Origin of the sequence: Curtobacterium sp. SL109 (assembly GCF_026672405.1) — a bacterium.
GTDB lineage: Bacteria > Actinomycetota > Actinomycetes > Actinomycetales > Microbacteriaceae > Curtobacterium.
On sequence record NZ_JAPPRB010000001.1, the window covers coordinates 113,370 to 169,200 of the forward strand.

At 65.7% G+C, this 55,831-nt stretch carries 57 protein-coding genes and 7 pseudogenes (1 of these 64 running past the window's edge); 23 read left to right on the plus strand and 41 right to left on the minus strand.

The window, feature by feature from the left end; translation table 11 throughout:
- Window positions 1-38: 38 nt before the first annotated feature.
- From OVA28_RS00580 to OVA28_RS00600, 5 genes and pseudogenes are all read right to left on the minus strand, one after another.
- Window positions 39-374: pseudogene (locus tag OVA28_RS00580) on the minus strand (transposase); the annotation flags it as partial.
- Window positions 375-452: 78 nt separating this feature from the next.
- Window positions 453-1,211, minus strand: a complete 759-nt coding sequence (locus OVA28_RS00585; protein ID WP_194663626.1) for a glucose 1-dehydrogenase — start codon at window positions 1,209-1,211, stop codon at window positions 453-455.
- A gap of 479 nt (window positions 1,212-1,690) precedes the next feature.
- Entirely contained in the window at window positions 1,691-2,014 is a 324-nt protein-coding gene (locus OVA28_RS00590) for an SdpI family protein (RefSeq protein ID WP_194663624.1), read from the minus strand.
- A 284-nt stretch (window positions 2,015-2,298) separates the two neighbouring features.
- Complete coding sequence (locus OVA28_RS00595; protein ID WP_268095378.1) at window positions 2,299-3,240, minus strand: heme o synthase; 942 nt, start codon at window positions 3,238-3,240, stop codon at window positions 2,299-2,301.
- Window positions 3,237-3,749 (minus strand): MarR family winged helix-turn-helix transcriptional regulator, encoded by a 513-nt coding sequence (locus OVA28_RS00600; RefSeq protein WP_194663622.1) that lies wholly within the window; start codon window positions 3,747-3,749, stop codon window positions 3,237-3,239. The genes OVA28_RS00595 and OVA28_RS00600 overlap by 4 nt, the downstream gene beginning before the upstream one ends.
- Window positions 3,750-3,856: 107 nt before the next feature.
- Here OVA28_RS00600 and ctaD point away from each other — a divergent pair, with 107 nt between their 5' ends.
- Window positions 3,857-5,590, plus strand: a complete 1,734-nt coding sequence (gene ctaD, locus OVA28_RS00605; RefSeq protein ID WP_416354664.1) for an aa3-type cytochrome oxidase subunit I — start codon at window positions 3,857-3,859, stop codon at window positions 5,588-5,590.
- A 317-nt stretch (window positions 5,591-5,907) separates the two neighbouring features.
- Here the strand turns inward: ctaD and OVA28_RS00610 are convergent, their stop codons facing one another.
- Window positions 5,908-6,297 carry a LysR substrate-binding domain-containing protein gene (locus tag OVA28_RS00610; protein ID WP_228506128.1) on the minus strand — a complete coding sequence of 130 codons (390 nt, stop codon included), beginning with the start codon at window positions 6,295-6,297 and terminating at the stop codon, window positions 5,908-5,910.
- On the opposite strand from OVA28_RS00610, the gene OVA28_RS19085 reads away from it, so the two are divergent.
- Window positions 6,251-6,661, plus strand: coding sequence for a recombinase family protein (locus tag OVA28_RS19085; RefSeq protein WP_326493723.1), 411 nt, complete (start codon window positions 6,251-6,253; stop codon window positions 6,659-6,661). The two genes, OVA28_RS00610 and OVA28_RS19085, sit on opposite strands and share 47 nt — an antisense overlap.
- Before the next feature lie 38 nt (window positions 6,662-6,699).
- Window positions 6,700-6,969 (plus strand): annotated as a pseudogene (locus OVA28_RS00620) (helix-turn-helix domain-containing protein); the annotation flags it as partial.
- A gap of 39 nt (window positions 6,970-7,008) precedes the next feature.
- On the opposite strand, the gene OVA28_RS00625 reads toward OVA28_RS00620, so the two are convergent.
- Together OVA28_RS00625 and OVA28_RS00630 are read right to left on the minus strand one after the other, a co-directional pair.
- Window positions 7,009-7,194 carry a hypothetical protein gene (locus tag OVA28_RS00625; protein ID WP_228506138.1) on the minus strand — a complete coding sequence of 62 codons (186 nt, stop codon included), beginning with the start codon at window positions 7,192-7,194 and terminating at the stop codon, window positions 7,009-7,011.
- Window positions 7,195-7,255: 61 nt separating this feature from the next.
- Window positions 7,256-7,789, minus strand: a complete 534-nt coding sequence (locus OVA28_RS00630) for a DUF488 domain-containing protein (RefSeq protein ID WP_268095380.1) — start codon at window positions 7,787-7,789, stop codon at window positions 7,256-7,258.
- Between the two features lie 401 nt (window positions 7,790-8,190).
- Between OVA28_RS00630 and OVA28_RS00635 the strand changes: the two genes are divergently transcribed.
- Together OVA28_RS00635 and OVA28_RS00640 are read left to right on the plus strand one after the other, a co-directional pair.
- Entirely contained in the window at window positions 8,191-8,448 is a 258-nt protein-coding gene (locus OVA28_RS00635; RefSeq protein WP_194663617.1) for a hypothetical protein, read from the plus strand.
- Between the two features lie 19 nt (window positions 8,449-8,467).
- Window positions 8,468-9,580, plus strand: coding sequence for a YeiH family protein (locus OVA28_RS00640; RefSeq protein WP_228506124.1), 1,113 nt, complete (start codon window positions 8,468-8,470; stop codon window positions 9,578-9,580).
- A 36-nt stretch (window positions 9,581-9,616) separates the two neighbouring features.
- Here the strand turns inward: OVA28_RS00640 and OVA28_RS19165 are convergent.
- Window positions 9,617-10,120, minus strand: a pseudogene (locus OVA28_RS19165) (LysR substrate-binding domain-containing protein); the annotation flags it as partial.
- Window positions 10,121-10,387: 267 nt separating this feature from the next.
- On the opposite strand from OVA28_RS19165, the gene OVA28_RS00645 reads away from it, so the two are divergent.
- The 3 genes from OVA28_RS00645 to OVA28_RS00655 all read left to right on the plus strand — a co-directional run bounded on the left by OVA28_RS00645 (window position 10,388) and on the right by OVA28_RS00655 (window position 12,890).
- A complete protein-coding gene (locus tag OVA28_RS00645) occupies window positions 10,388-11,101 on the plus strand; it encodes a GAF domain-containing protein (protein WP_268095382.1) in 714 nt (237 codons plus the stop codon).
- A 43-nt stretch (window positions 11,102-11,144) separates the two neighbouring features.
- Complete coding sequence (locus tag OVA28_RS00650; RefSeq protein WP_268095273.1) at window positions 11,145-11,876, plus strand: GAF and ANTAR domain-containing protein; 732 nt, start codon at window positions 11,145-11,147, stop codon at window positions 11,874-11,876.
- Window positions 11,877-11,939: 63 nt separating this feature from the next.
- Entirely contained in the window at window positions 11,940-12,890 is a 951-nt protein-coding gene (locus OVA28_RS00655; protein WP_268095466.1) for a helix-turn-helix transcriptional regulator, read from the plus strand.
- On the opposite strand, the gene OVA28_RS00660 is transcribed toward OVA28_RS00655, so the two are convergent.
- The 5 genes from OVA28_RS00660 to OVA28_RS00680 form a co-directional block, all read right to left on the minus strand.
- Entirely contained in the window at window positions 12,857-13,858 is a 1,002-nt protein-coding gene (locus OVA28_RS00660) for a GAF and ANTAR domain-containing protein (RefSeq protein ID WP_194662983.1), read from the minus strand. The two genes, OVA28_RS00655 and OVA28_RS00660, sit on opposite strands and share 34 nt — an antisense overlap.
- A gap of 202 nt (window positions 13,859-14,060) precedes the next feature.
- Window positions 14,061-14,750 carry a DUF6338 family protein gene (locus OVA28_RS00665; protein ID WP_194662982.1) on the minus strand — a complete coding sequence of 230 codons (690 nt, stop codon included), beginning with the start codon at window positions 14,748-14,750 and terminating at the stop codon, window positions 14,061-14,063.
- Between the two features lie 448 nt (window positions 14,751-15,198).
- Window positions 15,199-15,429, minus strand: coding sequence for a DUF2188 domain-containing protein (locus OVA28_RS00670; RefSeq protein WP_194662981.1), 231 nt, complete (start codon window positions 15,427-15,429; stop codon window positions 15,199-15,201).
- A gap of 197 nt (window positions 15,430-15,626) precedes the next feature.
- Window positions 15,627-16,556, minus strand: coding sequence for a shikimate dehydrogenase family protein (locus tag OVA28_RS00675; RefSeq protein ID WP_326493724.1), 930 nt, complete (start codon window positions 16,554-16,556; stop codon window positions 15,627-15,629).
- 304 nt (window positions 16,557-16,860) lie between these two features.
- Window positions 16,861-17,304, minus strand: coding sequence for a hypothetical protein (locus tag OVA28_RS00680; RefSeq protein WP_194662980.1), 444 nt, complete (start codon window positions 17,302-17,304; stop codon window positions 16,861-16,863).
- 134 nt (window positions 17,305-17,438) lie between these two features.
- Here OVA28_RS00680 and OVA28_RS00685 point away from each other — a divergent pair, with 134 nt between their 5' ends.
- The 6 genes from OVA28_RS00685 to OVA28_RS00710 all read left to right on the plus strand — a co-directional run bounded on the left by OVA28_RS00685 (window position 17,439) and on the right by OVA28_RS00710 (window position 23,258).
- Entirely contained in the window at window positions 17,439-18,179 is a 741-nt protein-coding gene (locus OVA28_RS00685; protein ID WP_194662979.1) for a VIT1/CCC1 transporter family protein, read from the plus strand.
- A gap of 7 nt (window positions 18,180-18,186) precedes the next feature.
- Complete coding sequence (locus OVA28_RS00690; protein WP_194662977.1) at window positions 18,187-18,888, plus strand: response regulator transcription factor; 702 nt, start codon at window positions 18,187-18,189, stop codon at window positions 18,886-18,888.
- 5 nt (window positions 18,889-18,893) lie between these two features.
- Window positions 18,894-20,378, plus strand: coding sequence for a sensor histidine kinase (locus OVA28_RS00695; protein ID WP_228505971.1), 1,485 nt, complete (start codon window positions 18,894-18,896; stop codon window positions 20,376-20,378).
- Window positions 20,379-20,521: 143 nt separating this feature from the next.
- The gene (locus OVA28_RS00700) at window positions 20,522-21,979 is read left to right on the plus strand and encodes a ferredoxin reductase family protein (protein ID WP_194662973.1); all 1,458 of its coding nucleotides are present in this window, start codon (window positions 20,522-20,524) and stop codon (window positions 21,977-21,979) included.
- A complete protein-coding gene (locus tag OVA28_RS00705; protein ID WP_194662971.1) occupies window positions 21,976-22,497 on the plus strand; it encodes an FMN-binding protein in 522 nt (173 codons plus the stop codon). The genes OVA28_RS00700 and OVA28_RS00705 overlap by 4 nt, the downstream gene beginning before the upstream one ends.
- Window positions 22,494-23,258: an FAD:protein FMN transferase gene (locus OVA28_RS00710; RefSeq protein ID WP_268095385.1), complete on the plus strand. Its 765-nt coding sequence runs from the start codon at window positions 22,494-22,496 to the stop codon at window positions 23,256-23,258. Before OVA28_RS00705 ends, OVA28_RS00710 begins: the two co-directional genes overlap by 4 nt.
- 303 nt (window positions 23,259-23,561) lie before the next feature.
- Here OVA28_RS00710 and OVA28_RS00715 read toward each other — a convergent pair whose 3' ends face one another.
- From OVA28_RS00715 to OVA28_RS00725, 3 genes are all read right to left on the minus strand, one after another.
- The gene (locus OVA28_RS00715; RefSeq protein WP_268095387.1) at window positions 23,562-24,332 is read right to left on the minus strand and encodes a COG4705 family protein; all 771 of its coding nucleotides are present in this window, start codon (window positions 24,330-24,332) and stop codon (window positions 23,562-23,564) included.
- Window positions 24,329-25,012, minus strand: coding sequence for a DedA family protein (locus OVA28_RS00720; protein ID WP_194662970.1), 684 nt, complete (start codon window positions 25,010-25,012; stop codon window positions 24,329-24,331). Before OVA28_RS00720 ends, OVA28_RS00715 begins: the two co-directional genes overlap by 4 nt.
- Window positions 25,013-25,079: 67 nt before the next feature.
- Window positions 25,080-26,162: a COG4705 family protein gene (locus OVA28_RS00725; protein WP_228505935.1), complete on the minus strand. Its 1,083-nt coding sequence runs from the start codon at window positions 26,160-26,162 to the stop codon at window positions 25,080-25,082.
- 76 nt (window positions 26,163-26,238) lie between these two features.
- Between OVA28_RS00725 and OVA28_RS00730 the strand changes: the two genes are divergently transcribed.
- Window positions 26,239-27,228, plus strand: a complete 990-nt coding sequence (locus tag OVA28_RS00730) for a sensor histidine kinase (RefSeq protein ID WP_194662968.1) — start codon at window positions 26,239-26,241, stop codon at window positions 27,226-27,228.
- Window positions 27,225-27,884 (plus strand): response regulator transcription factor, encoded by a 660-nt coding sequence (locus tag OVA28_RS00735; RefSeq protein ID WP_268095389.1) that lies wholly within the window; start codon window positions 27,225-27,227, stop codon window positions 27,882-27,884. The genes OVA28_RS00730 and OVA28_RS00735 overlap by 4 nt, the downstream gene beginning before the upstream one ends.
- 58 nt (window positions 27,885-27,942) lie before the next feature.
- Here OVA28_RS00735 and OVA28_RS00740 read toward each other — a convergent pair whose 3' ends face one another.
- The gene (locus tag OVA28_RS00740) at window positions 27,943-28,596 is read right to left on the minus strand and encodes a phosphatase PAP2 family protein (protein WP_194662965.1); all 654 of its coding nucleotides are present in this window, start codon (window positions 28,594-28,596) and stop codon (window positions 27,943-27,945) included.
- Between the two features lie 46 nt (window positions 28,597-28,642).
- Window positions 28,643-28,768, minus strand: a complete 126-nt coding sequence (locus OVA28_RS00745; RefSeq protein WP_267238489.1) for a hypothetical protein — start codon at window positions 28,766-28,768, stop codon at window positions 28,643-28,645.
- 107 nt (window positions 28,769-28,875) lie between these two features.
- Between OVA28_RS00745 and OVA28_RS00750 the strand changes: the two genes are divergently transcribed.
- Together OVA28_RS00750 and OVA28_RS19170 are read left to right on the plus strand one after the other, a co-directional pair.
- Entirely contained in the window at window positions 28,876-29,433 is a 558-nt protein-coding gene (locus OVA28_RS00750) for a DUF2127 domain-containing protein (RefSeq protein ID WP_194662964.1), read from the plus strand.
- A gap of 318 nt (window positions 29,434-29,751) precedes the next feature.
- Window positions 29,752-29,937 (plus strand): annotated as a pseudogene (locus tag OVA28_RS19170) (prolipoprotein diacylglyceryl transferase family protein); the annotation flags it as partial.
- Window positions 29,938-29,994: 57 nt separating this feature from the next.
- Here OVA28_RS19170 and OVA28_RS00755 read toward each other — a convergent pair.
- The 3 genes and pseudogenes from OVA28_RS00755 to OVA28_RS00765 all read right to left on the minus strand — a co-directional run bounded on the left by OVA28_RS00755 (window position 29,995) and on the right by OVA28_RS00765 (window position 32,665).
- Window positions 29,995-30,249, minus strand: coding sequence for a hypothetical protein (locus OVA28_RS00755; RefSeq protein WP_228505933.1), 255 nt, complete (start codon window positions 30,247-30,249; stop codon window positions 29,995-29,997).
- A 389-nt stretch (window positions 30,250-30,638) separates the two neighbouring features.
- Window positions 30,639-31,697, minus strand: a complete 1,059-nt coding sequence (locus OVA28_RS00760; protein WP_268095393.1) for a GAF domain-containing protein — start codon at window positions 31,695-31,697, stop codon at window positions 30,639-30,641.
- 33 nt (window positions 31,698-31,730) lie between these two features.
- A pseudogene (locus OVA28_RS00765) lies at window positions 31,731-32,665 on the minus strand (PDDEXK nuclease domain-containing protein).
- A 204-nt stretch (window positions 32,666-32,869) separates the two neighbouring features.
- Here OVA28_RS00765 and OVA28_RS00770 point away from each other — a divergent pair.
- The gene (locus OVA28_RS00770; protein WP_194662961.1) at window positions 32,870-33,214 is read left to right on the plus strand and encodes a histone-like nucleoid-structuring protein Lsr2; all 345 of its coding nucleotides are present in this window, start codon (window positions 32,870-32,872) and stop codon (window positions 33,212-33,214) included.
- Window positions 33,215-33,293: 79 nt separating this feature from the next.
- On the opposite strand, the gene OVA28_RS00775 is transcribed toward OVA28_RS00770, so the two are convergent.
- The 7 genes from OVA28_RS00775 to OVA28_RS00805 form a co-directional block, all read right to left on the minus strand.
- Window positions 33,294-34,454, minus strand: coding sequence for an ImmA/IrrE family metallo-endopeptidase (locus tag OVA28_RS00775; RefSeq protein WP_194662960.1), 1,161 nt, complete (start codon window positions 34,452-34,454; stop codon window positions 33,294-33,296).
- On the minus strand, window positions 34,454-35,086 hold the full coding sequence (locus OVA28_RS00780) for a hypothetical protein (RefSeq protein WP_194662952.1): 633 nt from the start codon (window positions 35,084-35,086) through the stop codon (window positions 34,454-34,456). The genes OVA28_RS00775 and OVA28_RS00780 overlap by 1 nt, the downstream gene beginning before the upstream one ends.
- Window positions 35,087-35,283: 197 nt before the next feature.
- Entirely contained in the window at window positions 35,284-35,880 is a 597-nt protein-coding gene (locus tag OVA28_RS00785) for a hypothetical protein (RefSeq protein WP_194662950.1), read from the minus strand.
- A gap of 50 nt (window positions 35,881-35,930) precedes the next feature.
- On the minus strand, window positions 35,931-36,134 hold the full coding sequence (locus tag OVA28_RS00790; protein WP_194662948.1) for a hypothetical protein: 204 nt from the start codon (window positions 36,132-36,134) through the stop codon (window positions 35,931-35,933).
- Window positions 36,131-36,730 (minus strand): recombinase family protein, encoded by a 600-nt coding sequence (locus tag OVA28_RS00795; RefSeq protein ID WP_194662946.1) that lies wholly within the window; start codon window positions 36,728-36,730, stop codon window positions 36,131-36,133. The genes OVA28_RS00790 and OVA28_RS00795 overlap by 4 nt, the downstream gene beginning before the upstream one ends.
- 321 nt (window positions 36,731-37,051) lie before the next feature.
- Complete coding sequence (locus OVA28_RS00800) at window positions 37,052-37,882, minus strand: DUF6602 domain-containing protein (protein ID WP_268095394.1); 831 nt, start codon at window positions 37,880-37,882, stop codon at window positions 37,052-37,054.
- Between the two features lie 111 nt (window positions 37,883-37,993).
- On the minus strand, window positions 37,994-38,800 hold the full coding sequence (locus OVA28_RS00805) for a helix-turn-helix transcriptional regulator (RefSeq protein WP_228505931.1): 807 nt from the start codon (window positions 38,798-38,800) through the stop codon (window positions 37,994-37,996).
- A gap of 157 nt (window positions 38,801-38,957) precedes the next feature.
- On the opposite strand from OVA28_RS00805, the gene OVA28_RS00810 reads away from it, so the two are divergent.
- A complete protein-coding gene (locus OVA28_RS00810; protein WP_268095395.1) occupies window positions 38,958-39,182 on the plus strand; it encodes a cold-shock protein in 225 nt (74 codons plus the stop codon).
- Window positions 39,183-39,478: 296 nt separating this feature from the next.
- Here the strand turns inward: OVA28_RS00810 and OVA28_RS00815 are convergent, their stop codons facing one another.
- From OVA28_RS00815 to OVA28_RS00845, 7 genes are all read right to left on the minus strand, one after another.
- Window positions 39,479-40,294 (minus strand): DUF4145 domain-containing protein, encoded by an 816-nt coding sequence (locus OVA28_RS00815; protein ID WP_194662941.1) that lies wholly within the window; start codon window positions 40,292-40,294, stop codon window positions 39,479-39,481.
- A gap of 9 nt (window positions 40,295-40,303) precedes the next feature.
- Entirely contained in the window at window positions 40,304-40,633 is a 330-nt protein-coding gene (locus OVA28_RS00820) for an Lsr2 dimerization domain-containing protein (RefSeq protein WP_194662940.1), read from the minus strand.
- Window positions 40,634-41,216: 583 nt separating this feature from the next.
- On the minus strand, window positions 41,217-44,492 hold the full coding sequence (locus OVA28_RS00825; RefSeq protein ID WP_268095396.1) for an RHS repeat domain-containing protein: 3,276 nt from the start codon (window positions 44,490-44,492) through the stop codon (window positions 41,217-41,219).
- Window positions 44,493-44,765: 273 nt separating this feature from the next.
- Complete coding sequence (locus OVA28_RS00830; RefSeq protein WP_228505964.1) at window positions 44,766-44,975, minus strand: KTSC domain-containing protein; 210 nt, start codon at window positions 44,973-44,975, stop codon at window positions 44,766-44,768.
- A 474-nt stretch (window positions 44,976-45,449) separates the two neighbouring features.
- A complete protein-coding gene (locus tag OVA28_RS00835; protein WP_194662937.1) occupies window positions 45,450-46,361 on the minus strand; it encodes an alpha/beta hydrolase in 912 nt (303 codons plus the stop codon).
- On the minus strand, window positions 46,361-46,798 hold the full coding sequence (locus OVA28_RS00840; RefSeq protein WP_194662936.1) for a hypothetical protein: 438 nt from the start codon (window positions 46,796-46,798) through the stop codon (window positions 46,361-46,363). The genes OVA28_RS00835 and OVA28_RS00840 overlap by 1 nt, the downstream gene beginning before the upstream one ends.
- A 52-nt stretch (window positions 46,799-46,850) precedes the next feature.
- Window positions 46,851-48,317, minus strand: a complete 1,467-nt coding sequence (locus tag OVA28_RS00845; RefSeq protein WP_268095398.1) for a DHA2 family efflux MFS transporter permease subunit — start codon at window positions 48,315-48,317, stop codon at window positions 46,851-46,853.
- A gap of 130 nt (window positions 48,318-48,447) precedes the next feature.
- On the opposite strand from OVA28_RS00845, the gene OVA28_RS00850 reads away from it, so the two are divergent.
- On the plus strand, window positions 48,448-48,948 hold the full coding sequence (locus OVA28_RS00850; protein ID WP_194662934.1) for a MarR family winged helix-turn-helix transcriptional regulator: 501 nt from the start codon (window positions 48,448-48,450) through the stop codon (window positions 48,946-48,948).
- Between the two features lie 472 nt (window positions 48,949-49,420).
- Window positions 49,421-49,711 (plus strand): annotated as a pseudogene (locus OVA28_RS19175) (GNAT family N-acetyltransferase); the annotation flags it as partial.
- A 209-nt stretch (window positions 49,712-49,920) separates the two neighbouring features.
- Here OVA28_RS19175 and OVA28_RS00855 read toward each other — a convergent pair.
- From OVA28_RS00855 to OVA28_RS19180, 4 genes and pseudogenes are all read right to left on the minus strand, one after another.
- Window positions 49,921-50,505, minus strand: a complete 585-nt coding sequence (locus tag OVA28_RS00855) for a hypothetical protein (protein ID WP_268095399.1) — start codon at window positions 50,503-50,505, stop codon at window positions 49,921-49,923.
- Window positions 50,506-50,794: 289 nt separating this feature from the next.
- A pseudogene (locus OVA28_RS00860) lies at window positions 50,795-51,244 on the minus strand (recombinase family protein); the annotation flags it as partial.
- A 410-nt stretch (window positions 51,245-51,654) separates the two neighbouring features.
- Entirely contained in the window at window positions 51,655-51,972 is a 318-nt protein-coding gene (locus OVA28_RS00865) for a hypothetical protein (protein WP_268095400.1), read from the minus strand.
- A gap of 797 nt (window positions 51,973-52,769) precedes the next feature.
- Window positions 52,770-53,570: a helicase associated domain-containing protein gene (locus OVA28_RS19180; protein ID WP_442780747.1), complete on the minus strand. Its 801-nt coding sequence runs from the start codon at window positions 53,568-53,570 to the stop codon at window positions 52,770-52,772.
- Between the two features lie 1,064 nt (window positions 53,571-54,634).
- Here OVA28_RS19180 and OVA28_RS00870 point away from each other — a divergent pair.
- Complete coding sequence (locus tag OVA28_RS00870; RefSeq protein ID WP_194662926.1) at window positions 54,635-54,904, plus strand: hypothetical protein; 270 nt, start codon at window positions 54,635-54,637, stop codon at window positions 54,902-54,904.
- A 487-nt stretch (window positions 54,905-55,391) separates the two neighbouring features.
- On the opposite strand, the gene OVA28_RS00875 is transcribed toward OVA28_RS00870, so the two are convergent.
- Window positions 55,392-55,831, minus strand: partial view of a hypothetical protein gene (locus OVA28_RS00875; RefSeq protein ID WP_268095402.1) — the 3' portion only. The gene runs 73 nt beyond the window's last position; 440 of the gene's 513 nt are visible here — the last part of the coding sequence; its start codon lies off the right edge, out of view — the gene reads right to left on this strand; its stop codon occupies window positions 55,392-55,394.

A 55,831-nucleotide genomic window follows, 5' to 3' on the forward strand; every position in this document is an offset into this window, starting at 1 on the left:
GGCCTTGGCCCTTGATCGTGGACACGGTGTCGGTTCGGTTATGCCGCTTCCGCGAGCGTAGCGGAGCGTGCGGCTTCGTAGGCGTTCGGGCTGATGTTGCCGATCGCGGAGTGGCGCCGGCGAGTGTTGTAGCGGTTCGCCCACCGGAACACGGGCCGGTAGGCGGTGGCCTGGTCCGGGAACGCTGGCCGGCCGGCGAGGAGTTCGCGCTTGAGCGTGGCGTTGAAGCTTTCCGCGAGTGAGTTGTCGGCACTCGTGCCGACCGCGCCCGTGGACTGGGTCACGCCCAGCTGCTCGCAGAGCGCGGCGTAGGCCTTCGAGGTGTAGACGCTGCCGTGGTCGGAGTGGAAGATCGCGCCGACCAGCGACCCGCGGTCGCGGTGCGACCGGTGACGGACGTGAGGCACGGTGCCAGCTGACACCGTGCCTCCCGTCCGTCGTGGCCACCTCGTCTAAATCGCGAGGTACCCGCCGTCGACGGCGAACTGCGAGCCGGTCGCGAAGGCGGCCGCGTCGGAACCGAGCCACGCGACCATCTCGGCGATGTCGTGCGGCGTGCCGAGTCGGCCGATCGGGTGCTTCGTCAGCAGCGCGTCCTTGAAGCCGGGGTAGGTCTCCTCCAGCGCGTCTATCATTGGCGTCTGGATCACCCCGGGCAGCACTGCGTTCACGCGGATGCCTTTGTCGGAGTACTCCACCGCGGCGGCTCGGGTGAGGCCGATGACGCCGTGCTTCGACGTGACGTAGGCGGACTGGTGGGCGATGGCGGACTGCCCGAGGGACGAGGCGGTGTTGATGATGGATCCGCCGCCCTGCGCCAGCATCTGCGGGATCTCGGCCTTCATGCTGATGAACACTCCGGTGAGGTTGACGGCGATCACCTTGTCGAACTGCTCCACCGTGACGTCGGCGAGGTCGGGGCCGGTGAGCTCGATGCCGGCGTTGTTGTGCGCGATGTCGAGTCGGCCGTAGCGGTCCACCGCGGCCTGGACCAGGTGCTGCATCGACGCGAGGTCGGTCACGTCCGCCCGGACGAACGCCACGGCGTCTCCGCCGTCGATGTACTCGAGCGTCCCGTTGCCGGCATCCTCGGACAGGTCGGCGACGACGACCCGTGCGCCGTGGTCGACGAGGACCTTCGCGGTCTCGCGCCCGATCCCTCCGCCACCACCGGTGACGAGTGCGACCTTGCCATCGAGCGAGTTTGACATTGTGTGCTTCTTTCTCTCCGGGAGCGGCGTCGGTCGGCGCCGCTCGTTCAGTGCGGGAGCTGCGACGCGGTGTCGGCTGTGAGCCGGCGGACGTCGCGATCCAAGGTGGGGCGGTCGATGCCGACAGTCATCACCGGGTTGCCTTCGGATGCCGCGGCCAGTCGCGCGCGCTGGGCCTTGGCCCTTGATCGTGGACACGGTGTCGGTTCGGTTATGCCGCTTCCGCGAGCGTAGCGGAGCGCGCGGCTTCGTCACCACCTAATAAGTCGTCGCGGTGGCAGTAGCGCTCGTCTGCGCAGTGTGGTGTTGGTTCCCAAAGCAGTCCGGCACCAGCACTAACGCCGTCCAATGGCCATTCGGGCGAGTGCGGAATGGGTGCTAAACGCGAGGGCCGGTCGACTGCGTAGTTAGGCAGATGCCCCGCGTCACGCAACGAGGTCGCTGAGCGCGCGCAACGGGTGTCGAGGAGGCTCAGTTCATCAGCGGTCCCGAGTAATTTGGCGAGCAGCCCGGGACGCGGACAGCGCACCTGCCCCGAGAGCAGCCAGTGTGCAAGCGAGGGAAAGTCCGAGCAGCACGAGGTAAAGCGCTGGCGCCAGTTGCGCTGGGATCGACACGATCACGACGATCGCCGCCGCGATCAAGAACGGCCGCATGATTCTCTGCCCGGCAAGATGGCCGGCTCGCCAGGCGTCGTCGCTGTGCAGCAGCGACGGCAATCGTATGCCAGCCGCGTGATTGCGACCCATTCCATTCGTCGCGACCGACACAACACCCCAAATTGCCACGTTGACGAGGAGCACAAGCAGAGCGCAGCCGACCGCCCCCAACCACCCCGGACTCGCCATCTCCGCCTCCCTCGGTTGAAACTAGCGAATCACGCGGGCGCGGTCAGTCCCTTCCGTGAGCTCAGCGGACGAACCGAACACTGCCGGCTGGTAGCTAAGGCCGGTCTGACGATGACCAACACCGCGCGGGGATCACCGGCGGCAGCGAACCCAGGCTGCAATCGAGTAGCCGGGAACCCTCGGCGGTGACGGCACTGCAACACACCCGCCGAGGGGAGCAGCCTTCGGAGAGTCGCTTCCTACAGCGAAAGGGTGAAGACCTGCGGCAGCAGCGGGTCGATGCCCACCGCGATGAACAGCAGCGTCAGGTACGTGATCGAGCTGTGGAACACGCGCATCGGCTGAACCTGCTCCACGTGCCGGATCGCCCGCGAGTACAGCCGGTGCGACTCGACGACGAACCAGACGCCCCCGGCTAGCGCGACCACCGTGTACAGCGGCCCCATGTGCGCCACCGGGATGAGCAGCAGCGAGCAGACCAGCGTCGCCCACGCGTACAGGACCACCTGCAGGCCGACGACCGTGCGCCCGCGGACCACCGCGAGCATCGGGACCTCGGCGGCGTCGTAGTCGTCGCGGTACTTCATCGAGAGCGGCCAGTAGTGCGGCGGCGTCCAGAGGAAGATCACCATGAAGAGGATGACTGGCGCCCACGCCAGCGACCCTGTCACGCCCGCCCAGCCGATGAGGACCGGCATCGCGCCGGCCGACCCGCCCCACACGATGTTCTGCGGAGTGCGGCGCTTGAGCCAGAGCGTGTAGACGCACACGTAGATGAGGATCGCGACGACGCTGAGCGCAGCGGACAGCCAGTTCACCAGGAAGCCGAGGACCGCGGTCGAGAGCACCGCGAGCGTCCACGAGAACACCAGGGCCTCGCGGTCGGAGAGCTCGCCGGTCACGAGCGGCCGGGTGCTCGTGCGCTTCATCAGGCGGTCGATGTCGCGGTCGATGTAGCAGTTGAACGCTGACGCGGCCCCCGCCGACATCGCGCCACCGAGCATCGTCCAGAACACGAGCCACAGGTCCGGCACGCCGCGGGCGGCGAGGAACATCGTCGGAGCCGTGGTGACCAGCAGGAGCTCCATGACCCGCGGCTTCGTCAGCGAGACGTACGCCCGCACCTTGCGGGAGAGGGTCGGACGTCGGTGCGCAGTGTGTGCGTTGGCTTCGATGGTCATGGGTTGGTTCCTGACGGACGTGTAATGAAGCGTCCGTCGGTGTCAGTCAGCTTCGGTGTCGTGCGGGGAGCGGCGTCGTTGGCATCGATCGCCCCGATGAGGTGCTGCAGGGAGTCCCTGAGCGCCTCGAGCTCTGCCAGCGGAACACCAAGTCGCTCCACGAGCGTCGCCGGGATCACCTCAGCCTGCTGACGCAGCGCACGCCCGTCATCCGTCAACGCCACGTCGATGTACCGTTCGTCTCCGGTCCGCCGACTGCGGGAGAGATACCCCAACGCCTCGAGTCGCTTTAGCAACGGGCTCAGCGTCCCGGGATCCAGCGCCAGCACAGAGCCAAGTTCTTGCATGCCGCGTGGTTCCTGCTCCCACAGCGCCAGCATCACGAGGTACTGCGGATGTGTCAAACGCATGGGAGCGAGGAGCTCGCGGTAGCTGCCGATCACCCGCCGGGATGCGATCGCAAGCGCGAAACACACCTGGTCATCCAGCGCGAGCGAGGTACCTGCCATGCGGGTGAATCTACCGTCCCCATCTGCCGCGGCAGCGTGACACCGCCCTGTGTGCATACTATCATCAGGCAAAGGGTTTGTGCACCAAGTAACGAGGGGTAGGCGCGATGACCGCGACACAGCCGCGACCGAGGCAGGTCGCCGGACCGAGCGCTGACCGACCTTCGGCGGGTCGGAAGGGGAACCTCGTCGTGCGGTGGATCACATCCACCGACCACAAGACCATCGGGTACATGTACCTGATCACGTCGTTCCTGTACTTCCTGCTCGCCGGCGTGATGGCACTCGTCATCCGCGCGCAGCTCTTCGAGCCCGGGCTGCAGCTCGTCGCGACGAAGGAGCAGTACAACCAGCTCTTCACGATGCACGGCACGATCATGCTGCTGCTCTTCGCGACGCCGCTGTTCTCGGGCTTCGCGAACGCGATCATGCCGCTGCAGATCGGGGCCCCTGACGTCGCCTTCCCGCGACTCAACGGCTTCGCGTTCTGGCTCTACTTCTTCGGTGGCCTCATCGCCGTCGGTGGCTTCCTCACCCCGCAGGGCGCCGCGTCGTTCGGCTGGTTCGCCTACGCACCACTGAGTGACACGACGTTCACACCAGGGCTCGGCGGCACACTCTGGGTCTTCGGGCTCGGCCTGACGGGCTTCTCGACGATCCTCGGCGCGGTGAACTTCATCACGACGATCATCACGATGCGCGCTCCCGGCATGACGATGTTCCGCATGTCGATCTTCACGTGGAACACCCTCGTGACGTCGCTCGTCGTGCTGATGGCCTTCCCGGTCCTCGCCGCCGCGCTCTTCGGCCTCGGTCTCGACCGGGTGTTCGACGCCCAGGTGTTCAACCCGGCCAACGGCGGAGCGCTGCTCTGGCAGCACATGTTCTGGTTCTTCGGGCACCCCGAGGTCTACATCATCGCGCTGCCGTTCTTCGGCATCGTCTCCGAGGTCTTCCCGGTCTTCAGCCGCAAGCCGATCTTCGGCTACAAGACCATCGTCTACGCGACCATCTCCATCGCGGCCCTCTCGGTCACGGTGTGGGCGCACCACATGTACGTCACCGGTTCGGTGCTGCTGCCGTGGTTCTCCCTCATGTCGATGCTCATCGCGGTCCCGACCGGCGTGAAGATCTTCAACTGGGTCGGCACGATGTGGCGCGGTTCGGTCACCTTCGAGACCCCGCTCCTCTGGGCCGTCGGCTTCCTCATCACCTTCACGTTCGGTGGTCTCACCGGTGTCATCCTGGCGTCGCCGCCGCTCGACTTCCACGTGTCCGACTCGTACTTCGTCGTCGCGCACTTCCACTACGTGGTGTTCGGCACCGTCGTCTTCGCGATGTTCTCCGGCTTCTACTTCTGGTGGCCGAAGTTCACCGGCAAGATGCTCAACGAGCGCCTCGGCAAGATCCACTTCTGGCTACTGTTCATCGGCTTCCACACGACGTTCCTCATCCAGCACTGGCTGGGCGTCATCGGCATGCCGCGTCGCTACGCGACCTACCTGCCGAACGACGGCTTCACCTGGATGAACCAGCTGTCGACGATCGGCTCGATGATCCTCGCGATCTCGTTCCTGCCGTTCATCTTCAACATCTACGTCACCGCCCGGAACGCTCCGAAGGTGGCAGTCAACGACCCGTGGGGCTACGGCCGCTCGCTCGAGTGGGCCACCAGCTGCCCGCCGCCGCGCCACAACTTCACCTCGATCCCGCGGATCCGTTCCGAGTCCCCGGCCTTCGACCTGAACCACCCCGAGGCCGGTGTGCCGATCGGTGTCGGTCCAGCGAAGGACGCCCCCGACGCCCCGACCTACGACGCCGCGAAGGGCGAGGTGAAATAGCCCCATGCGAGTCACCGTCAGAGCGCAGACCGAACTGACCTTGGATGAAGCGGTCGCAATCGCTGCACACGCACGAGCCGGAACTCCGGAGACAAACGACCCGCAGGTGCGCCGCATGGTGGGCGATGCGAACCACCTCATCGTGCGAACGCAGCTCTGGGGCGAAGTACCAACGCGCCGTGCTCGACGCTCGAGACGCTGGACCGCCGGCATCTTCGTCGCGGTCGTGCTGGCATGGGTCCTCGGACTGCTCGTGCCGCTCCTGACTCACGTTGGAAACTGGTAGCAGACCACCGCCACCATCGCGGAAGTTCTGATCACCGGTGGGCTGCGCGGTGGGCGATCTCCATGAACGCCGCTACGGCAGGCACCGCGTGACCCGACCAGATTGCGCGCAGCGGCCGGATCAGTGGCGGGCCGAGTAGCGGCACCCGGACGAGGGCACCGTGGGCGAGGTCGCTGCCGACGGTGCGGAGACTCATCACCGCCGGCGCGATGCCCGCTCGAGCGTTGGCGCGGATGATGCCCGTCGTCTCCAGTACCGCCGCTGGAGCGACCAGGCGGAGTCCAGCCTCGTCGAGCCAGGCCTCGACCGTGGCGCGGGTACCGGACCCTTCCTCACGGAGCAACAACGGAGTCGACGCGAGGTCATTCGGGGTGATGCTTGAAGCCCGCGCCCATGGATGGTGTGGAGCGACGGTAACCAAGCTCGACCGGCTGGGCCGATCGGTGAAAAACCTGAAGCAGATCGCCGACGAGCTCCACGACCGCGGCGTCGGGCTCCGCGCGCTTTCGCAGGGCATCGACACCACCACACCCGGCGGACGGTTGTTTTTCCACATGCTCGCCGCGATCGCGGAGTTCGAGCACGACCTCATCGTGGAGCGCACCCACGACGGCCTCGCCGCCGCCCGCGCCCGTGGACGCTCGGGCGGCCCGAAGTTCAAGATGACCGCGAACAAGATCCGGCAGGCCCGCGCGATGTACGACGGCGGCGGGCACACCGTCCAGGAGATTGCCGACACGTTCGGTGTTTCCCGCCCCACGGATCTACCGGCACCTGCAGGGTGACGCCGCGGGAGCGACGTCGCCGATGTGACAGGCTCAGCGTGGACGCGGAAGCGCGGTGGCGGATCCTTCGACTACATGTCGAGGACCAGATCTCGCTAACTGCCCTCGCGCGGGAGAGCGGTGTCCCTTTGCGGACCCTTGCGGGTTGGCTGGCTCGCTACCGGAAAGCCGGAGCAGCCGGACTCGACACCTCCCGTCGCTCTGACAGCGGACAACGGCACACGCCTCCCGAGCTGATTCGACTCATCGAGGGGTTAGCGCTCTCGCGGCCGCGACCATCCGTCGCGACCCTGCATCGGCTCGTGGCGGAACGTGCAGCCAACGAGGGAACGACCGCCCCGTCGTACTCAACGGTGCGACGAATCATCCAAGGCCTCGACCCCGCGATGATCACGCTCGCCCTCGACGGGCCGACTTCGTACCGCGACAAGCACGAGCTGGTACTTCGGCGCCGGGCGAACCGTCCAAACCACGTTTGGCAAGCGGACCACACCATGCTCGACATCGTCATTCGAGGTGCCGATGGTGCCCATGGTGGACGACATCCATTCTCGGAATGACAACTCGGTCACATCGGCGAGAGGCTCGCTATGCCTACGGTTGCCCTTCCAGGTTAGTGGGCGGGTACCAGACCCGCTGCCCGTCCACCGACGCGAACGACGTGAGTGTGTGGGGTTTGGTGGAGGTGGCGCTCATGATGTCCTTCACAGAAATGTGGCGAACGAGCAGCGCATCCGCGATGAGAGACCGGTGGCAGCGCCACGGGACCGCTTCCGCGCACATGATCGCCACAGTCTTCTCTTTTGCTCGATCGATCAGACGGTCTATTCCACGCGCGAAGGGCTCGGTTTGCATGTAGTCGGCGTAGCTTCGGAAGCTTTTGTTGCGCCAGGCGCCGTTGATGCTCTCCACATTCACTGGGGTGTGGCGGAGACCGCCGAGTTCTTCCATCCGCGCATAGTGCAGGCCTGCGTCCATCAGGCTTTCCTCAAGCGCCTGCGCGCCGAATTGGGGGTTATGTCGGGAGCCGGGAACCGTCCGCACATCGATGAGTTGTTGCACGCCGTTGTTTTCGAGCAGCGCTATGAACTCCTCGATCGGGTGTGTGGAGTGACCGATGGTGAACACTGTCGAGGGTTGCATCCTGCTCCTGAACGGTTGCGAGCGGTCGGTTGCGACCGGGGAACTCCTCGCACCCAAGGGGTCCCCCGGTCAGCCGATCAGCGGCTCGCTCCCTTGCGCGGCTTGAGGAAGACGTCGGGTTCGCGCTTTTCGCGCTTGGCCGCTCGCTTTTCCTTGATCGACAGCTGAGCGACCTTTGTCGCTCCACGTGTGGTTGGTGACTTACCGGGCATCAGAACTCGCTTCCCCTATTTGGCTGGCGGATGAACCTCTGACCATAGCCGTCTTCCAAGGGAAGTCAACTGGGACTGCCCGCCGAGGATGCTCCTAAAGAGGGGCAGGTCAACATCGTCGTCCAGCAGCGTTCTGACGCGGACAGCTTCGGTGTCCGCCTCAACGCCCGCGTCGTGATCGCCCTCGGTGAGGTCGACGTCAGCGTCGCGGGCGAGTACACACTGCTCGACCCGTCGGTGCTCACGCAGCGCAGCCTGCAGCTATTTGCCAACGAGGTCGCGGTAATGACCGTCTTTCCCTACCTGCGGGAGGCAGTCGCTTCTATCACGGCGCGAGTATTTCAGCAGCCCCTACACCTGCCGATGATCGCCCGAGGTCAGATCGTCGTCGACGTGGCCGACAGGAGAGCTGACCGGAGCATCTGGTTCTGAGCACGGCAGCAAGACCAGCTTGTCGGCCGACAACGAGCCGATGCTGGCCCGGCTCGAGGCGAGATGGGAAGGTTGCAAGGTGACCGTCCGTTCCCTTGCTCAGTTTCGTTCGTTAGTGCCGGGACTTGTCCTCGCCGTCGCGATTGGGACCGTCGCCACTTTCGTGGGGCGCGCCGTCCCGGTAGTCGGGGGGCCCGTCCCCGCGGTCGTCGTCGGTGCCCTTGTGGGGTGGCTGGTCCGACGGCGCCAGGGTGGCGGTCTCGGTGTCCTGCAGTCCGGGGTCCGGTTCGCGTCGAGCCGGGTCCTGCAGGCTGCGGTCGTCCTGCTCGGCGCGCAGCTTTCCATCGGGGAGGTGCTGCGCATCGGCGGGCAGACGCTGCCGGTGATGCTGACCACGCTGGTGGTGTGCCTCGTCGCGGCGTGGGGGATCGGCCGTCTGCTGCGCGTATCTGACGCGCTCCGCACCCTGATCGGCGTCGGGACCGGCATCTGTGGTGCGTCCGCGATCGCGGCGGTCACACCGGTGATCGGTGCCGTCAGCGCGGATGTTGCCTACGCGATGTCGACAATTTTCCTGTGCAATATCGCCGCCGTGTTCGTCTTTCCCCTGGTCGGTCACGCGCTCGGCCTCTCGCAGCACGCCTTCGGTGTGTTCGCGGGGACCGCGGTGAACGACACCTCGTCGGTTGTCGCGACGGCGACGGTTTACGGCCGTCAGGCAACCGACACCGCCGTTGTCGTGAAGCTGGTGCGCACTCTCATGATCATCCCGATCGTGGTCGGGCTGGCCGGACTGGAGGCACGACGCACCACCCGCGAGCAGAGCACGTCGGGCGACAGTGCCGGACGCGCCGGCGGCATCTGGATCTTCCGACTGGTGCCGTGGTTCCTGATCGGGTTCCTTGTGGTCGTGTTCCTCCGCACCGTCGGGCTCCTTCCGGCGGCCGCGGCCCCCGCACTCGGGTCGGCGGCGACCTTTCTCATCACCTGCGCCCTCGCAGCAATCGGGATCTCCACGGACTTCAGCGCGCTGCGCCGAGCCGGGTTCCGGCCGATGCTGCTCGGCATCATCCTGTGGGTGCTTGTGGCCGCAACGAGTCTCGGCGTGCAGGCGGTCTTCAATCAGCTCTGAGCGGAGCGTCTCGCGGACAGCGGTCGATCGAGCAGTGTTGAGCAGGAGGGCGGCGGCACCGGACGGTGACCGGTCCGGATGCCAGACAGCAGTGAGAGGGCGGACCAGCCGAGCGTCGGCGATGTGCGCCTGTACCAAGCGGCCGAGCGCAAGGTCATCCCGTACGGCGAGGGTGGACAAGACCGTAGGTCCGACGCCAGCAGTGACCGAGGCTCGGGCACCAGCTGAGGTCGGTGCAACCCTCACCGGTACCGCGACTGCCTCGATGCCGTGTTCTGCGCAGAGCTGCTCGAAGGAGGTGCGGGTGCCTGATCCCGACTCGCGGGCCACGGGCGCAGTGGCAGCGACCTCCTGGAGGGACAGGGAGGCGCGCGCCGCCAGCGGATGTGCGGGTGCGACAACGAAGACCAGTTCGTCCCGCGCCACCACGCAGCCGCGGAGGTCAGCGGGGATCTCGGTCGTCTCCACGAAGCCGAGATCTGACCGGTCCTCCCGCACACGCGCGATGACGCTGCGAGAGTTCATGACGGCAAGGTCGATGACGTCCCCGTGTTCCGCCTGCGACGGCGACTATCCACCGCGGAACGAGGTGCTCAGCGATGGTGAGACGCGCGGCCACTGCCTGCGACAACCCGACCGACCGATGCAGTCGACGGATCTCGGCCCAGTCCTCCACCGTGATCACACCTCCAACACGTATCGGAAGTGCTCACTTTTCGCCCGTCGATACCTGCTCAGTATTCAGGCGTCGTCGACACCACGTGCGAAGGAAAGCCACGCTTGCTGTCACCGGCCGTGGTCTGATTCATGACCGGCAGCGGCTTCGTCAGCGCGATCGCGTCGTTGCAGCGCGCGGGGATTGGTGACGATCTGTGCGGTCCGTTCCTTTCGGCGCTTCCCGTCACCGGTGTCGCGATCTCCACACTCGGTGATCCTCTTGGCTCCGAGACCGTGTGTGCGAGCGACGCGGCAGCAGCGGAACTGGATGAGATCCAGCTGGACCTCGGTGAAGGCCCGTGCTGGGAAGCGATGCTGACCGGCGTTCCGGTTCTGGAGCCAAACGTGCAGACCGCAACATCGCCGCACTGGCCGATGGCATCGCGTGCGCTGCGTGAAACAGGGCTCGGCGCAGTGTTCGCGTTCCCGATGCGCGTCGGCACCCTCAATGTCGGAGCGGTGGATCTGTACGACCAAACGTCTGTCGCGCTCCCGGCGACCGCCGTGCGCGACGCGACAGCACTCGTCCACGTCGTGGCCCGGCACGTGTTGCACAGAGCGCTCGTGCAGGCCGGAGGGTCCAACGACGAGCGCCAGCGAAGCGAGGGCCGTTACTCCCGCCGCGAGGTGTATCAGGCCTCCGGCATGCTCGCCGCGCAGACAGGGACGACCGCTGCCGATGCCCTGCTCCTGCTCCTGCTCCGGGCGTATGCGCACAGTGCCGGACGTTCTGTCCGCGACCTGTCCGCTGACATCATCGCGCGGAACGTGGATTTCACCGACCGCTCCGACGTCAGTTCCTAGGAAAGGAAAAACCGCCATGACACGAACTCGAGAGCACCAGCTCGTGGATGCGTTCGTCACGCTCACCGACAGTCTCGTCTCCGATTACGACATCGTCGAACTCCTGCAGACCCTGGTCGACAACGCAGCCGAGCTTTTCGATGCCCAGGCGGCGGGGATCCTCCTCGCCAATCCGCAGCAGGAGCTCGAGGTCGTCGCGTCCACCAGCGAACGCAGCAGCTTCATCGGTCTCCTACAGCTCGAAGCCGGCGAGGGGCCCTGCGTGGAAGCGTTCGTCACCGGTGAGACGGTGACCGTGGAAAACCCAGAGGAGATGCAACGCAGGTGGCCGCTCTTCGCGGCCGCGTCAGCACAACTGGGGTACGCCTCCGTGCACTCCATCCCACTCCGGCTCCGAAACAACACGCTCGGGTCGATGAACCTCTTCCGTGAGACGAACGGCGCGCTGAACGCCACGGACGCCATCGCAGCGCGGGCGCTCACGGACGTCGCGACGATCAGCATCCTCCAGCAGCGCACCACAGAACATGCCGTCCTCGTCCAAACGCAGCTCCAGCACGCCCTCGACAGCCGCGTCGCCATCGAGCAAGCCAAGGGGTTCTTAGCGCACACGCACCGAATCGATCTCGACACCGCATTCGACATGCTCCGCTCCTACGCACGCTCACAACAGGCGCGCATCGCCGACACCGCCCGGCACGTCGTCAATCGCCGCATCACCATCCCGGCCATGCAGCCGCACGTCACGAAGTCCGGCGATGACGCACAACGCTGAGAAACCGCGAACAGGTCCCCGCTGATTTCCCACTCGGGACACGCTCCTGCCGCCGCGATCGAGCTGCTCGATCAGCTCTATGGAGGCAACGACCTGCACTGCCGACCCGGATCCATGGACTTCGGATTCCAATACGTTGGCATCGGCGATCAACGCCTCCAACTGCGCCGGCTCCAGCTTGACGGGTACCTGCGCGGAACCCTCGAAGCCGGGGACGGCGTCATCGCCCAGTGGGTGACGCGGGGGCGCGCTCGCCTCAGCTTCGGTGGCGAGACAATCACAACGCAACCGGGCTCGCCGCCGATCATCTTTCCCTCCGGCCAACCGTTCCAGGTCGACTTCAACGACGTCGACCAACGCCTCGTTCACATCGATGAGGATCTGCTCCGCAGTGTCACCGCTGACACCTCCCTCGTGGGCAGGCCCCTCAGCTTCCAGACACACATCCCGCCGACCGAGACCGCCATCACTCAGTGGGCCGCCAGCGTCACCGCCGCGGTCAAAACGTTCCGCATGAAGGGCCCCGCGTCGTCAGCTTGGTCAACGGGCAAACGCGACGTTGCGAAAGCGCTCCTCCAGCTCTACCCACTGAACCCCGACCTCGTCCGCGTGCCAATCAGAAGCCAATCCGACGCACGCTTCGTCGCCGCAATGCGATACGCGCACGCACACGCACACGAACCGATCACGGTCGGCGACATCGCAGCCGCAGCCGACATCAGCGTTCGCGGGGTGCAAGAGTCCTTCCGGCGGCACCTCCAGCGATCCCCGATGGTCTACATCCGAGAGGTACGCCTCGACCAGGCGCGGCTGGACTTGCAAACCGCGACGCCCTGGACAGACACGGTCGCTGACATCGCTCGACGGTGGGGCTTCAACCACCTCGGGAGGTTCGCGGCCACGTATACCGAACGGTTCGGCGAATACCCGAGCCAAACCCGCTCCAGTAGTCGGAAGAACGACCAACGAGAGCCGCACGTTCAGATGAGCCCCTCGAGCCGCTCGGCCCGGTAGACGACGTCTTCGGCGAGCTCCCGGAGGCCACGACCGGCACCGCGCGCGCCGCTCCGGAGTGCCTGGAACGCCTCGTCGATCCCGATGCCCTGACGGTGGGCGAGCGCGCCCTTGGCCTGCTCGAGCGTGATCCGGGCGTCGAGGGCGTCCTGCACCTGTTCGTCGAGGTTCTGCATGCGCCCCTGGTCGCGCTGTCGCACGAGCGCGGCGGACGCGGCGTCGGCGAGCAGCTGCATGAGAACGACGTCACGGTCGTCGTGGCCCTGGTCGTGCGTGGCGAAGACGCACAGGGACCCGATCGTAGTGCGACGGAGCCGGATCGGTTCGGCGAAGGTGCCGACCATGCCGCGCTCGCGCATGGTCTCGACGAACGCGGGCCAGTCGTCCGCGCGGGTCCGGACGTCCGGCACGTCGATCGTCTCCCCGGTGCGGTAGCAGTCCATGCAGGAGCCCTCGTTCGTGCGGAGCTGGGCCTCCTCGGCGTCGGTCGACCGCTCGCTGGTGGACGCGATGACGTGCAGGGTGCCGGACCGGTCCGCCAGCACGATGGCAGCCTCGGTCGCCGACGTGCACCGGACGCAGGTGTCGATCACGCGGTCCATCGCGTCCAGCACGTCGAGGGACGGGTCGAGCACCGCCTCGAGCTCCGCGGCGAGCCCGTCGAAGCCGTCCGGGTGCCGTGCCGAGTCCCGATGCCGCCCGAAGCGGCCGATGCGTCCGGTGATCTCGGCGACGAACGCCGTGTCGTCGGGCTCGAGTTCGTCGTCCGGAGCAGGTTCGCTCATCACCGCGATCGCCGGACCGAGCAGGAGCCCGACGCTGGACGCGGCGCCGTGCTCGTCCGCCGTCGGCACGTCGACGAGGTCGGTCGTGCTGTGCTGCGCGAGCACGACCGAATACGCGAGCACCGCATCAGCGCTCGCATCGCCGGTCATCACACGGTCGCTGCCATAGACCAAGTACTTCATGAGACCACCAAACCCACACTCGTCTCATGGCCGACACACGTTGTCCGGAAGGCGATGAGCAGCCATGCATCGAACACCGCCCCAACTTGGTGCGACCTGAACACGACGCTTACCAGCGTCTCAGTAGCCGATCGGCTACCGCGACTGTGCCGGAAGCTCCGGGGGCATCCTTGCCACGCCGTGGTCTGTACATCGCGAGGATCTACTCCTCGATCGGGCCGTCGACCTCTGCTTCTTCGACTGGAACGAAGGCCGCGTGGAGCTGTTCGATTTCGCCGGCTTCGATGACGACGTAGTCCACTCCCTCGAGCGGTTCAATATCGTCGCTTCCGCTTGGGCGGTATTGAGGTTGGGTCAGGACGATGGCGCGGTGCGGGTGGGGGTCAGGGTCGTTGTCAAACTCCCACAGGACGCCGCTGACCCATCCGCCTGACTTGAGCACCATGGCAACCTGGACAACCTCGTCCTCTGGGGCATCACCGAACAGACGAGTCCAGGCAGACGTATCTCGTGGGATTGCTGATCGCCAGATCCGGTTGAGGCCGCGCTTATCGGCCCACTCCGAACCGAGAAGGTAGCCGAGGAGAGTGGCGAGGGCGGCCGTGCCGATCGCGGCGAAGATCGAGACTGCGAGGTGGTCGTGTACCCACCGAAGATCTCCTGCGGCGAGTTCGCTGAGCCGGGTGCGAAGGTCAGTCCACCAGATGGACGCGACCGCGACGATCGCAGCAACGATGGCGTCGCAAATCGCGCTCACGAAGACCAGCGCAGCAGTCTCCCGCAGGGCGGTGCGTTTGACTGCAGGCTGGTGGCCCTCCCTCGCGAAGATGAACGCCACTCCCGGGAACAGGGCGAAGACGTAGAAGGCAACCCCCAGCGCACTCGTAGGCATCAGACCCCTTTCCCGGTCATAATGCTAGGAGGAGGCGGAGCGATGTCGAAGTCAGCGGGTGGTCAGTCACGAAGTTCGGTCCCAGGCAAGTTCGTGACCGGCACGTACGCGAAGTCGGGTGGCGGTTCGTCCCGCCCGACCGAGCGCGGCATGCAGGCAGCACACGTGCAGTACCGGCCAGCACCACGGTCCGCGAACTCTCAGATCAAGCCGCCGGCGAGCTCGTCGCAAGCGAAGCGGCAAGGGCAGTGACCAACAAGCCTCGGAAGCCGGACGGTCAGTTCGGGATTCAGCCGGCGAACGTGCAACGACCACCAGTGGTCCGTCCGTCAACGTCTCAGATCAAGCCACCGAAGCCGCCCAAGTCGAAGTAGCTGCAGCGCAGCTGCCATGAACGAGGCCCGATCGCCGCCAGGTGATCGGGCCTCGCTGTGAAGGGATGCTCGGGTCAGCCCTTCACGTTCTTCGGGTCGTTGCCGGGCACGATCGTGTCCTTCGCGCGCAGCTGACCCTCTCGGTTGTGGATGGAGAGTTCACCGCCACCCTGGTTGTTGATGATCGTCCGTGCACGGTCGATCGCCTCAGCCTGGGTGTCGGCGTGTGCCGAGGCTCGGCTTCCGCCGCCTCGCACGTCCCAACCACCATTGGGGTTGGGCACCACGTTCCTGTTGCTACTCATGTCACCTCCTTTGTCGCGATGACTGTAACCCGCACCACCGACACCTACATATGACACGCCGTATGGGACGGTTACAATTGCGTTACGCGTACCTGGAGCATCATCACAGCTAAGCGGATACGCCCGCAGGTGGCGCCAGTGACGGTTCGATAGCCGATCGTGTAGCGAGACGATCTACGACTCGTACGCCGCACGTCTCAGACGACGTGATGTGTGAGTTCGTGACGAAGTTCGTGAACCGCGGACGGCGTGATCGTTGGGGGTAAGCCAACGGCGATCCGCATCGACCGCCGGACTTCGTCTTCGTCGGTCAGGGGCTCGTCCTGGTCTCCGGTCAGGAAGAACCGAATCTGGCCGATCGCTTGCTCCGTCAGCATGTCCAGACCGCTCAGGACGCGACCCCCTGCCTCCTCCCATCGAGACGCAATGGCCGTCTTCGACGGCTTGTAGGTGACGTCGAACAGAACCGCATCGGGATTGGTCGGAACAAGGGAAAGGTCGTCCGCAACACCTCCCGGCAGCGTCGAGATGACGAAACCGAGCGGACCGATCTGGGAGACCTCGATGAGCGGGTGCACCTCGATGGCGACACCTAGTCGTGTTGCGAGGGTGGTGAGTGGTTCGGCTCGACCTGGGTTTCGCACGAAGACCCGTGCGAGCCGCGCACCGACTTGGAAGGCAGCCATGAGCGCACTCACCGCAGTCGCGCCGCCGCCCAGGATCGTCACGTCTACCGGAGCGCATCCAATCGCGCTGATCGGCCGGACCAACCCTTCCACGTCGGTGTTCGCACCAGCCCGGATGATGCGGTCGTTCTCGGACCGCAACAGGAGGGTGTTGGCGACGCCGAGCTCGTCTACGAGCGCCGTGGTGCGGTCGAGTAGCGGAAGTACCTCACGTTTCAGGGGCATCGTGAGGCTGAGCCCACGCTGCCTCGGGCCGAGTCCCGCGACGAAAGCCGCAAGCCCCCCAGCGGGTACCTCATGCGTGTTGTACGAGAAGGGGAGTCCTAGCTCGGCGTACGCGGCGGAGTGCAACGTTGGGGAAAGCGAGTGCGCGATTGGGGACCCAAGCACGGCGAGGGCGGTGCGATCTGGATCACGATATGACAGTGCCACGGCACACACCTTGTCAGTTTCTCATCGGAGTCGATCGAGTACGGGAGAGCTTCTCAGCTCTGTATCGGCTAGTTCGCGGACAAGGTCCAGAACGTCCTTCCGGGGGCATCCGTCGCAGGAAGGTCTCTTGGATGCAGAGCGCTCACAGCTGCAGGCCTCACCGTGGGCCCGCGTCTCTGGAGCTTCGTTCAACGTGTCAGCAGAGTCGGTTTCCCCCGGTGCCACTGGTTGATCTGTGTTGTGTGGTGCGCGTCAGGGTTGTCCTCGTACTTCTGTGTCGTTGGACGACTGCTGGTGAATCAGACGCGTTAGCTCAGCGTCGGCGCAGCGCGGCGCTCCTGACCGACAGCCAGATGGCGAGGCCGTAGATCACGAACGCGAGCACGACGTGGAATGGGGTGACCCAGTCCATGTGCAGGGTGGTGATGGCGTGTCCGAGCAGCCACTGCACGACCGCGCCGGCGAACAGCAGGCCAGTCATGATCGCCGTGCCGCGGGCGTCGAGACGGGCGAACGCCACGATCGCGGCGAGCAGTGCGAACACCATGATCGGGTAGGCGAGGAAGCCGTGGACGTCGGTCCACACCGCACGTGCGCCGTCCGGGAGCCCGTCGGTGATGAACTCCCCCGCGGTGAGGGACTGCAGGAAGATGAACAGGACCGTGACGCCGACGAAGACCGCAAACAGGCGGCGTGCTCCGTCCGGGGCGGCGCTCGCTCGGCGATCGGTCGTCGTGGACGGTGTCGAAGCAGTCATGCACCGCACGCTAGGCGCACGACCGCGCCGCCCACCGGCACGGATCACTCGAGACCTCACACGAACGAGCGGCGGAGCACCTGCGCGACGGTGAACTGCCGGGCGCGGTGCAGCCGATGGTGTTGAGTGGCGGCATGACCGCATCCGACGAGGGCGGCGCAGGGCCCGCGACGCACCCGGACGAGGCGCACGCGGGGGGCCTCGCCAGCCGCCTGAACTGGCTCCGTGCCGGTGTCCTCGGCGCGAACGATGGCATCGTGTCGACCGCTGCGATCGTGGTCGGCGTCGCCGGTGCATCGACCTCCACGGGTGCGATCGCGACGGCGGGTGCCGCGGCGCTCGTCGGCGGCGCGATCTCGATGGCGCTCGGTGAGTACGTGTCCGTGAGCAGCCAACGGGACAGCCAACGCGCGCTCATCGAGCTCGAGCGGCGGGAACTCCGCGACGACCCGGACGCCGAGCTCGAAGAGCTGACGGCTCTCTGGCAGGGCCGAGGCCTCACGCGGGACACCGCGGAGCAGGTCGCCGCGCAGCTCACCGAGCGGGACGCCCTCGCGGCGCACCTGTCGACCGAGCTCGGCATCGACGAGGCCGACGTCGTGAGTCCGTGGCACGCCGCTGCCGCCTCCGCGGCGGCGTTCGCCGTCGGTGCCGTCCTGCCGCTCCTCGCGATCCTCCTGCCGCCCGAGTCGACACGCGTGCCCGTGACCTTCGGGGTCGTGCTCCTCGCCCTCGCCCTCACCGGCGCGATCGGCGCACGGATCGGCGGCGGCCCGGTCCTGCGCGCGACGGTCCGCGTGGTGATCGGCGGCGCGGCGGCGCTCGTGGCGACGTTCCTCATCGGGTCGTTGCTCGGTACGTCCGGCGTGGTCTGAGGCGACGATGGCGCACATCCTCGTCGTGGAGGACGACCACGAGATGGGCACGCTCGTCGAGGCGGGGCTGGCCGGCGAGGGACACACCGTTTTCCTCGTGCACGACGGCGTCGCGGCGCTCGTCGCGGTGGCACACGCCGAGTTCGACGCCGCAGCGATCGACGTCATGCTCCCGGAGATGACCGGGTTCGAGGTCTGTCGACGGATCCGCGAGCTGGGCGGGTCGTTCCCGGTGATCCTCGTGACGGCACGGGATGCCGTCGACGACCGGGTCTTCGGGCTCGACTCCGGCGCCGACGACTACCTCACGAAGCCGTTCGCCCTCGCCGAACTCAACGCACGGATCCGGGCGCACCTCCGTCGTCAGGCCGCCGGTGGTTCCACGACCGTGCAGTTCGGCACCGTCCGCCTGGACACCATCGCGGTCAGGGCGACGGTGCTCGGCAAGGACCTCCCGCTCAGCGTCAAGGAGTTCTCGCTCCTCCGGTTCCTCATCCAGAGCGCGCCGGAGGTCCGGTCCCGTGCCGCGATCCTCGACGACGTGTGGGGATCGTCGGAACACTTCGACCCGACCATCGTCGACCAGTACGTCAGCTACGTCCGCCGGAAGCTCGCCACGGCGGACGCGGACGTCGCGATCGTCACCGTCCGCGGCGTCGGGTACCGCCTGGAGGTCCGAGTGCCGCCCGACGAGACAGCCAGCCCGTGAGGACAATGCGGTCGCTGTCCATTCGGACCAGGATCACCCTCGGCAGCCTGCTCATCGGTGCGATCGTGCTCGCGGCCGTCGCGGTCGTGCTCCACCTGCAGATCCGCGCCCAGACCAGGAGCACCGAGGTCTCCCTCGCGACGAGCGACATCGCCCCGTTCCTCGCGGACCTCCGGAACCATCCCGACGAGCAGCCCGACGCACCCTCCGCCGGCGTGCTCGTCGCCGTGCAGAGCCCCGACGGGTCCTTCCTGGTCGACACCCTGCCGCACGACGTACGAAGGGGCCTTCCCGGCTCGTCGGACGTGGACGGGACCAGGACCGGTCCGGGGCAGCACCGTGGCGAGCCCGGCGACGGGCCCGGGACCAGGAACCGGGAGGGCGGCCCCGCGGACGGCGTCCCGGTCGGGCTGTCGACGACCGACGGCCGCACGACGTACCGGACGCAGGCGGACGGCGCCGTCTTCAGCGTCGTCGGCGAACGGCTCTCGACGGCGGACGGCACGTTCCGGGTCTGGGCCGCCAGGAACGGAGCCGCCGGCGAACTAACCCTCGCCGCGGTCGACCGGTCGCTCGTCATCGGCACCGTCCTCGCCCTCGCCGCGTTCGCCGGGACGGCATGGCTCCTGACGTCGCTCGCCCTCCGCCCGGTCGCTCGCATGCGCCGCGCGGCCGAGGACCTCAGCACCGGTGACGCCGACGGCGACCTGCCGGTGGGACGGACCGACGACGAGATCGCGGACCTCGCGACGACGCTCAACGCGTTCCTGCAGCGACAGCGTGCCAGCGCCGAGCACGAGCGCCGTATGGTGTCCGACGCCAGCCACGAGCTGCGGACCCCCCTCGCCGTGCTGACGAACCGGCTCGAACTCGCGCACCGGTCGTTCGGCGACGCCGAGGCGCTCGAGCGGGACGTCCGCAGCATCGAGACCGACGTGCACCGCCTCACGGCCCTGACCGCGACGCTCCTGGAGCTGTCACGGCTCGACGAGACCGCCCCGTCCACAGTGACGGTCGCACCGACGACCGCGTCCGACCTCGTCTCGGAGCTGATGGCCGCCATCGACCGGGGACGCGCCGGCACCGGGGACGCCGCCGTCGGTGTGGACTTCGACCTGGAGGTGTCCGACCCCGAGGCCACGTACGCCGTCTCAGCAGCCGCGTTCGGGCGGGTCCTCGACAACCTGGTGACGAACGCGACGACGTTCAGCCCCGAGGGCGGATCCGTCCGCGTACACCTGGCGCAGCGTGCCGACACCGCGCTCGTCCTGACGGTCACCGACGACGGACCCGGTGTGCCGGCGTCCTTCATCCCGGTCGCGTTCGACCGGTTCACCCGCGCCGACGAATCACGGCGACGGGTGCGCGGCGGGAGCGGGCTCGGACTCTCCCTCGTCCGGGCGATCGCGATGAGTGCCGGTGGGAGCACGGAGCTCGCCAACGCCCCGGGCGGCGGTGCCGTCGCGACGGTGATGCTCCCCCGCACCTGAGCGGTCGCGGCGGGATCGGATCACGTGAGCTCTCGAACGAAACCGCTGCCTCGTTCGAGGCTGTCCCAAAGGGCGGCTGACGATGCTGTGACTTCACTGATCGGGAGCCGAGCGCTCCGGATCTCATCCGAGAGGAGCGCGTGATGACCGACCAGATCACCCGCCCGCTGCATCGACCCCAGTCACCGGCACCGCGCCTCCCGTCCGTCCCCTCCGAGTCGCTCGAGCGCGCCGCCGCGCGCCGGCGACGCGACCACCGACGGCGGTCCGCCGCCTCGGACTCCCTCGGTGTGCTCGCCTGGGCCTCGGCCGCGATGGCGGTGGCCCTCTACCTGGCGTCCCCCGGGTCCCACACCGTCTCCGACATCGCTGGGTGGCTCACCGCCGCGGGGATCGTCGCCGGTCTCGTGGCCACGGACCTCTGCCTCGTGATGATCGTCCTCGCCGCCCGTGTGCCGCTCGTCGACCGGGTGTTCGGCAGCGACAACGCCATCGCCCAGCACCGGTCGCTCGGGAAGCCGGTGCTGTACCTGCTCCTCGCGCACGGTGCCCTCCTGACGCTCGGCTACGGCCTGTCCGACCGGACGAACCCGGTGGCGGAGACGATGTCGCTGTTCATGACCGTGCCCGACATGCCCCTCGCCTACCTGTCGCTCGGACTGTTCCTCGTCGTCGTCGTGACGAGCGTGGTGTCCGTCCGCCGGCACTTCGCCCACGAGGCCTGGCACGTGATCCACCTCCTCAGCTACGTCGCGGTCGGCGTCGCGCTCCCGCACATGCTGAGCGTCGGCAGTGTCCTCGGGGCCGGGACCTGGCAGCGCGGCTACTGGATCGCGCTGTACTCCCTGTCGCTCGGCCTGATCGCCCTGTTCCGGTTCGTGATGCCCGTCGTCGTCACCCTGCGGCACCGCATCCGGGTCCTCGCCGTCGAGCAGATCGCTCCCGGCGTCGTCTCCATCCACCTGGCCGGCACCGACCTCGATCGTCTCGGCGTCCGTGGCGGGCAGTACGGGGTCTGGCGCTTCTGGACCGCGCACACCTGGTACCACGCCCACCCCGTGTCATTCTCCGCGGTCCCGACGAACCGCGGCGCGAGGATCACGGTGCGCGACCTCGGCGCCGGGACCGCACGACTCGGGCGGATCCGCCCGGGCGCGTTCGTCTCGCTCGAGGGCCCCTACGGCTTGTTCACCACGGCGGCCAGGACCGCTCCCCACCTCGCGCTCGTGGCGTCGGGCATCGGCATCACACCGGTCCGGTCGCTCCTCGAGGACACCGACCTCCGTCCCGGTGAGGCGACGGTGCTCCTCCGCGGATCCGACGCCGACCAGCAGTACCTCTGGAACGAGGTCGCCGACCTCGCCGAGGCGACCGGGAGCGCGCTGTTCGCCATGGTCGGTCCGCGGGCACGGAGCCGGGAGAGCTGGATGACCGAGGAGGACCTCCGCCGGGGCGTCTCGCTCCGCACCGCCTTCCCGCACCTCCTCCAGTCCGACCTCTACGTCTGTGGGCCGCGCGCCTGGAGCGACCTCGTCGTCGCCGAAGCCCGCCGCTCCGGTGTCCCGGAGCACCAGATCCACCAGGAACGGTTCGAGTCATGAAGCCACGCGTCGTCGTCGGCGGGGTCCTGTCCTCCGTCGCACTGCTCACCATCGGATGGCAGCTCGGGGTGCAGCCCGCGGTCACCACGCCGTCCACGGGCGCCGGTTCCACCGGCACCTCCGGGACGGGAGGCACGGCGAGCGGTACCGGGTCGACCTCCGGATCCGGGACGTCCGGGTCCGGCACCAGCGGGTCGGCGAGCTCCGGCTCCGGCAGATCCGGGTCGGCTGCGTCCGGCGTCTCCGGGACGTACGACGGTGCCACCACACAGACCCGCTACGGCCCGGTCCAGGTCGAGATCGTGGTGACGAACGGCACGATCACCGACGTGGAGGCGCTCCAGCTCACCGACGACGGCGGACGCTCGGTCGCGATCAGCAACCAGGCGGCCCCGGTCCTCCGCCAGGAGGCGCTCACCGCACAGTCGTCGGACATCCAGGCGGTGAGCGGGGCGACCTACACCAGCGACGGCTACACGACGTCCCTGCAGTCCGCGATCGACACGGCCGGACTGTGACCGTCCACTCGTTCGGCACGATGGGCACCGTCGTCAGCCTCCGGACCCCCGAGGGGATGACCGACGCTCACCTCGGACGACTGCACCGCGTCTTCGACGAGTACGACCGCACGTACAGCCTCTGGGACGACACGAGCCCGCTGAGCGCCGTTGCCCGGGGAGACCTCCACCTGACGGACGCCGACCCCGCGATCCTTGACGTGTACGCGCTCGCGCTCGAGTGGCGGCAACGGACCGACGGCGCCTTCACACCGCACCGCCCGGACGGTGTCGTCGACCTCTCCGGGGTCGTGAAGGCCCTCGCGATGCGCGACGCCGGCGACGTCCTCGACGCGGAGGGCGCGGACTGGCTACTCACCGTGGGTGGTGACGTGCTCGGCCGCGGCTCGCACACCGGCGGCGAGCCGTGGATGGTGGGCGTCGTCGACCCGGACCGACGTGATGCACTCGCAGCGTGGCTCCAGCTCCGATCGGGACGCCGCGCTCTCGCGACCTCCGGGACCGCCGAGCGCGGCGAGCACATCTGGGTCCGTGGTTCGGCGACGTTCGCGCAGGTGACGGTCGCCGCCGACGACATCGTGACGGCCGACGTGCTCGCGACTGCGATCATGGCCGGTGACCAGGCGGATCTCGACCGCATCACCGCCAGGTTCGCGGTCGACGTGCTCGCGTTCCGCCGTGACGGATCGGCCGTGGCGACACCAGGCGCGCGCTTCTGGCTCACCCCGCTCACCCCGCTGATGTCGGTGCACAGCGGGTGATACTCACATCCGGGGGCTCGCGTCTTTTGCGCATTCGTCTGGTAAAAGCGGAAGCCGTTTCGAGCGCAATTGTGTGTGCAACCGCGCTCAGCGTCGCGTTTTGACCTGCGCTTGGTGTCATGTTGCGATTGATCTACGGGCTCGTTGGAGGTCTACCCACGTCCTGAGCACGCGGCGGTTATGCACGCGACAGATTCGGCCCCTCCATTTTGGATCGTGATCCGGTTGCGAGGGCCAACGCAGATCGCAGGCGGCTGGTCATTGCGTTTGTCGTAGCCACGTCGCATACACGCGCTCAAAGCATCATCGGCTGTTGACTTCGTTGAGTTGCGTTGCGCGGTGGTGCTGAGCTGTCCAGGCGACCGCGATGGCGATGGTGAGGACGAGAAGCGCGCTGACCAGGCCGGTGCCGGCGTCGAGGCCGCCACGGACGTGTGGGACGGCGATCCAGTCCGCGAATGACGCACCGACGGGGCGTGTGAGGACGTACGCCGTCCAGAAGGCTGCGATCGGCCCCAGCACGGCCGTCATGCGCAGGACCACGACGAGTGCCATCAGGGCGACGAAGACCAGTCCGGCTGCGAAGTAGCCGAGGTGGAAGGTGCTCGCGAGCAGGTCGCCAGCGGCCGTCCCCATCGCGAAGGTCGCGACAACGGCGGCCCAGTACCAGTACTGTCGACGCCGGCTGGTGACCGCGTGCACGTCGAGCGTGCGTTCAGTGCGACGCCACAGGACGAACACGAGGACCAGGGCGAGCAGGAACACGGGTGCGGACACCAGGTACGGAACTCCGAAGGCGACGTGGGTGACGTCGGCGATCATGGTGCCGAACACACCGACCATCGACACCGCCGTCCAGTACAGCCAGGGGACGTACCGGGTCGCTGCGAGCTGCACGGCGAGGACGGCCGCGAAGAGCGCCGCGGTGACGAGGACGGCTGGTGCCGGGTCGAACCGGGTGACGAGGAAGTCGGAGAGCGCTTCCCCCATCCCGGTGGTAAGCACCTTGATGACCCAGAACGACGGTGTCGGATCGGGCACACGGTTCACCCGGCTGTGCGCGGAGACGTTCACGGCCGCCGTTCCGGCGCCGCACGGCGTTCCTGGGCGGCGTGCTCGTCCTTCGCTGCCGCCCGGTTGTGGCGTCGACGACGGAGTGCGCCGATGAAGATCGGGAGTACCGACACGACGATGATGACGATCATGAGGACGTCGATGTTGTGGGCCACGAACGGGATCCCGCCCAGGAGCACACCGACAGCCGTCAGTCCTGCCGCCCAAGCGACGGCGCCCGTGAGGTTGAACAGCAGGAACCGGCGGTAGTGCATCTGTGCGGTTCCAGCGGCGAGGGGCACGTAGGTGCGGACGACCGGTACGAAGCGGCCGAGGATGAGGGACAGGCCGCCCCAGCGGGTGAAGAACGCTTCCGCTTCTCCGAGTCGGGCGGTGGTGAGCAGCCGTGCGTCATCGCGAAACAGCCGTCGGCCGAAGCGTTTGCCGAGCCAGTAGCCGACCTGGTCGCCGGCGATCGCGGCGAGGGACGCGACGAGGGCGACCTGCCACGGGGTGATGCCGAGTGCGCTGCTGATGATCGCGGCGGTCACGAGGAGTGAGTCGCCGGGCAGGAACGGGAAGAGCACGCCGGATTCGATGAAGATCAGGACGGCGATGCCTGCGAGGACGTATGGGCCGAACGCGTGGAGCACGGATGCGGCGTCGAGCAGGTGCACGGCGAGGGGGACGGTGGTGAGCATGGGGAACCTTTCACGGCGGAGCGCACCGCCACCTCCGGTCCAGGACGTGGCGGTGCGCTGAGCGGGGTCAAACGGTCAGCTGCGTGCGTAGGGCGGTGTCGTTGCGGCGGAGCCGCAGTGTGATCCAGGTGATGATCGCGGTGATAACGGCGAGGAACACGATGCTGGTGGTGATGGTGCCGATGCCGAGGCCGCCGTCCTTGACCGGCGAGGAAAGCAGGTCGCCGGTGGAAGCGCCGAGCGGTCGGGTGAGGATGTAGGCGATCCAGAAGCACACGACCGGGCCGCGGCGGCCAATGAACCACACAGCAGCGGTCAGCACGATCGCGGCAGCGAACAGCAGCAGTGAGGGGAAGTAGCCGAGCCCGGTCTGTTCGGCGATCAGGTCGCCGGCGGCGGTGCCGAGGGCGAAGGTGAACAGGATCGTCAGCCAGTAGAACGCTTCACGGCGGACCGTGTCGATGCTGTGAATCGAGAGGGTCCCTTCGCTGCGGTACCAGATGATGAACACTGCGGCCAGTGCAGCGGCGAAGACGGTAGTGCTGAGGATCAATGGCACACCGAGGCCGTCGGTGAGGTGGTCGGTGATGCAGGTGCCGACGATGCTGATCAGCACCACGGTGATCCAGTAGAGCGGCGGCCGGTAGGCGCGGGCACGGAACTGCAGCACCAGGAACACCACGAGCGCGATCGCCATGATCACCGTCGTCAGGGGCAGTCCGAGGCCGACGGTGTCGCTGAGGAGGTCCGCTGCGGTCTCACCGACGGTGGTGGCGAGGACCTTGATGATCCAGAACGACGCGGTGGGGTCCGGGACCTTATTCGAGCGGGTCCGGGTTCGCAGCAGCGCTGCAGGCGAGTGGGACATGACGTTCTCCTCGTCGGAACGGGCCGTTCCGCGGGACGCGGGATCGGCGATGACACGACGGTAGGAAGACACCGGCAAGACTTCACCAAGAAACAGAACAGACGCTCGATCCACGCTTCTTGGTGTTTTCTGAGTCGTCGTTCCTGATGCTGAATGTGTCGGTGCTGCTCGGGTAGGGCAGGATCGATGCCGAGACGGCGACGCCGGAACGCGTCCCCCCACGTGTTCCGGCGTCGCTTCCGGGAAAGGGGCGCAAGTGTCGTCATCGTGGTGGTCAGCCATCGCTGACACGGTCGCTCGATGGTCGTTCAGATCGAGTAGGGACCGCGACCCCGACCGGTTGGCGTACCGGCGGTCCGTGATCGGGATCGGGTTCCGTGTTGCGGTCGTCTCTGCGGCGTTGGTGATCGCGATCATCCTGCTGGTCGTCGGCTACGTCCTGTGGCAGCTCACGCCGGGGCAACTGCGCGAGACGCCCGGTCCCACTGACGTGCACATCACCCTCGACACCGTCGACCTCAGCATCGCGGTCCTCGGCGTCGGCGGACTCGCCATCGCCTTCGCGGGCATCGCCGCGTGGATGATCGCACGCCGTGCGGTACGGCCGATCGCGGAGGCAGCGCGGATGCAGCGCACCTTTGTCGCTGACGCCAGCCATGAACTCCGCACACCGCTGACGGTGCTGCACGCTCGCGTGCAGCACCTGCGGATGATGACCCCGACAGGCGACCCGCGCCGCGCCGTCGTCGACGAGCTCCAGGGCGACACCCGGGTGTTGATCGACATCGTCAACGACCTCCTCGATGCCGCGGCCGGAGCGGAGGCGACCGGTGGCGTCGCGGACCTCGATGCGGCACTGATCACGCTCCGTCGTGACATGGCTGTCCTCGCCGCTCAACGCCAGGTGCACCTCGAGGTCACATCAACCGGGTCATCACTTGCCGGAACGACCCTGGCCGTATCAGGCACCCAGCTGCAGCGATGCTTAGTCGCTCTGACCGACAACGCAATCGGTCATACCCGCCGCGAAGGGCACGTGTCCGTTGCGGCGGACAAGGACGGCCCCTACGTCAGGATCCGTGTGAGCGACGACGGGCCTGGGATCACCGGCATCGCGCCCAATCGTGTTTTTGACCGGTTCGCTCATGGTGCGCCGAGCGCCACGGCCGGTGAGGCTGGTACGCGAACCGGGTACGGGATCGGACTCGCGTTGGTGCGTGATGTCGCCGTGCGAGCGGGAGGCGACATCATTGTGGAGCGCACCGGCACGGGCGGCACAGTGTTCGCGTTGCGGCTACCGATCGCCCGTCCGAGTGCCGAAGAATGTGACTGGAAGGACGACCGATGATGCTTCGTCTCCTGCTCATTGAAGACGACCCACGGCTTGGCCCCTTGGTCGCCGACGTGTTGGGCCAAGAATGGGACGTCACCCTCTGCGAGGACGGGGAGAGCGCCCTGCAGGTCGCAGCCGAGCAGTACTTCGACGTGATGGTTGTTGACCGGCGGTTGCCCGGCATCGATGGTACGGAGGTGATCGCCACGCTGCGGAAACGTCGCATCAGCACTCCCGTGCTGATGCTCACCGCGCTCGGCGAAGTCCGCGACCGGGTCTCCGGTCTCGACGCGGGCGCGAACGAATACCTGGTGAAGCCATTCGACTTCGATGAGCTCACCGCCCGACTCCGCGCGCTGACGCGTGACTATTCCGGTGTCGGCGCCGGGATCGAGATCGGCGGCTGGGTGTTCTACCCCGAGGACAGCAGCATCACTTCCCCCTACACCGGCCGGGTGATGCTGACGGAGAAGGAGGCAGCGATGCTGCGTCTACTCGCCAGCGAACCTTCCCGCGCCTTTACCCGGCAGCATCTGCTCTCAGCGGTCTTCGAACACGGTGAGCAGCTCGGCACCGTCGACACCTACGTGCACTACATCCGCCGGAAAACCGATCGGGACCTCATCAGCACCATCCGCGGCGTCGGCTACCGTCTCGGCACGCCGGCGTGAAACGGTCACACAGTGGACGGACGGGAAACGGGCGATCGTCGCAGCGACGACGCCTCTGTCAATCCTGACGGACACCGTCGATCAGGATCGGCTGCGTGTCCGCTCCGGCCGTTTCGGCTCGGCGCGGACGGGTAGCCCTGTCGGTGTTGGCTGCTTCCACAACCCGCATGCCACTCATGACGATGACGGTGACGGCCCCCACCCACACGACCGACGCCGCCGTGTCGGATGGGTAATGCACCGCCAGCGTCAAGCGGGAGAGGGCGACCACGATCACGGCGGCCGAACCGAAGATGATCGTCACCGCACGACTGCGCCCCGTCGTGACGAGTACCAGACCGAGCACGACCGCGGTCACCAACGCGACGTGACCGGACGGGAACGACCAACTCTCCGCCGCCGCGTGCACGTTGGGCAGTACCGGCCGCGGGCGGTGCACCAGCAGCTTCACCGGCTCAACCGAGAGCCAGCCGATCGCTGCGACCGCAGCGAACCGAGCCGCTTGCCAGCGGTTCTGTCGCCACCAGATCAGTGCAGCGCACACCAGCATCAGTACCAACCCGCCGGCCGGTTCCAAGACAGCACCGAGAACTTGCGCGCCATGCACGCCGACAGGCGAAACGTGGGCGGCGACTATGAGGTCAAGGCGAAGTTCACCCGCCCCCGCCGCTGGAACCGCTCGAAGCATCAATCCCACCGCAACGACGATCATCGCCAGAACCATCGCCGCGGCAGCGCGAGGAGCCGCCCATGCAAGTTCACTCCGCATCGAGGAGACCCTCCTGTTCCACTTCCGTTGCGACCGCGAGCAATGCCGCAGTCACCGACCCGGCGAACACCATCAGGGCAACTGCTGCACCTGCAACGACGAACCACACGCTCACCGCAACCACCTCCACAACCACCGTCGCGGCAGCCCTCCAAGGAACGACCCAGAACGCAACGACGCTTCGTGAGTGGATTCTGGGAACAACGTGCGGAAGATTGCCCTATGAGCAGCGCGCGGTGGAACAGCGCCCGTCTGGCGGACCTGGTGTTCCTGATCGGGATCGGATTGAAAGCCGTCGACGGGGTCGTCGAGCTCGCGCTCGGCGTGCCGCTGGTGCTCCTCCGGCCAGCGGAAATCTCGGCGATCGCGCACGACGCCACCGCAGGTGAACTGCAGCAGGATCCGCACGACCTCGTCGCGAACCTGATCCTGCACGGCGCAGCGACACTCAGCGCTGAAGCCGCGATCACCACCGCTGTGTTCCTCCTGTTGCACGGCATCGTGAAGGTCGGCATCGTCGCGGCGCTGCTGCGTGGCACACGCCGGCTCTACCCGCTGGCCATCGCCGCGTTGACCGGATTCTTGCTCTGGCAAGGCGTCGACATGGTCTTGCACCCCAGCTTCGGCATCGCCGCACTCATGCTGTTCGACGTCTTCGTCATCGTCCTCACGTGGCGGGAGTGGCGCCACCACAGAACCCTTCGCGATGTCTGGCGGTCAGTGGTTCCCCGACGGCGCGGTGGAGACCAACGCCGGCGCTCAGTCAGCGAAGCATCGTGACCGCTGCCGTTCCGGCACCGTGAGCCCCGGGCGAACCCACTGACACGAAGCCTGCTCAACGCGTCCGATTGCTCGTGGGGCGCACAGATGGCGTCCGAGCTGGGTGTGGAGAGCGACGCCAGGTCGGCGACCACCTCGCTATCTCGTGCTCTCAGCCGATCACACGCACGAACCACCACCCGGATGCGCCGAACGCAGCCGCAGGGCTGAGCTGAGTGAGGTCGCATCGCTCGACCATGGCCTGCTAGGACAGACTTGCTTCGGCATGCCAGAGACAGTCAGCCGTGCTCTGGTCAGGTACGCCGGAACGGAACGGACATGACCATCGCTGCTGGAATCCCAAGCCCACCCGTCAATGGGTTCACCATCGGCCCCGTCGAGGTGCACTACTACGCGCTGTGCATCCTCGTCGGTGTCGTGATCGCCTCCTGGGCCACTGCAGCTCGGCTTCGGGCGGCTGGAATCAGCGGCGGTTCGGTGATCGACGTGGCCATCTGGGCCGTCCCGATCGCAACACCGCGGCGACCTCATCGATCTCGGGCGTGGAAGCCGGTCCACCGGTCATTGCGGCGCACTCGGACTCTCGCGATCGTCTTCGAACTCGTCCTCGTCCTCGGACGCAGAGGAAATCGCGATCTGGCCGCCAGGCCCGATCAGAAGTGTTTCCACGGCGGCTTGCCCGTCTTCGACGAAAGTGAGGACGTCGACAGTGTCGATTTGGCCGCTGGCACCGAGGACGTCGGCGTATTCGATGACGACGTCCCCGAAACCGTGGACCGTCAGCGTCGGCCGTCCGGTGTAGTGGATGTACTTCATGCTGCAACCCAACGTCGCCGCGGATGATGGCCCGTCCAGGGTCGCGAGCCCGCAGCCGGCCATCGTTGCTTGCCACATCAGTCCGACGACTAACGTGCTGGCGCAGGGCGGGCGGGGCTGGAAGGATTGGTGTGGGGCGGCTGGTTACCGCCCAAGCAATGGGGTCTGGAGTTTCTGATCCTCGGCCCCATGCGCCTGCCCACCCCCGCATCGTGAGGGCGGGCAGGTCCCACAGACTCCGGCTCTTGGTCAGCTCCTGGCCCTGCCAATGCATGAATGACGGTCAGGAGGCACGGTGGTATCCGACACCGTGCCTCCCGTCCTTTGTCGCGGCCGTCGCGCCGTTCAGCGCGCGACGCGCTTCACCAGGCCCGAACCTGGTGGAGTTTCTAGAGGCCGTACAGCATGTCCCGCGCCCGGACCGCGAAGTCCCGCAGCAGATCGAGCTCGACACTGTCCTCCCGTCGCGGCGCGGAGTCGAACACGCAGACCGCACCGACGCGAGTGCCGTCCACGCTCTCCAGCGGGTGGCCCGCATAGAAGCGGATCGGTCCGCGGCGCACGAGCTGCGGGCGGTTCTTGTCCCACGCATCTCCGACGACCATCGGGCCCGAGCTCAGCACGGTTGAACGGCAGAAGGAGTCCTGCAGCGCTCCTGTCCCACGTGGAATCCAGATGCTCGCGGCCGACCACTGCCGCCCTTCCGGTAGGAACGTGATCGCCGCTCCCCGCGTGTGGAAGAGCTCGGTCATGTGCTGCACCATCTCATCCAGGGCCGCGTTAGTCGGTGTATCGACGATGCCCAGGCCGCGGATGGTGTCGTACCGCTCTTGGAACGGCTGCCACTTCGAGCGAAGCCACTGTGGGCTACCGGCACGAGCGCGCTGCTGCTCAAGCAGCAGCTGCGACACCTCCAGCAGAAGCGGCGGCGGCGACGCGACCGTGTCGCTGTCGACACTCAACACGACCAAGTCCTTTAGCGCCTCCCGCAGTGACGCCAGGAGCGCCGGCTGCTCCTCCTTGTACGCCAGGGCGACCACGATCTCCGCGGTCGGCGCCAGAAGCGGTCGGAGCTGATCAACCAGCACGAGCGCTTCGTCGGCAGCCCCGGTGACCGCAGTGCTCGTCGTCCGGCTGTGGACGACGCTGCCCGACAGGCAAACCATCACGACGTCGTAGTTGGCGACGTGGATTCCACTGCCCGCCGACAGCAGCGTCTGTCCGGACCAGCTCGACCACGGCACTGCTGTGACGTCGACGCCTCGCCCTGATCGCGCCGCCAGGGCCCGTGCCATCGTTCGTGCAGCGTCGTGTAGCGACTCCTCCGGTGCAAAGACCCCGTCACCGAAAACGAGAACGCGGTCCGGGTCCAAGCCGCTCGCTGACGCGGTCACGGCGCGGGCCGAAAACGGACGGGTGGACCGTTGCGGCGCTTCGAGAACAGTCATCGTTCACATCCCTGCGTGAGGTACTGCTCCTGGTCAGGACTCGGGGGTGTCGATCTCCGTCGCAAGTGCGGCTACGAGGTCCGCTTCCGAGGGCAGGGCGGCGCGGACTGCTGGTGGGAGGAGGTCGTAGCTGGCGACACCGATCGGGGTCTGCTGTCCGGCGAGGGAGTACCGGACGACGGCGTCGTTCTTGTCCGCGACCAGCAACAGGCCGACGGTATCCGCATGCTGAGGTCGGCGGAGCTTGTCGTCGACGAGGGCGACGTAGAAGCCGAGCTGGCCGAGGTACTCGGGCTTGAATTTCCCGGTTTTGAGCTCGATCACGACGTACCGGAGCTGCTCGACGTGGAAGAACAGCAAGTCGACGTAGAAGTCGTCCCCGTCGACGTCGAAGTGCACCTGCCGGCCGACGAACGCGAAGCCCTCCCCGAGCTCGCGGAGGGTGTCGATGATCCGGTCAACGAGTGCCTGCTCGAGGTGGCGTTCCTTCGCGTCACCGCGAGGGCGAGGAAGTCCAGCACGTAGGGGTCCTTCGTGATCTGCTGCGCCAGATCCGACTCCCCCGGCGGGAGCACCTCAGCGAAGTTCGTCGGCGCCGCCTGCAGGCGCGTATGCGCCACCGAGCGGATCTGATGTTCGAGGACGTTCCGCGACCACCCGTGCGCGGACGCTTGACCGGCGTACCAGCCCCGGAGCTCGTGGTCATCGAGCCGGTCGAGGAGGACGGTGATGTGCCCCCAGGGCAGTTGTGCAACAGCCTGTTGCAGAATCTGCTCGTCAGACCACGCTGCCGCGAACGCCCGCATATACGCGAGGTTCCGCGGGGAGAACCCCTTCATCTCCGGGAACTCGGCCCGCAGATCCGTTGCGAGCCGGCCGATGACGTTGCTCCCCCACCCTTCCTCCCCCTGGCGCTGCAGAATCGTTGCTCCGATTCCCCAGTAGAGACGGATCAGTTCCGTGTTCACGCGGCGCTGCGCCGTGAACCGAGCAGCACGTACCTGCTGCTTTAACTCGGTGAGAGCAGCGGCATACCCGGATACGGCCGGCGAGGAATCAGACATCACGATCAGTCTGCCCGACCAGCCGACGACCGGACGACGGACAAAGCGTTCTACGGAACAGTTATGCCAGGGTGGAAGCGAACCCCCGAGCGAAAGGCGACCTCCACCATGGCGCAGAAAGTCACCACGCACCTCGTCGACGACCTCACCGGCGACACCATCGACGACGGCAAGGGCCGTACTGTCATCTTCGGATTCGACGGCACCCACTACGAAATCGACCTCACCGACGACAACGCCGACGCCCTCCGCGAAGCGTTCTCCGACTACATCGCCGCCGCCCGCAAGGTCAGCGGCCGCTCTGGTCGGGCCAGCGGTGGCAGCGCGCCGAAGCGCGGCAACTCGGAAGAGCTCGCGAAGGTCCGCGAATGGGCGAACGCGAACGGCCACGAGGTTTCCTCCCGCGGCCGCATCAGCCAGGCCGTCCGCGACGCGTACGACGCGGCACACTGACGCCGCTCCCCACACAAAACAGCCGGCCACCCTCAGGGTGGCCGGCTGTTCTCGTTCGCGCCGATATGGCGCTCTTATGTCAACGCAAGCGCTTATCTGGGCGCGCGAAGTCCGCCTCGATGACATTCGATCCCGGGCCAACCTTTTTCGCCGCCGGGACAAAATCATTCCTTTGACGAATCTGCGGGGCCAAAGATTGAAGGACCGCACTAGGTAGCGCGAGCTCAGAAACCGCGGACCTACTCATATGGGGCTCCGGGCCGTACCTCTTTTCCAAGAGTTTGCGGAGCAACTTGGGCTGCTCATGTGCGACATCAACCGGCTCATTTTTGCGCCACCCTCGCGCAGAGATCTGACGAAATAGCATTGCAGCGCGATCCTCCGGAAGAGAACCGATAGCCTTGCCTCGCATGATGATTGCTTGCATCGATACGCCCCACCGAGCCTTCGACGCGGCCAAGTTTCGCAGAGTACTACCTCGGCCGATAGTTTCAGCGATTTCCGCATAAGGTAGCAAGATCGCGCTTGCAAGAAGATATGCTTCTTTCTCTCTCATGTCTGGCTCTACATGCGTTCTAAACGTGTGCAGAACGATATGCGCGAGTTCGTGTGCGAGCGTAAACCGATCGCGATCCCCGGAGCTCCCAGGGACGTAGCTTGCAAGCGCAGTCTCGTTGATTCCAGCCCAATGAGACGCTCCGAAATGCTTTGTCTGGTCGCCCGATTCCTTCGCACCAGGAACCACAAGAGGTGCGACCACGATCCCATGGCGCTCGAGTGTTGCAGTCATGTCGGGAATCACCGCGGTTGGATCCAGCCTGAGACGGAGCCGCACTTCTAGGGCAATCTCTTCAATGCGCGCAGTAGAGAGGACCCCATCCCGATCCTGCACGATTGGAAGAGTAGGTCTTGGCACCTCGTCGGCGGATACCAGCTCCGCTGAAACTCGATACGCCTCCTTGAAGAGAGTTTTTGCTCGCTCCGAATCTTTCGCAGAGGCGGTTTTCATCTTTCGCATGTCAACAGACGAGTCGGGAATCCCGGAAGGCGGAATAGAGAAGAACTCTACCGGAAGCGCCATGACCTCTGAGAACTTACTTGCGTACTCCTCGGATAACGTGCGCTCACCTCGTGCCATCATTGATATAAGCGGCTGCTTGACACTAGTCGCCGTGGCGAGCTCAGTCTGCGTAACGCCAGCGATGGCACGGGCGGCTTCAATCCTTGCCCCGTAGAGCATCAGGAATCGGTGCCAGTCGCGATCTCTAGATCGCCGTAGTCCTCGAGCTGGTCAAGCTCTCGACGATCGAACGAGTAGCCAGAGAAGTCTTCGGACGAGCGCTGCATCACGCAGCTGAAGTCGATTTTCGGGTTGGTGCTGTAAGTCCCGGTGGTCAGCGTGTGCACAAGTCGCAACGGAGCCGTCGGCTTCCAGCGCTGCCACGTCAGAATCAGATTTTGCGCGGCGAGCAGGGCGTCGGGGTCCGCGGCGCCGATCTCACTAGAGAAGTAGTTGACTCGCTGAGTGTTTCGCCCAGCCGCGGGGATCACGTCGTGCTTAGTTGTGTGAAACAGCTTGATCGTCTGGAGACCATTGTGCACCGTGATCGAGTTCTTCTGTATCTGCCGGTTGAGGCGCCAGTCCCCGAGATCAGCTTCATTGGCATCGAGGTGGTTGAAGATAAAGAACCGGTACAGGTCTGTCACCAGCTTTATGTGGTGAGGCTGCTGCAGGGCCTCCATCCGCTTACCCTTCTTCGTCAGGTGGCGGACGTTGTAGTGGGCTTCCTGGATGCCGTCGTAGATGGAGTCGACGACGGGCTGCGCGCTCTCCGCAATCCGCTGGGCGACCGCCGAGTCAGGTGTGCTCATAGGCGTTATATTATCACGCCGAACGCAACTTGCGGTCAGGGACGTGTTCCGGTGCTGTGGAGCGTCGCGTATGTCGCTCTGGGGTATACCTCAACGCATCACGCTTCAGCGGGTCGCTCTGTGTCGCTCTAGGGTGCCGAATCGGACTTCTGCCACAGGTATGCGTCAGGGTCTAGACGTCCCGCCACACGAAGTGGTCAGTCCGACCAGAGGGTCGTGACCTGCTCGGCAGCGCGCAGGAGATCGCCGACCGGCAGGGTGATGCGGTGTTCCGGGACTTGCAGGGCCGGCCATTGCACAACCAACTCGAGTGACCCAGCCGGCGGTAGCGGGTGCAGCCACAGATCGTCGGCGTACCGGTACGACGACGCCCCACCTCCCCCGCTGCCGCCCTGACGCAGAAGCACGGCGCCGTCGTCCACACCGTCTTCGTCGAAGAGGTCGCTGTCAGCGAGGCGCTGCCCATCGGACAGGATCGCGCCGTACTGCAGCCGCGCGCGGCGGCCTTCCTCGGAAACGAAGAAGTGGTCCTCGTGGATCAGCTGCTGAAACTGCCGCTCGGACAGGTCCCTCCGGCGAACTTGGCGCCCGATCTGGAACAGGACACCGTCGGTGAAGACCCGTGCGGACTCCACCACGATGGCCGCGTGCTCGCTTGTCGCCCACCGGAGCCCGTAGCCGATCACCGCGGGGAGTTCATCCTCCGCCGGGCCATGCCGTGGATCCCGGACTGGCTCCTCGACCGCCGCAAGGTCGAGCGGGTCTGGATCATCAGCAAAGAACGTCACTCCCACACCGCATCACGTTCCTCCGTGAAACACCAGCACGACGACTCTGCCGGTGTTCAGGTGGTGCTGTCGCAGAACGTCCACTCATCCCGGTGCAACTCCTGCAACACCCCGTCAACGCACACCAGCAGCCCAATCTCGGTGAACTGCGTCGGGATTCCACGGTTGATCTCCGGCTCCCACTCGCCGCGAATCCGAACCCAGCGGACGAACTCCGCGCGCCGACGCAACGCGAACTCCCGACGGCTGATCTCGATCACGGACGCTCCTTCCCCACGGCCTGCACGGCAGTCGCCTGGTGCCGATACAGGGTCGCCCGGGACCACCCCACCAGGTTCGCTGCATCCGCGGCGGTATGGCCGGCAGCGCGGGCCTCGTTCACGATCGCGAGTTTCCGGCCAATTACCACCGGATCCGACGGCGGCCGCCCGAACCGAGTACCAGCGTCCCGAGCGGCAGCGATGCCGGCGATGACGCGCTCGACGATCAGCTCGCGTTCGTACTCCGCGAGGGTCGCCATCAGATTCAACATCAGCCGCCCCGTCGACGTCGCCGGATCGATCCCATCCGACACACTCCGGACCCCGATGCCCCGCTCTCCCAACATCGTCACCGTGCTCAACACGTCCACCAGTGACCGGCCGAGCCGATCAACCCGCCACACCACCACCGTGTCGCCGGCAGCGGCGTGCTCGAGCAGCCGGCCCATCCCCGGACGAGCGGCGGCCTCCTTCCGACCAGACGTGACATCAGCGAAGATGTCCCGCTCCTGCACCCCCACCGCAACCAACGCATCAACCTGCAATGTCGCATCCTGCGCTCCAGTGCTGATACGCGTATACCCGAGAAGCCTCACCCGCCAAGTGTCTCAGAAAACCCCGCAACCACCCACCGAAGCACCATCAACACCGAGACGACTTTCCGAGACAACCCAGACTCCCGGAACCACTGGACTCACCCGAGCCACCAACCGTCTCACGACTCCGTCTCGAAAACCTATAGTTTTTCGAGGCGGATGAGGTGTTGCGTTTGTCGCCCCTTCACCGGGCAGTTTTGCGGGACACCTGAACGGGGATCCCCCGATCAGGCAGGACACGGGCAGGTTGTCATGGTTGACACGTCCGGACGTGCGCCCGAGGACGACCGGTTATCGGGCACCTCGGCCGAGCGCGACGTGTCACATGCCGTCGGTACTAATCGAGCGAAGGATGTACGGAGTCGCCACGCCCTGCCACCGATAGCGTCGAGCAACGACCGCGTCGAGCCATGTGAAGAGGCCGAGAAGGGTTTCGGGGCCCATGTACGCCCAACCCTCGAAGGTCTCGCCCGTCTCCGGGTTCAGCATCCGTAGCGCGCCCTGCCCGTCCGCGAGGTACACGAAGTATCCGCGTCCGAGGACAAACAGCGCATCAAGCAGCCCTAGGTTGCCGCGTGCCGGTGCGCCGGCTGGAACTGGTACTTCGGCGTTCAACGCTTCGTTGATCGTTGCGAGGGTCATCGACGTTTCGAGGGCGATGGCGAACGTAGGGAACGACTCCACGAACCGCGACGCGTCGCTGATGTTCGACGAAAGCGGTTCGTTCATTTGGAGCGGCGCCGGCTCCAGTCGACGAACACTCCGCCCCTTCTTCGCTATGTCTCGCAATTCTGTCCGAGTGAGTCGACTCTTCACTTCACCAATCGCAGACACTCCTTCCGCGAGGTAGAAGCCTGCCTGGTCCGGACCATGTCGGAAGGGCTGGTCGTCGTTTGAGATCACGATGTCGAGCTGGTCACTGACAGCACCCCAACGGTCGAAGACCTCACCGGAACCAACATCGAAGCGCCTCGGCAGGTGCCCCAGGATGAAGTCCCGCACCGCGACCTCGACTTGCTGCCCCTTGCTAGGCCGATGCTGTAGCCCTGCACGAGCCTGGCTGAGGCTTGAAGCGAGGCGCTGCTCTTCTGCCCGGAAGATCGCGCTGAGCTTCTCACGGACGACCCCGTCTTCACGTCGAATCTCTGGCATGAGCCGATGCTACGGCGAGGGAAGTCCGTCCTGCGATCGCCAATTGAAGCGGACGACGTTAGATGGGCGATTGCATCAGCGCGACGACCTTCGGCCCCGTTGGACAACCGGCTATTCAGGTGAGATCGGCGTGATCAGTCCTGTTCGGTAGGCGAACGCAATGAGCTCGCTCCTCGAGGACAGTCCGAGCTTCGTCAGGATCTTTCCGACATGGGTCTTGACCGTTGCTTCACTGATGAACGCCGATCGTGCGATGTCAGCGTTTGAACGCCCCTCCGCGACGAGTGCGAAGATCTCGCGTTCTCTTGGCGAAAGCATGCCCACCGACTCCGGCACCGCGACAGGTAGTCCTCGCAACGCCGGTTCGACCCGTCCTGCCCGGCGATCGCGCCCCATCTTCCAGGACCCGGCAGTCGCAGCAAGGCAGACCAGGACCCAAACGAGTGCGTTCACCGTGAGGTCAGCGTCCCACGGTCGCCCGTTGACGAGCCCCCAGCGGCCCGACACAGACAGTGCGGGGATGGTCAAAAGCGCTCCGATCGCGGCGGATGTGGTGAGCAGGAGCGCAAAGGCTGGGGTTCGCGCGCGGGCAGAGCTGGAGCGGGCGACTACTGCGGGCAGGGGCAAAAGGATGAGGTAGCCGACCCAGCTCAACTGGCTGAAACGAGCTGGCCAGAAGAACAGCTGGAGACCAACAAGAACGATGAGCAGCATGACGGATTGGCGGGGGCGGAAACCTGAAACGCCGAGGACGACGGCGTATCCGATCATCACAAGCACGGCATAGGGGTTCGTGAGGAAGGTTTCCTCCCGAGTTGGGACCACGTCGACGATGCCGGCCCGCTGGGTAGCCCACCAGGCGACCAGCAACACAAGCGCAAGCGTAGGTGGGCCGAGCACCAGCAACCGTTTCCACATGGCTTCACGGTACGACTCCGAGAAGTCCTACCAAGGCTCATGGCACCACGTTCCTACTGAAGTCGCGGTCATCCTTTCGTAGGACTCCCTCCTGCTCTCCCCGCTCCGTTCGGTAGACGATCCATTGCCGGACGCCGCGGCGCGGTACGTTACGGTCGTGCAGATCGTCAAAGGCGTTTGTGTTTGGTGGAGCGACGACGACGGCTGGGGTGCCCTTCGTTCGAAGGCGCTCGAGTCCGACGTCTTCGTGCACTTCTCCGTCCTGAGTGGTCCCGGCTTCCTCTCGCTGCGGCCCGGTCAGGGCGTGCGCTTCGAGGTGGAGCCCTACCCCGCCGGACAGGACGGATACTTCTTCCGAGCGCATAACGTCACGGGCACCTGATCGGTAGCCGATCCCCTACCGAACAAAGAGGACGGCGGTCGGAAGCTACTTCCAGGAGCCGTTCTGAGCGAGCAGCTCCTGTTGCTCACCACGACGCGGCTTCTGTCTCGCAACCCAACGCTCGTGACAGCGACGATGGCCAGCACTTGCAACACATGGTTGCAAGACTCGCCGCCCTGCGAACTTCCGCAGCACCGACACCCGCGGTCGCGGCTGCCGATGAGACGTCTCGCAACAGTAGGGTTACAAGTCGTAAACATGCGGAGTGTTTCGTGCGACAGCTATGCCTTGTCTCGCTAGCCGGCTTGGTCCTTGGCCTCTGCCGCCGCCTTCTTGCGTTCGACTGCCTCGATGACCGACGCTGGCACGGTGTTCAGCAATCGTTGTCGGGCGTTGGGCTTAGTAACGAGTTCATCGACGAGATCATTGATCGCAGAGAAGAGCAACTCGACGATGCCCTCATCCTCCTCGTCCAGCACCAGGACGAGAGTGTCGCCAGGGGCGTCTGCGACATGCAGCGCCCTGTTCCCCGCGTGCCTAATGACCGTGAGTGCTGGTTCAAGTGCCGAAGAGACACGTGGAATGACGTGGATTATGCGCTCGTCGAGAGCTGGCCTCGTAATATCCATAGGGTCGAGCTCGATGAGCAAGCGTTCGAGCGTTGCTCGCGCCATCGCCGCTCCGGCGCGACGTGACACCTGCATGACTGCCGCAGCTTCCTCATAGAGTTCTCGCGGGACCTCAGGCATGTCCGGGCTCGGCTGTGGCGCGGTGCGCGCTGCCGGGAACACGATCTGGTTGTCGTGCCACACGGTTCCGCGCTGACATGCGAAGCACCTGCTCACAGCCCAGCTCTGAGAATCGCGCCATTGAGGCGGAGTGCCGGTTGCCTGCTCCCAGGGATCCAGTGCCTCGGCTGCGTGTTCGAAGAGGTCGTAGGTCTGGTTCTGCGCGAGGACCTCGGTTTCCAGAGGCTGGAACCAGGTCTGCCCATCGCCGTCATCAGCCTCAACAACAAGGCCGCTCCACTCTTGCTGGCTGTACACGCCGCACCTTGGGCAGTAGAAGCCAGCACTGAACCGACTGGGTGCACGTGAGGACTCATCAGACATGGACGCAGCTTAAGAGTTCCCGGTGGTGGCGGCCGACATCGAAGATGTTTGTCGAGCTGTCCGGTGTCGTGTTGTCCTCGGCTGTCCCCCGCCGTCATACGCCGTCGTACGCCGTCGTACGCCGATGCGGCGTGGCACCTCACGCGGCACTTCAGCGGTCGTCCTCGCGGCTGTCGCGATGTAGTCAGAGAACGCTTCACGCAGCTTCTCGGCGTTGTCGTCGGAGAGGTCGATCTCGTAGTGGTTACCGTCGAAGGAGAACTCGACGTTCTTGCCGCCGTCCTCGATCGTTTCGCCGGTGAGATCGTCAATGAGCCGGGTGGTGACTTTCTGTGCCATGACCCTTGTGTAGCAGGAAACCGAACGTAACCCCGCCACAAGACGCACTCAGTGAAAGGTTTTTCGCCAGCGTCGAGTTGCGGTGGGCTTGGTCGTGTATCCACTCGCTTGGGAGCAGAGCGCTGCTTCGTATGGACAGACCACTAGGAGCCGGACGGTCTCTAACCACCGGGCGTGATCCACCCGAAACCACTCACCTCACCAGTGATTTTACCCACAGGGGAAGCGTGGGCCCGCCCAGCTCTCCCGGTACGAACAGCAAGAGCGTCCGACCGCAACATGGTCAGACGCTCTTGCTAGCCCATCAATATCGGCCGTTGCCGTCAGAACCGTCCGCCGTCACTCTAGAAATTACCTTCGTCGGATTTGTCATCCGCAATTTCGCCATGAGCCCCTAAACGGAACTGCAATAGAGCTGCAACGAGAGCCAGGAGACCAAGAACGAAACATATGACGGCGGCAATCATGTGTCCGTTAGACAGGATGTAAGCGCCAACCGCAATGAAAGCGATACCGAATACTACGCTAGCACTAACACTCGATCTTGCAAATAACCGCAAAAACCCTTTTACCACTGTCGCTCCTAAAGAGAATATCCACAGATTCCAAGTGTGGCTCCAACCCCAAGCCCATATGCAACAGCACCTGCACCCGAGAAGGCCGCGATCGCGAGTGAAAGTACACATCCGTTCGCCGCACGCTGCTGTGCATCAGTTTCAGCGGGACCAGTTCCCAAGTGGTCAGTGCCGTCCGGCGTGGTGTAGCAACCCACTGATGAGGAGCAGTATGCCAGCCCGCGCGGATCGCTTCCGTTAATGGGGTCGCTTGCTGCGTAGGCGTACCGGTTGCCGTTGCTGGGGTCGAGGGGGCTGTCGAGGGTGTCTTGCTGGGTCCAGGAGCCCCAGTACGGGTCGTACCAGCGCTGCCCGAACTTCACGAGGCCGGTGTGGGTGTCCTCGATGCCAGCTTTGAAGCCGAAGGGGTTGGCTGCGAGTCCGTCGCCGCCGCCGTTGTAGGCGACGGTACTGGTGCCGTACGGGTCGTAGTCGACGTCGAACGCGGCAGTGGCGTCGACGAGGATGCCCCAAATGTTCCCGGAGCCGTCGTACTGGTACTGACCGAGCACGTTCGAGGGGGTCGACAGGGCGATGGGCTGCCCGGTCTTCGCGTCGTTGACGATGTTCGACCGGTGCGCGTTCGTCGTCGAGCTCGTCAGCGTGGGATTGCCGTTCTGGTCCGCACGTCCGTACTGGTAGGTGCGGTTGTCGCCGCCCGGTGTGGCGATGGACAGGACCGACTTCTGGTCGGCGCCGGCGTACGTGTAGTTCGTCGTCGTGGATCCGTTGCGGACGGCCTTGGTCATCTGCTCGGCCGCGTTGTACGTGAACGCGTATTCGGGCAGCGCGGTGAGGTTACCGGCCCCGTCGTAGCCGAACCCGGCGGTGGTGATCTGGTTCGCCGCGTTGTAGGTCAGCGTCTGGTTCGTGGTGACGTCGCCGTTGCTCTTGGTGAACTTCGTGCTGGTGCGGTTGCCGCGGATGTCGTAGCCGAACTCCCACGTTCCCGGAGTCGCTTTCCCGCTGCCGGTGGTGACGGTCTTCGTGATCCGGCCACTGGTGTCGTACGTGTACGCAGTGCTCTGCCCGGAGACACTGTCACCAACCCACTGAATCTTGGACCGGTCGTTCGTGGTCGTGGTCCCGCAGGTGGGCGCGGTGCTACCGGCGTTGTAGCAGTAGTTCAAGTCGTAGAGCCGCTGCCCGGTCGTGCCGATCCACCCCTGGATCTCCTTGACGCGGCCGTTGGTGTCGTAGTCGGTGTGCGTGCGACTTGCCCAGCTGCTGTTATCGGCGTTCGAGTCGACGTAGGTGTCGGTGCGACGGCCGTTGGTGTCGGTGACGAAGTTGATCGTCTCGGTCGGCTTGTTCGGCGCCGGCGTCGTGGTCGAGATCAGCACACCCGAGTCGTCGTAGGCGGATGTGGTGGTGCCGTCTTGGTCGGCGTACGACGTTTGGTTCCCGGCCTTGTCATACGCGTACGTGATGGTGCTGATCCCGGACGGGCTCGCGGTGTTGCCAGTGGTGAGGAGGTTGCCGAGCTGGTCGTAGGTGTTCGTCACCGTGCCCGACCCCGACGCCTGGGTGAGCAGGTGTCCGGCGTTGTCGTACGTGTTCGTCACCGTCGGTGTGGAGTCCGAGAACGAGGTCGTCAGCACCCGGTCGTCGCCGTCGTAGGTGTACGACGTGGTCCGGCCGGCGCCGTCGGACGCGGATGCGATCCGTCCGAGGGCGTCGTACGTGTACGCGCGGGCACCGAGGCTGGTCCCGGTCACGGGGGTGACACCGGTGAGCTGCTTGTTCGTGTAGCTGTAGGTCGTCTTGTTCGTGCCGTTGCCCGGCGCAGTCGCGGTCGCGACCTGCCCAGCCGTGTAGGTCAGCGTCGACGTTGCAGCGGTGGCACCAGTGCCGGTGCTGTTGCTCAGCTGGTTCCCAACACCGTCATATGTGCGGTTCGACGTGTTGCCAGCGTCGTCGGTGGTGGAAGCCGGCGAGTACGCCGTTGCTGCCGGGGACGCGTTGTAGCTCAGCGACTGGGACGCTCCCCCGCTCGAGGCGACCTTCGTCAGCGACTGGCTGCTGTTCGCCCCATACGTCGCAGTTGTCGTCGACGCGGACGATCCCGACCCGACCGTCGAGGTCGTGGGCTGCAGGTTCGCACCGTTGTACGTCTTCGACCGGACTCGGCCGGCAGCGTCGGTGACGCTGTTCACGAGCTTCTGGGACGAGTTGATGCTGTAGGTGGTGTGCGGCACCGACGCCACCGCAGTCGCGGTGTCCGTGTTCGGGCTCGCGACCAGGGTCGACGTCGCCGACGCGTAGCTCAGACGCGTCGTCGACGCGCCGGCAGCGCCCGCCGTGGTGTTGGACTGCGCCACCTGGGACACCTTGTGGGTGGTTCCCGAGTAGCTGATGGTCGTTGTCGCACCGGTCGGGCTGGTGATGCTGGTGAGGTCGTTACCGGAGTAGGCGAACGTGGTGGTCTTCCCAGCGCCGTCGACGTAGGAGGTGAGGTTGCCGTTGGTGTCCTTCACCCACTTCACCGACCGGGCAGCGGAACCGGAGCCCTGCGTCACCGTGTAGGTCCGCGACGTCGAGTCGTACGCACCCGTCGCAGTCTTCGCCGCGGCAGTGCCAGCGGTGCTGACGATCGAGGTCGGCACGTTGAGGCCGTTGGAAATCGCGACCGTGTTCCCGTTCCGGTCCGCGACAGACACGGGAAGCCCATTGACGTTGGAAGTGATGACCTGCCCCGTCGCCGGGTCCGTCATCGTGTACGTCGGGTTAGTGGTCGCTGAAGCGGTCAGCTTCCGGAGGAACCCGGCCGGCGGAGTGAACGTCGTCGACGTCGCCGGCGTGAACGTCCACGTCGCACCATCCGCCGCCGTGTACACAACCGCACCCGACGCGCCAGCCGAGAACGACCCAGCGCCGGCGATACCTGTGGACCACCGGGCCGCCTGCTGGGTGCTCGTGCTCGCGGCCTGCCAACCGAGGGAGTTGTAGGTCTGCGCGATCGCGTTCGTGCCGCTCACACCCGGCAGCGACAGCCCTGCGGTCGTGACCTCGAGGTTGCCCGTTGCGACGTCGACGGCGACGCCGACCTGGTCGGACACGGCGAACGGCAGTGTGGTGGCTGACGGACGGGACCCGGTCAGACCGGTCGTGGTGGGGCCGCCCGGGATCGCGGCGTGCGCGGTCTGCGCGACACCCCCGACAAGCGCGACGCTGACCGCCCCGACGAGTGCGACCTTCCAACCGAAGGATGAATGAGCCGCAGGGCGGCGTGGAGCAAGAAGCACGGGTTCCCCTAGAACGAGTGACAACACAGAAGGTGCGGTGATAGAGCTCGGCGTCCCCCAGGACAGCCGCTCGAAAGACGTGAAACGCCCGCACCGTCCGTCGACTATGACGTCGCCTCAGATGAGGGGCACTCGAAACCTATCGGTCTTCTGTGAATACAGGGCACCCCCGAACGAGGGCATCTATCCCCGTTCAGACAGCCCTCGCCACCCGACGCCGATACAGAGTCGAACACGCTGCCGGCGCGGCCTAGGCGCTACCGGACAGTGGACTCACATCTCGAGGTACCGGTAACCGCCCTGATCCACACGCACGTCGAAGTACTTGCGAACGTTCGCCCCGTGATCATGCGTTAAGAGCAGTCCCTCGAAGACGTCCTGCGGTACGTCGAGGTACAGACGCACGGTCGCTCCAACGAACTCCACCTCAAGGGCGCGCTCAGCATCGTCGTACCCCACCGACACGAGGTCGCCGCTCTGCATCGGCACCCGCCTCACCGAAACACCGCCGTCACGCGCACTGACGGGAACATCGCGACCGGCCGCGCCTGCGATGGCACACGATGATTCCTCTTGACTGCCATGCCATGAGCCTAGTGAAAGACGACAGAGCCATCGTTCCGCGAATCGGCGACGACTGACAGCTCGACAGCTCAGCAGGTCGACGGGAAGCCTCAAGGCACTGCGTGATCAGCCGCAGCCGATCAGCCTGCGCGCACGATCACGGCACGGAGCGCAGCAAAAAGGACGACGCCGAGCGCAGCTACTCACATCCTGGATCCTTGACCCACTCCCCCGCGGTCTCGAACGCGTCCGGGGAGCGACCGTCTGACGGGCATGCAGAAACGATCGTTTGTGATAGGCACCGACCGCTAACGAACGCCAAAGGGCGTGGCTCGACATCAGTGCTCACCGGGACAGCCCAGGAGTCGGTTCCACGCTCGCACGATGAGACCATCAGCGCGGAAGGTGGCTGGCGAAGAACGCGGTGATCTCGGTGAGGACGCTCTCGACACGGGCGGCGGGCTTGCTGGCATAGAAGTCGTGGTCCGCTCCGGGGTACTCGATGTACCTGCTTTCCACCCCGCCGATCCGCAGCGTCTCCGCGAGCTCCTTACCCTCCACACAGAGTGTGTCGTGTTTCCCCGTCTGGATCAGAGTGGGCGGCATCTTCGCCGGGAGGTTTCCGTCGAAGCGCGGAGCTGCAAGCGCCTCTCGTCGGCGGTCCTCGTCCGGGAAGTACGCCCAACTCACCAATCGTTGGATGAACGGGCTGATCGCCGGCCGTGGGATCTCCGATCGTCGATCGGTGCGGCTCATGTCGGTTACGGGGACAACGAGCGACACGGCCAGCGGTCGCGTTCCCCCGGTGGCGTGGAGTTGCTGGCACACGTTCATCGATAGCTTCGAGCCCGCGCTGATGCCTGACAGGAACAGTCGTCGACCGTCCCAGCCGTGCCGATACCCGGAGTCCTGCACCCACCGGACGACGTCGAACGCCTCCTCCTCGGCGACCGGGTAGCGCACTTTCGGCGCTATCGAATAGTCGGGCATGACGACGACCGCGCCGAGCTTCGCGGCCAGGAACCGTGCGAGGTGACGGTCTTGCTCCGGGTATCGGTTGAGGAACCCGCCGCCGTGGAACTGCACGATGACAGGCGGTGCTGGCTCTGCAGAAGCGGTCGGTGTGCCGGGGCTGATGACGACCGCGTTGAGTGTGCCGTGCCGTGTCGGCACCTGCAGTCGTCGTTCTGGAGGGAGCTCGGCGGTCGTGAAGGGAGCAGCGACCTTTGGAACGTATCGGGCTCGTGATCCGACGTTGGCAAGTGCCCAGAAGACCGGGTTAAACGGGCGGCGCATCGGGGGCATCAGTTCGTTCCGTCGAGGATGTCGGAGTGGGTGCGGTAGTTGATCTCGATCTCGAGTCCGTCTCCGAGGGGGCAGTAGAACGCCGTCCATGTGGCGCCGAGGACCTCGAAGCCGTCGGCGACGTCATGCGGTGTGAACCCGGCCTCGATGAGTTCGGCGTGCTTGGCGTACGCGGCTTCCTTGGTGTCCTGGATCAGGCCGAAGTGGAACTGCGGAGGGTACGCGGACTCACCCTCGGGCACGGGGTCGATCTGCGTGATGACGATGTCGGAGACGTCTTCGCCGACGAGGATTGCGTAAGCGCTTCCTGGGTTGGTGGCCCACGGCAGGTCGGGCACTGTGCCGAGCTCGAGCGTGCGGTAGCCGAAGTGGGTGTCCAGCGTGTGGGCCAAGGTGGCGACATCGCTGGCGCAGAGGTTGACGTGGTTGAGCTTCATGAGGTCACTCCGTGGGTGGTGTCGAGCGTTGGGTGAGGTGTGAATCTGGCAGTCAGGGTTTGGCTGTGGCGCCGGCGCGCCCGGTGTTGCGGATGAGGATGCTGGTGGTCACGCTGAGTGCGACGATGATGCCGACGGCAGCGAGGTACGCCGTCTGGTAGCTGGCGAGCTGGGCGAGCTGCTGAGCGGTGGCGCCTGTTCCGTGGTCGGCGAGGTACCGGGAGACGGTGGTGGTGGCGATGACGGACAGCAGAGCTGTGCCGATCGCGCCGCCGACCTGCTGGGTGGTGTTCACCATCGCTGAGCCGACGCCGAGGTCTCCGGGATCGAGGTTGGAGGTGGCGATGTTCGGAGACGCTGAGAAGACGTGACCCATACCGAGACCGAGGACGACCAGTGCCGGCACGATGGTGAACCAGTAGTTGCTGTGGAGAGAGATCGTGCTGAGGATCAGCAGCGCTGCCGCGGCCAGCAGAGGCCCCGTGACGAGGAGGACCTTCGGTCCAAAGCGGGCGAGCGAGCGGGGGGCGATGACGATGGACGCGACGGCGATCGAGATCGGCAGCGGCAGGAACGCGACCCCGGTCAGGAGCGGCGTGTACCCGCGAAGCGCCTGCAGGTAGTAGGTCAGGAAGAGGAACACGCTGAAGAGGGCCAGCGACACGATGCCGGTCGTCAGGAACGCGCCGCCGCGGCTGCGATCGAGCACCACCCGGAGCGGCAGCAAGGGTTGACGCGTCCGGGACTCGACGATGACGAAGGCAACGAGGAAGACGATGCCTCCGGCGATGCTGCTGATTGTGATAGGGCTGGTCCAGCCGGTGCTCTCCGCCGAAGACAGTCCATAGACGAGACCGGCGAGACCGACGGAGACCAGGACCGCGCCCGGCACGTCGATCGATGGTCGTGGCGCTCGTGAGGTCGATGCGGGGATCGTCAGCAGGGCGCCGATGACGGCCGCGGCGGCGAAGAACAAGTTGATGAACAGGGTCCATCTCCAGGAGGTGTACTCGGTCAGTAGGCCGCCCAGCACCAGGCCGATCGCTGCACCACCGCCCGCGACGGCGCCAAAGACCCCGAACGCCTTCGCGCGCTGCTTAGGTGCGGTGAACAGCGCGGCCAGCAGAGACAACGCGGCCGGAGCGAGGAGCGCGCCGAACGCGCCCTGAGCTGCCCGGCCGGCAACGAGGGTCCCGAAGTTCGGTGCCGCGCCACCGATGACGGACGACAGAGCGAATCCGACGAGGCCGACGATGAACAGCCGTCGGCGCCCGAGGACATCGGTGAGCCGCCCGCCGAGAAGGAGGAGCGCGCCGAAGGCGAGCGCATAGGCGGTCACGACCCACTGGCGTTGATCTGATGCGAAGCCGAGGTCGCGCTGCGCGGTCGGAAGCGCGACGTTCACGATCGTGCCGTCCAGCACGATCATGAGCTGGGAGACGGCAAGGACAAACAGCGCCCAGCCTGGCCGCGGGGTGGTGGTCGCATCGGATGGTGCCGGCGCTCGGGTGTCGGTCATGTGGGCCTCGCTGCAGAGTGTTGTCACCGGGCAGTAGAGCCGGTTCGCTAGACCATACTACCTTTGAATCAAAGTGGCTTTGATTCAAAGTTACTAGAAGCGTCTAAGGTAGAAGTGGAGGTCAAGCCCCATGAGCACGACAGATCGACACGACGAGACTCCGTCGCGCATCCTGGCGGACCTTCTCGCGTTCAGTGCAGAACAGAGCGACCTGGGGCGGGCCTTTGCACGTCACATGCACATGCGACCCACCGACGCAACCGCGATCGTCGAGATCCTTCGCGCAGAGGACGCAGGTCGGCCGCTCACTCCTGCGCGCCTCGGGGAGCGCATCAGCATGACGAGCGGGGCGACGACGATCCTTCTCAACCGCCTCGAAGACGCGGGACACATCACCCGCGTGCGCGGGCACGCTGATCGCCGCGTCGTGACGCTGCATTCTGTGGACCACATACACGCCGAAGCAGAGGCGTTCTTCGAGCCCGAGCGGCGCCGGCTCCTTGCACGGATCCATGCTTTCGGGGCTAGCGAGCAGGAAATCGTCCGGCAGTTTACAAGCGGCTTATCCTCCAACACGTCCGACGCCGTAGTGCCCGAAGAGACGGCGTCCGGTCCGGACGCGCGCTCCTAGACGTTGCCGATCGGCTGCCGCACGGCCCGGCGCCAGTGTCGGTGCCCTTGGAAGTCCGCGGACGCAGGTGTCGCAGCTGACCCGCCCGGTGAGGTGCCCGGCTGTGGAGCGCTACGCGAGACTCAGCGACCATGGTCGACCAGGTCATCAGGCACAGCAGCCTCCTCAACGGCGCCCTGAACTTCGCTGCAGAGCAGAATTCCCCCGTCGAGCTGGCTGCCGAGGGGCGCACACCGTCGCGTGGCCGCCCTTGGGATCATCGAAACCTGCAAGAACCACAGCGACCCACGTTCAAGCACGCCAGCCGTAGCGTGAACCCGTGGACGAGATCCGATCTGACAGCTACCCGCTGCATCCAACCTTCGACCCTAACCTCGCGGCATGGCTCACTTCGCTGGAGGAACTCACCTCATCCGAGTTCACGATCCGGCAGGCAACAGCAGATTCCGGGGACGCTCGTTGGATGAGATACATGCAGGTCGCCTGCGAACCACTCACGGTCCAATCAGCGGCCAGCAACGACAAAACGAACGCTGAACAGCGGGTGCTCTTCGCGATGATCGGGGAGACACCTGTCGGGTTCTGCGTGTCAATGTCCGGAACCACCGAAAGGGATCCGGTATTCATCCAGCTCGTGGGGGTGGTCGGGCCAGTACGTGGACGTGGCATCGGCACTGCGCTGATGCACGCCGTGGCAGAGCAGACTAGGCGCCGCACCATTGCCTTCGCAACCCAGGATGACAATCCGGCAGCGCGACGCATGAGCGAGCGTTTTGCAGCATCGATCGGCGCTGAGTTCCAACGAGTGAACCTCGGCACGTACAAGACCGAGAACCTCGGGATCAGACGCGGTCTCGGCTACCGTTCCTGGGCGATCGAGCGGTCTCACCCCTTCCGCCACCGATGCGTGCAAGGGTCTAGACCCGGTGCTGCACCCGGAGCGGCTCGGCGGGGACTAAAGATGTGTGCACGTCAGTCGTCCCAGAGCGAGGTCGCTTCGTCAGCAGCGCGGACCAGGTCGGTGGCTGAGACGGTGAGTCGTGTCTCGGCGATGTCGAGCGCGAGCCATTGCAGCACCAGCGTCAGCTGCCCTTCCGATGGCAGCGGGTGCAGCCACAGCTCGTCGCTGTGCCGATACCGCCACGCACCGCCACCACCACTTCCCCCGCGGCGGACAAGGACGGACCGGGTTGCACCCCTTTCAGCGCCGGGACGGTGACTGTCGTTGATTTCTTCCCCGTCAGGCAGCACTGCCCCGACCCGGAGACGGCGTCCACGATCGTCGCTGCTGCCGTACCGCTCTTCGTGCGTGAGCTGCTGGAACTCACGTACGGTCAAGTCCCCCCGACGCAGGTACCGACTAACTTCGAACAGCACCCCATCGGAGAACACCCGAGCGGACTCCAACACGACCACCGCATGCGTACTGACCGCCCATCGCATCCCCAGCGACACGACCGCCGGTAACTCATCCTCAGCGGGCCCGTGCCGAGGATCCCGCTCCGGCTCCTCGGCGACATGATCCCCCGGGTCTTCATCATCGGTGAAGAAACTCATGGGGCTAGCGCACCACGACCACCTCGACGACACAACCCCGCCACCCGGCAGGCACCTGCCACGCTCATTCGAGCCGGTGGAGTGAACCTGATTCTGCCCACCCTTTGGGGCCTTCCACACGGCGACGTATGTGTTTGGCTGTTCATCGTGGCTTAGATCACCACACACGCGGCTTCGGGTGCCGCGACGGCGAAGCCGGTCTCGCCGCGTTCGGGTCGCGAGCGAGCCGGCCCGCCATCCACCAGAACTCACCGTCACCGCGGCTCCGATCTATGCACACGTCACCCGACTAGCTACTCCCAGCCGCGGCTTCAGCGGCCGCCTGGTGTCGATACAACGTCGCACGTGACCAACCCACGAGGTTCGCCGCATCCGCCGCAGTATGGCCGGCGGCACGGGCCTCAGCAACAATCGCGAGCTTCCGCGCGATCACGTCCGGGTTCACTGGCGGCCGCCCGAACCGGGTCCTTGCAGCCCGGGCGACGGCGATGCCAGCGTTGACGCGCTCGACGATGAGCTCACGCTCGTACTCCGCCAGTGTCACCATCAGGTTCAGCATCAGCCGACCCGTCGACGTCGCCGGATCAATCCCGTCCGACACGCTCCGGACACCGATACCCCGCTCCCCCAGCATCGTCACCGTCGTCAACACGTCGACTAGTGATCGGCCGAGCCGGTCCACCCGCCATACGACCACCGCGTCGCCGGCGCCGGCGTACTCGAGCAACCGTGCCATCCCTGCGTGACGGTCATCCCGAGGGGACGGAGGGCGGCTTCCATGGCTGCGCGCAGCGCACTCACGGTGGTCGACGCAGTTGTCGTCACTGTGCACTATGGCCGGGATTCTTGCCACGGCTTCATAGGCTCATACAGTCCTTCGAACGAGGCGTCAACCCCTTGTCGCGGACACCGTGAGTTGGTTCCATTCTCGGACAGCTCGTTCTGGTTTGGTATACAAGTCCGCTTCCAACCTTTCGGGTTGATACCAGCCAGTCCCGTGCTTGCGCCTCGCTCGTGCGGACCAAAATCTCGTTCGAGGGCTCCATGATCAGGAAGTTGCAGCAGGCGCTGCTCCGCGCCGGCCGCTGGCGGGTGCGTCCCGCTGTACCAACCCCCGTGTTCCCCGACGACGCCCCAGCGGCGCATGCATCAGGGCCAGACGCACTGCATGTGCTGCTCGTCGGAGGAGCCATCCTCCGTGGATGGGGGGTGCGCACGCATGACCTTGCGCTGCCCGGTCACCTTGCTCGTGCCCTTGCGGACCGAACTGGTCGAGGAGTCGACGTCGCACTGAGTTTGACGGAGTCGGACGATATTGAGAGCACCCTGGACGGCCTCGCTGCCCGTAACCTGTCCGACATCGACATCGTCGTACTTCATGTTGGGGTCGATAGAGCCCGCAGCCGCCGTGGCCTCGCCGAGTGGCAAACCGATCTCGATCGAGTACTTCTTCACGTGCGTGATCACGCCCCGACCGCTACGCCGATCGCCATCGGAGAGATTCCGCTCCCGAGCGGGCTCCCTGCTCTGCACGCTCGGATCGGCGGGATCGGGGACGTCCGCGCTACCCGCCTGAACGACGTAACCGAGACGATTTGCGCCGCTCAGGAAGAAGTCTTCTTTCTTCCAATGCCGCTATACGACAAAGAGCCCACCGCAGCCCAGGGACGAGGCCGACCCGACCACTATCGATTCTGGGCGGCCCACGAGGCCGACGTGCTCGTAGGCCTTCTCAAGTTGCGGACGGCCGCTCCCCAACCAGACCACTCGAAGCACTCCGAGATTGATGCCTCTCGGCGAGCGGATGCGCTACAGGGCGTCCTGCAACTCCTTGACACAACCAAGCAACGTCGGATCGATAACATACTGAGACGCGCCAGTACCATGTTTGGGGTCGACTCGATCTTGTTTACCACCGCAGGGACGTCCAAATTGACCGTTCGTGCAGCATCCGACAGGACGACCGGTACCACGGCGTTCGCCGGCTCGTTCTGTGCAGTCACTCTCACACAACGAGGAACGGTGATCATCTCTGACACATCCGGGGATTCACGCATCGACCCGAGGCTCCCTGGCCGGTTCTATGCCGGACACCCGATCGTTGCACTCGACGGAACCCGTATCGGCGCTGTCTGTGTGGTTGCATCCGATCACCCTGGGCCTGATATCGATCCAGTAGCACTTCGAGATCTCGCGCTCCAAGTACAGGATGTTCTACACGGTCCGTGACAACGTTGCTGGTTCGCCGGAAGGTCTGTCATACGTCACACTCCCGCAAGAGTCGGGGGCATTTCCTCTTCGATGAGCAGTAGCCGACGGTCAGGTATCCGGCCTCGCAGAAGTTGGCGTCGTACCCGGCCGGACCACCGGCCGATAGCCAGTCCTTCTGAGTCGAGCTCCCGTTCTACAGGCAGAAGACCATCGTGCTCCCGCACCCACCGTGTTGACGCGATTAGCATCGCCCGAAAGTGCGCGTCCTCACGTGCCTCGCGCGCCACGGTGTCCGTCACGATCCACAGGGACCACTCAACCCCCTGCGCCTCCAGGGCCGCGATGCGTTCCGCGTCGAGCACTCCGGCTCGGTACTCGGTGCGGCGGGTGTCGAGCCACTTGCCGAGGCGGATGCCGTCGGCGGTTTCGAACCAGTGCGGCACTCGTGTGTCGCCGTAGTCTCGGCGATACTGCTCAAGGGCCGCCAGTCCCTGGTCCCAGAGATCGGTCCGCTGCTGCCACTCGAAGGGCAGTGCCGCAAGCTCGGGCCAGAGACGTAGGGTTCGGTTGAGGTCACGATTGTACTCCGCGCGTCTCGACCGCACCCAGGTGCCCAGCAGCAGCAGCAGCAGCAGCAGGCTACGACGAAAGGACTCCGCCGGGCTCCCGGAAGGGAATGAGGTGGGGTCTCGTCTTACTGCGGCGGTGTCACCGGACCTCCCTGGCACGCCAGGGTGGGGCAAGAACGACCGCGAGCTCGACGAGCGTGTCGACTCGAGCGTGGCTGCCTCTGTGCATGGTGCTGGGGCAAGTCGAGCACGGCTGTTCGAGGTCGAGCCGGTCGACGCGTTCATGGAGCAGTGACGTTCCCCGGCGCATTCAACCCAGACGCTGACTGAAAACAGCGGACCTCGGCTCAAGAAATGCCCGTCTACGGCCACAGTCGGCGGCACCCTGTACACATGAAGTAGCGAGGACACCCGTTCTCAGCTCGGGTCTGGAACGGGTGTCCTCGTGCTACGACGTCGTCGGGTCGACGCTGAAACTGACGAACCCCATCCACCGCGGGTGGACGGACGCGGCTAGGGACCGCGCTGTAGCAAAGCGCACGATACGCCGCGAAATCGATCTAGCACTCAGCAGTAGCCATCCGGCGCTCACCCCGGTCTGGTGTGCTCGCGGAGCATGTTCTACCCTCGCTGTGAGGCCGGTTCGAGCAAGCTCCTGACCTCGTCAGGGCGGTCCGACAGGGCTTGCCTAGAGCGGACGGGGTCAACGCTCAGACCCCGTCCGCTCCCTCGTTTGAGTCCGGACCACGCATCCCGAACCGATTCTTGCGAAGCAAGGCTGACGAGTCTCGAGACGGGAAAACGTTCGCTTCGGACAGCATCTCGAACAGGTCGGGCATACGACTTTCCGCCGACGCCGGTGCTTTATCGCCCCGGCGGAACTCGCGACGGAGTCCCGCCATCGTCTCGATCGTTGCGGGCGTAACTGATGGCTCTCGCTCGTACCGTGATGTGTTCATGCCGACCTCCTACAGCTGGCTCCGATACTGCCTTGACCGGTCCGACCCGGTCGCCGCGGAGCGCAGAACGGCGCTTGCAGGGTCATCTGCCGCGTAGTGTCTGATTCGCCCCGTTGGCGATCGCATGGTCGGCGCGGAACTCCGGAAGCCCTCGCACTGCGTGCAAATCGCGCGTCGCGGGGGCTTCTGCATCGAAGGAGAGGTGCGACGCGATGCGTCACACCTCTCCGAGCGGAATCTCCCACCGATCAGGAAGGGGGCCGCTCTGACCGGTAACCAACCGGCTGCTCAAAGTGTCGCCGGTTCATCCAGATCGTGCAACACGCGTCGCCTCGCAGCGCTCGGTGTCTACCGTGACACCCACTACCCCAAGCGCGGAGGTCACCTGCGATGAAGAACCTGATGTGTGGCGCTATGCCGATCCTCGTCACGGACGACGTTGCACATGCTGTCCTGCAGTACACGGCACTCCTCGCACAGATCGAGGCAAGCGACATCGTCATCATCCCGACGGTTGACAACATTGGCTTCGCATCGGAAACGACGGTACTGCTGGCGGTTGGCGTACCGGTCGCCGCGGAAGCGGCTGTATGGGATGAACTCGAGGAGAAAAACCCAACCTTCGTACAGGAGCTAGCGGAACGCACCCCTCCAAGGTAAGCGCGTCCGCAGGCGCTCATTCCAGTTGACTCGCTCGGCGTGATCCTGCGTAGCGCCGGCGATGGAGACGCGTATGTAGACGGGATCCAGTTTCGGTGCCTGTTTCGCTATGCAACCTGAAGTGTGGGGCGCATACTGCATCCACGTGCGTCAGGGTGGTGGCCTACGGAGAGCGATCAGACCCGACTGGTCGCTCCGGGCGTGAGTCGTCCTTCCAGACTCACGCCCGTCCCTCGGCGCTGGACTTCGTACGCAGACTTCTTCGCCGCAGCGTGACACTGCTCGCGGACCTTCAAGAGCGCACTGAGCCGCATCCTCCTGTGTGGGACCGCTTGGTGTTCCTACCGACCGTGGATCTGATCACGCCGATGCGTCCGGCAGACAAGCCGTTGCGCCGTCATGTCCCCCGGACCCTGACCGGGACTGTGGGAATGCAAACCTTCGCCGCGTAGCGTCAGCGACGATCACCAACACATATATGACTCTTTCAGTGCTCACCACTGCACCATCCTCGGCCCACTCCGCGGTCTACGAGGCAATTGTGGTGAGCGCGGATGCGCTGTTCACCGCCGAGGGCGTCCCCACGGTTCCGCTCGAGCGCGTGGCGGCGGGTGCGGACGTCAGCGTCGCAGCCGTCGAAGAAGCGTTCCCGACATGGCATCAGCTGGTGGTCGCCGCGCTCCAGTACCGACACCAGGACTGGATGGCGGCGCTGCTTCGAGCGGAATCTGCCGTTGAGCATCCATGCGACAAGATCTTGACGGTGTTCAGCTACCTCGAGCAGTGCTTCGCTGACCACAGCTACCGCGGATGTGCGTTCATCAACGGGTACGGCGAACTCGGTCGCATCGATCCCCTCGTCGCTCGCCTCGCTGACGAGCACCTGCAACAGTGCGAGCAGCACATCGCGATGCTCTGCGACGCCGC

Coding starts and splice junctions, on each gene's coding strand:
- OVA28_RS00660 (WP_194662983.1), bottom strand. CDS start 13,858: ATGAAGTACTTGGTCTATGGCAGCGACCGTGTGATGACCGGCGATGCG.
- OVA28_RS00755 (WP_228505933.1), bottom strand. CDS start 30,249: ATGAAGTACATCCACTACACCGGACGGCCGACGCTGACGGTCCACGGT.
- OVA28_RS00775 (WP_194662960.1), bottom strand. CDS start 34,454: ATGCTCTACGGGGCAAGGATTGAAGCCGCCCGTGCCATCGCTGGCGTT.
- OVA28_RS00800 (WP_268095394.1), bottom strand. CDS start 37,882: ATGCCAGAGATTCGACGTGAAGACGGGGTCGTCCGTGAGAAGCTCAGC.
- OVA28_RS00770 (WP_194662961.1), top strand. CDS start 32,870: ATGGCGCAGAAAGTCACCACGCACCTCGTCGACGACCTCACCGGCGAC.
- OVA28_RS00705 (WP_194662971.1), top strand. CDS start 21,976: ATGAAGCCACGCGTCGTCGTCGGCGGGGTCCTGTCCTCCGTCGCACTG.
- OVA28_RS00695 (WP_228505971.1), top strand. CDS start 18,894: ATGCGGTCGCTGTCCATTCGGACCAGGATCACCCTCGGCAGCCTGCTC.
- OVA28_RS00685 (WP_194662979.1), top strand. CDS start 17,439: ATGACCGCATCCGACGAGGGCGGCGCAGGGCCCGCGACGCACCCGGAC.
- OVA28_RS19085 (WP_326493723.1), top strand. CDS start 6,251: ATGCTTGAAGCCCGCGCCCATGGATGGTGTGGAGCGACGGTAACCAAG.
- OVA28_RS00830 (WP_228505964.1), bottom strand. CDS start 44,975: ATGCAGAGCGGCGACCTCGTGTCGGTGGGGTACGACGATGCTGAGCGC.
- OVA28_RS00835 (WP_194662937.1), bottom strand. CDS start 46,361: ATGCCCCCGATGCGCCGCCCGTTTAACCCGGTCTTCTGGGCACTTGCC.
- OVA28_RS00805 (WP_228505931.1), bottom strand. CDS start 38,800: ATGTGGAAACGGTTGCTGGTGCTCGGCCCACCTACGCTTGCGCTTGTG.
- OVA28_RS00780 (WP_194662952.1), bottom strand. CDS start 35,086: ATGAGCACACCTGACTCGGCGGTCGCCCAGCGGATTGCGGAGAGCGCG.
- OVA28_RS00820 (WP_194662940.1), bottom strand. CDS start 40,633: ATGGCACAGAAAGTCACCACCCGGCTCATTGACGATCTCACCGGCGAA.
- OVA28_RS00665 (WP_194662982.1), bottom strand. CDS start 14,750: ATGCCTACGAGTGCGCTGGGGGTTGCCTTCTACGTCTTCGCCCTGTTC.
- OVA28_RS00585 (WP_194663626.1), bottom strand. CDS start 1,211: ATGTCAAACTCGCTCGATGGCAAGGTCGCACTCGTCACCGGTGGTGGC.
- OVA28_RS00680 (WP_194662980.1), bottom strand. CDS start 17,304: ATGACTGCTTCGACACCGTCCACGACGACCGATCGCCGAGCGAGCGCC.
- OVA28_RS00725 (WP_228505935.1), bottom strand. CDS start 26,162: ATGGCTGACCACCACGATGACGACACTTGCGCCCCTTTCCCGGAAGCG.
- ctaD (WP_416354664.1), top strand. CDS start 3,857: ATGACCGCGACACAGCCGCGACCGAGGCAGGTCGCCGGACCGAGCGCT.
- OVA28_RS00815 (WP_194662941.1), bottom strand. CDS start 40,294: ATGTCTGATGAGTCCTCACGTGCACCCAGTCGGTTCAGTGCTGGCTTC.
- OVA28_RS00720 (WP_194662970.1), bottom strand. CDS start 25,012: ATGCTCACCACCGTCCCCCTCGCCGTGCACCTGCTCGACGCCGCATCC.
- OVA28_RS00760 (WP_268095393.1), bottom strand. CDS start 31,697: ATGACTGTTCTCGAAGCGCCGCAACGGTCCACCCGTCCGTTTTCGGCC.
- OVA28_RS00600 (WP_194663622.1), bottom strand. CDS start 3,749: ATGGCAGGTACCTCGCTCGCGCTGGATGACCAGGTGTGTTTCGCGCTT.
- OVA28_RS00595 (WP_268095378.1), bottom strand. CDS start 3,240: ATGACCATCGAAGCCAACGCACACACTGCGCACCGACGTCCGACCCTC.
- OVA28_RS19180 (WP_442780747.1), bottom strand. CDS start 53,570: ATGAACGCGTCGACCGGCTCGACCTCGAACAGCCGTGCTCGACTTGCC.
- OVA28_RS00855 (WP_268095399.1), bottom strand. CDS start 50,505: ATGAGTTTCTTCACCGATGATGAAGACCCGGGGGATCATGTCGCCGAG.
- OVA28_RS00700 (WP_194662973.1), top strand. CDS start 20,522: ATGACCGACCAGATCACCCGCCCGCTGCATCGACCCCAGTCACCGGCA.
- OVA28_RS00645 (WP_268095382.1), top strand. CDS start 10,388: ATGACCGGCAGCGGCTTCGTCAGCGCGATCGCGTCGTTGCAGCGCGCG.
- OVA28_RS00840 (WP_194662936.1), bottom strand. CDS start 46,798: ATGAAGCTCAACCACGTCAACCTCTGCGCCAGCGATGTCGCCACCTTG.
- OVA28_RS00870 (WP_194662926.1), top strand. CDS start 54,635: ATGAAGAACCTGATGTGTGGCGCTATGCCGATCCTCGTCACGGACGAC.
- OVA28_RS00850 (WP_194662934.1), top strand. CDS start 48,448: ATGAGCACGACAGATCGACACGACGAGACTCCGTCGCGCATCCTGGCG.
- OVA28_RS00690 (WP_194662977.1), top strand. CDS start 18,187: ATGGCGCACATCCTCGTCGTGGAGGACGACCACGAGATGGGCACGCTC.
- OVA28_RS00670 (WP_194662981.1), bottom strand. CDS start 15,429: ATGAGTAGCAACAGGAACGTGGTGCCCAACCCCAATGGTGGTTGGGAC.
- OVA28_RS00735 (WP_268095389.1), top strand. CDS start 27,225: ATGATGCTTCGTCTCCTGCTCATTGAAGACGACCCACGGCTTGGCCCC.
- OVA28_RS00740 (WP_194662965.1), bottom strand. CDS start 28,596: ATGATCGTCGTTGCGGTGGGATTGATGCTTCGAGCGGTTCCAGCGGCG.
- OVA28_RS00625 (WP_228506138.1), bottom strand. CDS start 7,194: ATGGGCACCATCGGCACCTCGAATGACGATGTCGAGCATGGTGTGGTC.
- OVA28_RS00845 (WP_268095398.1), bottom strand. CDS start 48,317: ATGACCGACACCCGAGCGCCGGCACCATCCGATGCGACCACCACCCCG.
- OVA28_RS00750 (WP_194662964.1), top strand. CDS start 28,876: ATGAGCAGCGCGCGGTGGAACAGCGCCCGTCTGGCGGACCTGGTGTTC.